The sequence below is a fragment of the Deinococcus aquaticus genome, assembly GCF_028622095.1.
GTDB classification, from domain to species: Bacteria; Deinococcota; Deinococci; order Deinococcales; family Deinococcaceae; genus Deinococcus; species Deinococcus aquaticus.
Window position 1 is genome coordinate 884,390 of record NZ_CP115165.1, and the last position, 56,713, is coordinate 941,102.

General features: G+C 70.3%; 52 protein-coding genes and 1 tRNA gene (2 of these 53 cut by a window edge). 25 read left to right on the top strand and 28 right to left on the bottom strand.

The annotated features are described in order from the left end of the window. On the bottom strand, positions 1–465 hold the 5' portion of the coding sequence (locus tag M8445_RS04285; protein WP_273989937.1) for a peptidoglycan-binding domain-containing protein. 498 nt of this gene lie to the left of the window's left edge; the window shows 465 of its 963 coding nt (coding positions 1–465); it begins with the start codon at positions 463–465; its stop codon lies off the left edge, out of view. Positions 466–597: 132 nt separating this feature from the next. On the opposite strand from M8445_RS04285, the gene M8445_RS04290 reads away from it, so the two are divergent. Both M8445_RS04290 and M8445_RS04295 read left to right on the top strand, forming a co-directional pair. Then, positions 598–852: a DsbA family protein gene (locus tag M8445_RS04290; RefSeq protein ID WP_273989938.1), complete on the top strand. Its 255-nt coding sequence runs from the start codon at positions 598–600 to the stop codon at positions 850–852. 8 nt (positions 853–860) lie between these two features. Continuing rightward, a complete protein-coding gene (locus M8445_RS04295) occupies positions 861–1,352 on the top strand; it encodes a DsbA family oxidoreductase (RefSeq protein WP_273989939.1) in 492 nt (163 codons plus the stop codon). 99 nt (positions 1,353–1,451) lie between these two features. Here the strand turns inward: M8445_RS04295 and ftsH are convergent, their stop codons facing one another. Beyond that, a complete protein-coding gene (ftsH, locus tag M8445_RS04300) occupies positions 1,452–3,314 on the bottom strand; it encodes an ATP-dependent zinc metalloprotease FtsH (RefSeq protein ID WP_273989940.1) in 1,863 nt (620 codons plus the stop codon). Positions 3,315–3,796: 482 nt separating this feature from the next. On the opposite strand from ftsH, the gene M8445_RS04305 reads away from it, so the two are divergent. Beyond that, on the top strand, positions 3,797–5,443 hold the full coding sequence (locus M8445_RS04305) for a stalk domain-containing protein (RefSeq protein WP_273990829.1): 1,647 nt from the start codon (positions 3,797–3,799) through the stop codon (positions 5,441–5,443). Positions 5,444–5,542: 99 nt separating this feature from the next. Further along, positions 5,543–7,405 (top strand): vanadium-dependent haloperoxidase, encoded by a 1,863-nt coding sequence (locus tag M8445_RS04310; protein ID WP_273989941.1) that lies wholly within the window; start codon positions 5,543–5,545, stop codon positions 7,403–7,405. Between the two features lie 85 nt (positions 7,406–7,490). Here M8445_RS04310 and der read toward each other — a convergent pair whose 3' ends face one another. Beyond that, positions 7,491–8,813, bottom strand: a complete 1,323-nt coding sequence (der, locus tag M8445_RS04315) for a ribosome biogenesis GTPase Der (protein WP_273989942.1) — start codon at positions 8,811–8,813, stop codon at positions 7,491–7,493. Positions 8,814–9,138: 325 nt separating this feature from the next. On the opposite strand from der, the gene M8445_RS04320 reads away from it, so the two are divergent. Further along, a complete protein-coding gene (locus M8445_RS04320; RefSeq protein WP_273989943.1) occupies positions 9,139–9,996 on the top strand; it encodes a sulfurtransferase in 858 nt (285 codons plus the stop codon). 27 nt (positions 9,997–10,023) lie between these two features. Here the strand turns inward: M8445_RS04320 and xseA are convergent, their stop codons facing one another. Together xseA and crcB are read right to left on the bottom strand one after the other, a co-directional pair. Continuing rightward, positions 10,024–11,244, bottom strand: a complete 1,221-nt coding sequence (xseA, locus tag M8445_RS04325; RefSeq protein ID WP_273989945.1) for an exodeoxyribonuclease VII large subunit — start codon at positions 11,242–11,244, stop codon at positions 10,024–10,026. After that, on the bottom strand, positions 11,241–11,615 hold the full coding sequence (gene crcB / locus M8445_RS04330) for a fluoride efflux transporter CrcB (RefSeq protein ID WP_221591788.1): 375 nt from the start codon (positions 11,613–11,615) through the stop codon (positions 11,241–11,243). Before crcB ends, xseA begins: the two co-directional genes overlap by 4 nt. 78 nt (positions 11,616–11,693) lie before the next feature. Between crcB and M8445_RS04335 the strand changes: the two genes are divergently transcribed. After that, positions 11,694–12,611, top strand: coding sequence for a magnesium transporter CorA family protein (locus tag M8445_RS04335; RefSeq protein ID WP_273989947.1), 918 nt, complete (start codon positions 11,694–11,696; stop codon positions 12,609–12,611). Between the two features lie 165 nt (positions 12,612–12,776). Here M8445_RS04335 and M8445_RS04340 read toward each other — a convergent pair whose 3' ends face one another. The 5 genes from M8445_RS04340 to M8445_RS04360 all read right to left on the bottom strand — a co-directional run bounded on the left by M8445_RS04340 (position 12,777) and on the right by M8445_RS04360 (position 17,775). Beyond that, a complete protein-coding gene (locus tag M8445_RS04340) occupies positions 12,777–14,018 on the bottom strand; it encodes a metallophosphoesterase (protein ID WP_273989949.1) in 1,242 nt (413 codons plus the stop codon). 67 nt (positions 14,019–14,085) lie between these two features. Beyond that, a complete protein-coding gene (locus M8445_RS04345; protein WP_273989950.1) occupies positions 14,086–14,898 on the bottom strand; it encodes a nucleotidyltransferase domain-containing protein in 813 nt (270 codons plus the stop codon). Then, entirely contained in the window at positions 14,886–16,139 is a 1,254-nt protein-coding gene (locus M8445_RS04350; RefSeq protein WP_273989952.1) for an AAA family ATPase, read from the bottom strand. Before M8445_RS04350 ends, M8445_RS04345 begins: the two co-directional genes overlap by 13 nt. After that, the gene (locus M8445_RS04355; RefSeq protein WP_273989953.1) at positions 16,126–16,770 is read right to left on the bottom strand and encodes an RNA ligase family protein; all 645 of its coding nucleotides are present in this window, start codon (positions 16,768–16,770) and stop codon (positions 16,126–16,128) included. Before M8445_RS04355 ends, M8445_RS04350 begins: the two co-directional genes overlap by 14 nt. A 114-nt stretch (positions 16,771–16,884) precedes the next feature. Further along, a complete protein-coding gene (locus M8445_RS04360; protein ID WP_273989954.1) occupies positions 16,885–17,775 on the bottom strand; it encodes a nucleotidyltransferase domain-containing protein in 891 nt (296 codons plus the stop codon). Positions 17,776–17,971: 196 nt separating this feature from the next. On the opposite strand from M8445_RS04360, the gene M8445_RS04365 reads away from it, so the two are divergent. Continuing rightward, complete coding sequence (locus M8445_RS04365) at positions 17,972–18,814, top strand: metalloenzyme domain protein (RefSeq protein WP_380090970.1); 843 nt, start codon at positions 17,972–17,974, stop codon at positions 18,812–18,814. A gap of 301 nt (positions 18,815–19,115) precedes the next feature. Here the strand turns inward: M8445_RS04365 and M8445_RS04370 are convergent, their stop codons facing one another. From M8445_RS04370 to M8445_RS04395, 6 genes are all read right to left on the bottom strand, one after another. Beyond that, positions 19,116–19,724 (bottom strand): phosphoribosylanthranilate isomerase, encoded by a 609-nt coding sequence (locus M8445_RS04370; protein WP_273989958.1) that lies wholly within the window; start codon positions 19,722–19,724, stop codon positions 19,116–19,118. Beyond that, entirely contained in the window at positions 19,721–19,966 is a 246-nt protein-coding gene (locus tag M8445_RS04375; protein WP_273989960.1) for a hypothetical protein, read from the bottom strand. The genes M8445_RS04370 and M8445_RS04375 overlap by 4 nt, the downstream gene beginning before the upstream one ends. Before the next feature lie 131 nt (positions 19,967–20,097). Further along, positions 20,098–21,168: a nicotinate-nucleotide--dimethylbenzimidazole phosphoribosyltransferase gene (cobT, locus tag M8445_RS04380; RefSeq protein ID WP_273989962.1), complete on the bottom strand. Its 1,071-nt coding sequence runs from the start codon at positions 21,166–21,168 to the stop codon at positions 20,098–20,100. Between the two features lie 19 nt (positions 21,169–21,187). Next, complete coding sequence (locus M8445_RS04385; protein WP_273989964.1) at positions 21,188–21,763, bottom strand: histidine phosphatase family protein; 576 nt, start codon at positions 21,761–21,763, stop codon at positions 21,188–21,190. A 2-nt stretch (positions 21,764–21,765) separates the two neighbouring features. Further along, a complete protein-coding gene (locus M8445_RS04390) occupies positions 21,766–22,482 on the bottom strand; it encodes an adenosylcobinamide-GDP ribazoletransferase (RefSeq protein ID WP_273989965.1) in 717 nt (238 codons plus the stop codon). After that, positions 22,482–23,144: a metal-dependent transcriptional regulator gene (locus M8445_RS04395; RefSeq protein WP_273989966.1), complete on the bottom strand. Its 663-nt coding sequence runs from the start codon at positions 23,142–23,144 to the stop codon at positions 22,482–22,484. Before M8445_RS04395 ends, M8445_RS04390 begins: the two co-directional genes overlap by 1 nt. Positions 23,145–23,210: 66 nt before the next feature. Here M8445_RS04395 and M8445_RS04400 point away from each other — a divergent pair, with 66 nt between their 5' ends. From M8445_RS04400 to M8445_RS04425, 6 genes are all read left to right on the top strand, one after another. After that, positions 23,211–23,774: a sigma-70 family RNA polymerase sigma factor gene (locus M8445_RS04400; protein ID WP_420704100.1), complete on the top strand. Its 564-nt coding sequence runs from the start codon at positions 23,211–23,213 to the stop codon at positions 23,772–23,774. Further along, entirely contained in the window at positions 23,767–24,066 is a 300-nt protein-coding gene (locus M8445_RS04405) for a hypothetical protein (RefSeq protein WP_273989970.1), read from the top strand. Before M8445_RS04400 ends, M8445_RS04405 begins: the two co-directional genes overlap by 8 nt. Then, on the top strand, positions 24,063–24,845 hold the full coding sequence (locus M8445_RS04410; RefSeq protein ID WP_273989971.1) for a LolA-like protein: 783 nt from the start codon (positions 24,063–24,065) through the stop codon (positions 24,843–24,845). The genes M8445_RS04405 and M8445_RS04410 overlap by 4 nt, the downstream gene beginning before the upstream one ends. A gap of 53 nt (positions 24,846–24,898) precedes the next feature. Next, positions 24,899–26,164 carry a DUF1800 domain-containing protein gene (locus tag M8445_RS04415; RefSeq protein WP_273989972.1) on the top strand — a complete coding sequence of 422 codons (1,266 nt, stop codon included), beginning with the start codon at positions 24,899–24,901 and terminating at the stop codon, positions 26,162–26,164. An 82-nt stretch (positions 26,165–26,246) separates the two neighbouring features. After that, positions 26,247–27,419, top strand: a complete 1,173-nt coding sequence (locus tag M8445_RS04420) for a DUF1501 domain-containing protein (protein WP_273989974.1) — start codon at positions 26,247–26,249, stop codon at positions 27,417–27,419. Continuing rightward, positions 27,416–27,892 (top strand): hypothetical protein, encoded by a 477-nt coding sequence (locus M8445_RS04425; protein ID WP_273989976.1) that lies wholly within the window; start codon positions 27,416–27,418, stop codon positions 27,890–27,892. Before M8445_RS04420 ends, M8445_RS04425 begins: the two co-directional genes overlap by 4 nt. A 162-nt stretch (positions 27,893–28,054) precedes the next feature. Here the strand turns inward: M8445_RS04425 and M8445_RS04430 are convergent, their stop codons facing one another. Continuing rightward, on the bottom strand, positions 28,055–28,327 hold the full coding sequence (locus M8445_RS04430) for a GNAT family N-acetyltransferase (RefSeq protein ID WP_337961617.1): 273 nt from the start codon (positions 28,325–28,327) through the stop codon (positions 28,055–28,057). Positions 28,328–28,361: 34 nt separating this feature from the next. Here M8445_RS04430 and M8445_RS04435 point away from each other — a divergent pair, with 34 nt between their 5' ends. Beyond that, the gene (locus tag M8445_RS04435; RefSeq protein WP_273988203.1) at positions 28,362–29,408 is read left to right on the top strand and encodes a transposase; all 1,047 of its coding nucleotides are present in this window, start codon (positions 28,362–28,364) and stop codon (positions 29,406–29,408) included. A 7-nt stretch (positions 29,409–29,415) separates the two neighbouring features. Here M8445_RS04435 and M8445_RS04440 read toward each other — a convergent pair whose 3' ends face one another. Further along, entirely contained in the window at positions 29,416–30,165 is a 750-nt protein-coding gene (locus M8445_RS04440; RefSeq protein ID WP_273989978.1) for a GNAT family N-acetyltransferase, read from the bottom strand. A gap of 540 nt (positions 30,166–30,705) precedes the next feature. On the opposite strand from M8445_RS04440, the gene tkt reads away from it, so the two are divergent. Then, positions 30,706–32,688 (top strand): transketolase, encoded by a 1,983-nt coding sequence (gene tkt / locus M8445_RS04445; protein WP_273989980.1) that lies wholly within the window; start codon positions 30,706–30,708, stop codon positions 32,686–32,688. Positions 32,689–32,758: 70 nt separating this feature from the next. Here tkt and M8445_RS04450 read toward each other — a convergent pair. Beyond that, positions 32,759–32,835, bottom strand: a tRNA-Arg gene (locus M8445_RS04450). Positions 32,836–32,969: 134 nt separating this feature from the next. On the opposite strand from M8445_RS04450, the gene M8445_RS04455 reads away from it, so the two are divergent. The 9 genes from M8445_RS04455 (at position 32,970) to pta (ending at position 46,580) form a co-directional block, all read left to right on the top strand. Next, positions 32,970–33,692 (top strand): roadblock/LC7 domain-containing protein, encoded by a 723-nt coding sequence (locus M8445_RS04455; RefSeq protein WP_273989981.1) that lies wholly within the window; start codon positions 32,970–32,972, stop codon positions 33,690–33,692. Beyond that, positions 33,689–35,383: a hypothetical protein gene (locus M8445_RS04460; protein WP_273989982.1), complete on the top strand. Its 1,695-nt coding sequence runs from the start codon at positions 33,689–33,691 to the stop codon at positions 35,381–35,383. Before M8445_RS04455 ends, M8445_RS04460 begins: the two co-directional genes overlap by 4 nt. Beyond that, positions 35,380–37,491: a coiled-coil domain-containing protein gene (locus M8445_RS04465; RefSeq protein WP_273989984.1), complete on the top strand. Its 2,112-nt coding sequence runs from the start codon at positions 35,380–35,382 to the stop codon at positions 37,489–37,491. The genes M8445_RS04460 and M8445_RS04465 overlap by 4 nt, the downstream gene beginning before the upstream one ends. A gap of 40 nt (positions 37,492–37,531) precedes the next feature. Beyond that, positions 37,532–37,981, top strand: coding sequence for a tRNA (adenosine(37)-N6)-threonylcarbamoyltransferase complex ATPase subunit type 1 TsaE (gene tsaE / locus M8445_RS04470; RefSeq protein ID WP_273989985.1), 450 nt, complete (start codon positions 37,532–37,534; stop codon positions 37,979–37,981). Positions 37,982–38,031: 50 nt separating this feature from the next. Next, on the top strand, positions 38,032–41,703 hold the full coding sequence (locus tag M8445_RS04475) for an eCIS core domain-containing protein (protein ID WP_273989986.1): 3,672 nt from the start codon (positions 38,032–38,034) through the stop codon (positions 41,701–41,703). After that, positions 41,700–42,734 carry a hypothetical protein gene (locus M8445_RS04480; protein ID WP_273989987.1) on the top strand — a complete coding sequence of 345 codons (1,035 nt, stop codon included), beginning with the start codon at positions 41,700–41,702 and terminating at the stop codon, positions 42,732–42,734. Before M8445_RS04475 ends, M8445_RS04480 begins: the two co-directional genes overlap by 4 nt. Continuing rightward, positions 42,731–43,030 (top strand): hypothetical protein, encoded by a 300-nt coding sequence (locus M8445_RS04485; protein ID WP_273989988.1) that lies wholly within the window; start codon positions 42,731–42,733, stop codon positions 43,028–43,030. The genes M8445_RS04480 and M8445_RS04485 overlap by 4 nt, the downstream gene beginning before the upstream one ends. 105 nt (positions 43,031–43,135) lie before the next feature. Next, positions 43,136–44,344 (top strand): acetate kinase, encoded by a 1,209-nt coding sequence (locus M8445_RS04490; protein ID WP_273989989.1) that lies wholly within the window; start codon positions 43,136–43,138, stop codon positions 44,342–44,344. Positions 44,345–44,477: 133 nt separating this feature from the next. Beyond that, complete coding sequence (gene pta, locus M8445_RS04495) at positions 44,478–46,580, top strand: phosphate acetyltransferase (protein ID WP_273989990.1); 2,103 nt, start codon at positions 44,478–44,480, stop codon at positions 46,578–46,580. A gap of 53 nt (positions 46,581–46,633) precedes the next feature. Here pta and M8445_RS04500 read toward each other — a convergent pair whose 3' ends face one another. From M8445_RS04500 to ddrC, 4 genes are all read right to left on the bottom strand, one after another. Next, positions 46,634–48,028 carry an SAM-dependent methyltransferase gene (locus tag M8445_RS04500; RefSeq protein ID WP_273989991.1) on the bottom strand — a complete coding sequence of 465 codons (1,395 nt, stop codon included), beginning with the start codon at positions 48,026–48,028 and terminating at the stop codon, positions 46,634–46,636. An 85-nt stretch (positions 48,029–48,113) separates the two neighbouring features. Continuing rightward, a complete protein-coding gene (locus M8445_RS04505; protein WP_273990832.1) occupies positions 48,114–49,214 on the bottom strand; it encodes an LptF/LptG family permease in 1,101 nt (366 codons plus the stop codon). 5 nt (positions 49,215–49,219) lie between these two features. After that, positions 49,220–50,266: an LptF/LptG family permease gene (locus M8445_RS04510; RefSeq protein ID WP_273989992.1), complete on the bottom strand. Its 1,047-nt coding sequence runs from the start codon at positions 50,264–50,266 to the stop codon at positions 49,220–49,222. Between the two features lie 197 nt (positions 50,267–50,463). Next, positions 50,464–51,168 carry a DNA damage response protein DdrC gene (gene ddrC, locus M8445_RS04515; protein ID WP_273989994.1) on the bottom strand — a complete coding sequence of 235 codons (705 nt, stop codon included), beginning with the start codon at positions 51,166–51,168 and terminating at the stop codon, positions 50,464–50,466. A 167-nt stretch (positions 51,169–51,335) separates the two neighbouring features. Here ddrC and M8445_RS04520 point away from each other — a divergent pair, with 167 nt between their 5' ends. After that, positions 51,336–53,225, top strand: a complete 1,890-nt coding sequence (locus tag M8445_RS04520; RefSeq protein ID WP_273989996.1) for an acetate--CoA ligase — start codon at positions 51,336–51,338, stop codon at positions 53,223–53,225. Positions 53,226–53,370: 145 nt separating this feature from the next. Here M8445_RS04520 and M8445_RS04525 read toward each other — a convergent pair whose 3' ends face one another. From M8445_RS04525 to M8445_RS04545, 5 genes are all read right to left on the bottom strand, one after another. Further along, positions 53,371–53,889: a macro domain-containing protein gene (locus M8445_RS04525; protein ID WP_273989998.1), complete on the bottom strand. Its 519-nt coding sequence runs from the start codon at positions 53,887–53,889 to the stop codon at positions 53,371–53,373. Positions 53,890–53,899: 10 nt separating this feature from the next. Next, complete coding sequence (gene gmk / locus M8445_RS04530) at positions 53,900–54,607, bottom strand: guanylate kinase (protein ID WP_273990000.1); 708 nt, start codon at positions 54,605–54,607, stop codon at positions 53,900–53,902. A gap of 111 nt (positions 54,608–54,718) precedes the next feature. Beyond that, positions 54,719–55,147, bottom strand: coding sequence for a hypothetical protein (locus tag M8445_RS04535; protein ID WP_273990002.1), 429 nt, complete (start codon positions 55,145–55,147; stop codon positions 54,719–54,721). Positions 55,148–55,717: 570 nt separating this feature from the next. Continuing rightward, on the bottom strand, positions 55,718–56,215 hold the full coding sequence (locus tag M8445_RS04540; protein ID WP_273990003.1) for a DUF427 domain-containing protein: 498 nt from the start codon (positions 56,213–56,215) through the stop codon (positions 55,718–55,720). Positions 56,216–56,303: 88 nt separating this feature from the next. After that, positions 56,304–56,713 carry the end of a putative bifunctional diguanylate cyclase/phosphodiesterase gene (locus M8445_RS04545; protein ID WP_273990004.1) on the bottom strand. 1,735 nt of this gene lie beyond the right edge of the window, so only the last 410 of its 2,145 coding nucleotides appear in the window; its start codon lies beyond the right edge, outside the window; its stop codon occupies positions 56,304–56,306.

Here is a 56,713-nt window from a genome sequence, read left to right on the forward strand (position 1 = left end):
GGCGCTGCTGTCCGGGGTGGGGTCGCCGTCCGGGGGCAGGTCCAGGTAGATCAGGGTCTGGGCGCGGCCGTCCGGGTCAGGTTGCAGGCGCAGGTATACGAAGCCGCCGGGGGTGTCCAGCCAGTTGAACACGCTGCGCTGGTCGTCGCGGCTGCGCCACACGCCGTACAGGTCGGCTTTCAGGGCGGCGGTCAGGGTCTGCCGGACCTGCTCGGTGGTACCGGGCGCGCCGACGCACTGTTTGCCGGGCGTGCCGATGGGGTCGAAACTGGCCGGGCAGTTGCGCAGCACGCCGTTCAGGGCGGCGGCGGTGCGGGTGGCGGCGGCGCTCAGGTCCGGCGTGCGGGCCTGGGCGTGCGCGGCCAGCAGGGTCAGGGCGAGGGTCAGGGCCACGGCGCGCAGGGCCAGGCGGCGCGGCGCCGGGAGGGGAAGGGAGCGGGTCGTGGGCGTGGCACGCCGGTTCATACCGTCAGTGGTAGCACGTGTGGGCTGACGGACCCTGAGGGTCTGCTCAGGGGGCGCTTCATGCAGGCCTGCGCGGGCGGCGTTTGTGCTCCAGCTCATGCTTTGTTTTGTAAAGCATGGGAGAATGTGGGCATGACCGCCTCCTTCCAGCCCGCCAGCCCCGACAAGATCCGCGTGGACATCTGGTCCGACGTCGCCTGCCCCTGGTGCTACGTCGGCAAACGCCGCCTGGAAAGCGCCCTGGCGCAGTTCCCGCAGAGCGACAACGTCGAGATCGTCTGGCACTCCTTCGAACTCGACCCCAGCACGCCCGCCGAGCACCCCCTGAACATGCGCGACGGACTGCCCGCAAGTACGGCCGCAGCGCCGACGAGGCCCAGGGCATGATGGACCACATGACCCGCGTGGCCGCCGACGAGGGCCTGGACTACCACTTCGACCGCGTGCGCATCGGCAACACCTTCCTGGCCCACCAGCTGATCCACCACGCCGCCGCGCACGGCCAGCAGGACGCCATGAAGGAACGCCTGCTGCGCGCCTACATGAGCGAGGGCGAACTGATCAGCGACCTGGACACCCTGGTCCGCCTGGGCGAGGAAACCGGACTGGACGGCGCCGAGGTGCGCGCCGCGCTGCTGGACGGCCGCCACGCACACGCCGTCCGCCAGGATGAAACGCAGGCGCAGGCGCTGGGCATCAGCGGCGTGCCCTTCTTCGTGCTGGGCGGCAAGTACGGCGTGAACGGCGCGCAGGACCCGCAGACGCTGCTGGGCGCCCTGACGCAGGTCTGGGACGAGACCCACCCCGCGCCCCTCCAGATGATCGGCGCGGACGCCCCCGCCGAAGGCTGCGAGGACGGGCAGTGCGCCGTGCCCGCGCAGAACTGAACGCCGGGAAGGCACAGGGCAGATAGCAGATGGCTCAAGGCAGATGGCAGAGGCGGGAATTCGCCATCTGCCATCTGTTTTCTGCCATCCGCCTGCGGCCTACGCGGGTCCCGGCGTGAGCTTCCCGGTGGGCGCAGCGGTTTCGGTGGGGCGCAGGTCGGGCGAGAGGGGAGGTAACGTACCCCCGGCTAGGACGGTCTGCACGTCCTCGCCGCTGAGGCTCTCGCGGGCGACGAGTTCGTCGGTCAGGCGGTACAGGACGTGCGCGTGCTCGCCCAGCAGGTCCAGTGCCCGCTGGAACTCGCCGTTCAGGATGCGGCTGACTTCCTCGTCGATGGCCTGCGCGGTGTGGTCGCTGTACGCGCCCTGCTGCGGGCCGTACCCCAGGTACGAGCCGCTGTCCTGCTCCAGCGCCAGTTGCCCCACGCTGCTCATGCCCCACTCGGTGACCATGCGCCGCGCGATGCTGGTCGCCTGCTGGAAGTCGTTGGCCGCGCCGGTCGTGACCTGCCCGGTGGCGATCTGCTCGGCGGCGTGCCCGGCCAGCGCCACGCAGATCCGGTCCAGCAGCGCGGCGCGGGTGTGGTGCATGCGGTCCTGCGGGGTGTACAGCGCGCTGCCCAGGCTGCGGCCCCGGGGCACGATGGTCAGCTTGTGGGCCTTGTCCGCGCCGGGCAGCAGTTGCGCGGCGAGGGCGTGGCCGACCTCGTGGTACGCCGTGACCTTCCGGTCCGCCTCCCGCACCACCAGACTGCGCCGCTCCGGGCCCATCAGCACCCGGTCCCGCGCTTCATCCACGTCCCGCCCCACGATCCGCGTCCGACCCGACCGCGCCGCCTGCAACGCCGCCTCGTTCAGCAGGTTCTCCAGGTCCGCCCCCACCATCCCCGCCGTCCGCCGTGCCACCACACCCAGGTCCACGCTGGCGTCCAGGGGCTTCTTGCGCGCGTGAATGCGCAGGATCTGCTCGCGGCCCCGCACGTCCGGTGCATCCACCACCACCTGCCGGTCGAAGCGTCCCGGACGCAGCAGCGCTGCGTCCAGCACGTCCGGGCGGTTCGTGGCGGCCAGGATGATCACCTCCTGCCCGCTACTGAAGCCGTCCATCTCGACGAGCAGCTGATTGAGGGTCTGTTCGCGTTCGTCGTTGCCGCCCTGCATGTTCATGCCGCGCTTGCGGCCCACGGCGTCGATCTCGTCGATGAAGACGATGCAGGGCGCGGCCTTGCGGGCCTGCTCGAACAGGTCGCGGACGCGGGCGGCGCCGACGCCGACGAACATCTCGACGAAGTCGCTGCCGCTGATGCTGAAGTACGGCACGCGGGCCTCACCGGCAACGGCCTTGGCGAGGAGGGTCTTGCCGCTGCCGGGAGGGCCGACCAGCAACACGCCGTGGGGGATGCGGGCGCCGAGCTGGTGGTACTTCTCGGGGTGGCGGAGGAAATCGACGACTTCCTGGAGGTCCTGTTTGGCCTCGTCGCAGCCGGCGACGTCGGTGAAGTTGAGTTTGATCTGGCCCTCGCTGATCACGGCCGCCTTCGACTTCCCGAAATTTCCCGCCGCGTCGCTGCCGCCGCTCTGGCGACCGCGCATCAGCAGGACGATCAGGCCGCCGATCAGGGCGACAGTCAGGGCCACGCTCAGGACGCTCAGGACACTCAGGCGGGACGGCGCGAGGTACGAGACGGTCACCCCGGACTGCTGGAGCGACGCGAGGTTCAGCAGCGGGTCGGCCGCCAGGGTGCGGGTGCGGTAGGGGCGGCCGTCCTCGAGTTGCCCGCCGACCTGCGCGGTTCCGTTCTGGTACACGATGACGGCCGTACTGACCTGCCCGCGGTTCAGGGCCGCCGTGAACTCCGTGAGGTTCAGTTCGTTCCTGCGGTCACGCGGCAGGGTCATGCCAAGCGCGAGGAGCAGCAGCAGCGCCAGCCCCAGTCCCCACAGCACGGTGGGCCGCTTCATCCGGCCCTCTGCGGCGCGGCAGTGACGCCCCTTATGGTCCCGTCGGTCGTGCCCCAATCGGTCATGCCCCAGTGTAGACCCCGCCCGCGCCCCCAGACTGAAAGCAAGGCCCCTCAGCGCCCCGGGCCGCCCCGCCCACCGGGGGTTCCGCTGGTCACCCTTCCACTGGTCTCCCTGCGGCCACCCGTCCGGCCGTCTTCCCTCCCCTGGCGGCCGGTGTTCCCTTAAGCGTTCAACCACCAAAGCGGCCGTGTCAGGCCCGCGTGAAGACTCCGGTCAGCCTGGACAGGCATACTCGGCGGATGCGGTTTTCACGGTTCTCCCCGTTCACGCTTCTTTCCTTCCCCCGACGATCCCGTCTGCTGCCGCTGCTGGCCCTGCTGACCCCCCCACTGGCGGCCCCCCTGACCGGCGGCCTGACGGGCGCGGGGCTGGCCGTGGCCGGTCTGGCCGCGCTGGGGCACGCGCACGCAGCTCAGCCCATGCTGGGCTCGGTGCAGCTGACCTTCACGCTGGATCAGGCGGGCGCGTTCGTGAACGGCAGTCCCGTCACGCTGCAGAGCCCGCCGCGCCTGATCGGGGGGCGCACCATGCTGCCCCTGCGCGAGGTGGCGGACCTGCTGGGGCAACCGCTGCTGGGCACCACCACGCAGCTGCAACTGGCGCGCCTGAGCGTGGACGCCCGCCAGAACAGCGCCTCGCTGAGCGGGCAGGCGCAGCCCGCCGGGACGGTCGCCAGCGTGGGCACCACCCTGTACGTCAGCGCCCGCACACTGGCCGACGCCCTGAACGCCAACCTGATCAGCGACGACCGCACCTTCACGCTGACCGCCCTGCGCGACGGCGGCAACCCCCTGACCCCGCAGGCGCGCTTCAGTACCGACAAGAGCGTGTACGCGCCGGGCGAGCGGGTCGTGTACACCGAGTACCCCTTCGACCCGGACGGCGCGGACATCACCGCGCGCCGCTGGACCGGCCGGCAGGACGCGTACTTTCAGCCCGGCACGTACACCGTCGGGCTGACCGTCACGAACAGCCGGGGCCTTCAGAGCCAGCCGTTCACGCGCACCATCCGCGTGGAAGGCACGCCCGCCGACAGTCCCCTGACGTACGCCCTGAAGTACGCGCAGCCCGGCGACGCCTTCCCCGACCCGCAGATCCTGAACTACCCGTCGGCCACGCCCGTCACCGTGGACGGCCCGAACTACCCGCTGCTGTTCAGTGACAGCCCCGAGGTGCCCACCCAGAGCGGCATCCTGTACCAGGACAGCGTGCAGGGGCGCGCGCGGCTGCTGGCGTACCACCTGAACGGCCTGGGCCGCCCGGCCCGCCTGTACGTCATGGCCCGCAACCTCGAATCCCGCGCCGTGGAAGTCCGCAGCGAACGCCTGGGCGAGACGGCCCCCACCCGCATCGAGGGCATCCTGGGGCAGGTGACGCTCATGGAGTACTTCGCTTCCAGCGGCGGCACCACCCTGAGCCTGATGCCGGGCCAGTCGGCCGCCGTGTACGCCAGCCCCACCCTGAGCGCCGGGAGCGGCGTGAACGTCATGCAGGACCTGACCACCTCGGGCCGCGTGGAGCTGACCTTCCTGATGCTGGAAGACACCCTGCCGCCCACCGGGCAGGTCGCGCAGCAACTCCCGTACCTGCGCCCGGACGGCCGGCACGTGCGCGGCACCTTCCCGGACGCCGTGCGGCACCTGCGCGTGAACCTGAGCACCCTGCCCACCCGCATCGTGATCGGGGACGGTCAGGTGGACCCCGCCATCGTGGGCACCGACGCCCTGACCCGCCAGAGCGTGCGCCTGAGCGGCAACTACGGCGTGCTGTACGACCTGGAAGTGAACGGCGCGGCCGGCACCGCCGTGGCCCTCAGCCCGCGCGGCGGCCTGTACCGGGGCGCCATGAACGTGCAGGACGGCCCCATCACGCAGACCATCAAGTTGCCCCGCAGCGGCAACGCCCTGAAACCCGACGAACCCGTCATGCTGTGGCGCTCCCAGAGCGACCGCCTGAACATCGACTTCGTGCCGGCCAGCGGCAGCAACCTGCCGATCAGCCTGGTGTTCTACCGCGCCCGGACGCTCAGCGGGTTCGGCGGGCTGATCAAGACCTACCAGCCGTAAGCGGCAGGACGGGGCGGGGGACACGGCCAGACCCGGCGCCCGTGTCCCTCGTTCCGGTTCTGTACCAGGGGTCAGTCTGGGCCATAGACTGCGCGGCAGATGAAGACGCCCTTCACGTTCACGCGCTCCCGCCCCGGCCGCCGGGTCTGGCCGCGTTCCCTGCGGCAGGGCGCCCTGGGCGCGGCCCTGACCGTGACCCTGACCGCCTGCCCGGCCACGCCCATCACGGACACCGGCACTGGCACTGGCATGAGCGGCGGCGCGGCCCCCAGCAGCCCTGGCCCCGCCGGGGGCACGGCCAGCACCGGCGCGCCCCCCTGCAACCTGACGCCCGCCGCGTGGGCCGCCATCGAGGCGCCGGGGAACTCGGCGGCGCGCGTGTGGGACGAACTGGCCCTGAACGCCATTCGCAGCGTGCTACCGCAACCCGCCGCGCACGCCCGCAACCTGTTCCACCTGTCGGCCGCCATGTACGACACCTGGGCCGCCTTTGATCCCACCGCGCAGGGCGTGTTCGTTCAGGAAACCCACCAGGGCACGCCCGCGCAGGTCGAACTGGCTCTGAACCGCGCCGCGCACCGCGTCCTGCGCGCCCGGTACGCGGGCGTCGTCCCGGCGCTCGGCACCTGCTTCGACGACCGCCTGCGGCACCTGGGCCTGGACCCCGCCGACACCGGCACGCAGGGGGACACGCCCGCCGCGACCGGCAACCGCATCGCGCAGGCCATCCTGGACGCCGCCCGCATGGACGGCGCGAACGAGGCGCAGGGGTATGCCGACACTACCGGCTACCGCGCCGTGAACGGCCCTCTGCGCCCCGAGATTCCCGGCGCGACCCCCAGCAACCCCGACCGCTGGCAACCGCTGCTGCTGAAAGAACCGTTCACGCAGAACGGCATTCCCCTCAGCGGCCCGCAGACCTTCATGGGCGCGCAGTGGGGCAACGTGAAACCCTTCGCCATGACCCGCAACGGCCGCTTCTACCACGACCCCGGCCCCGTCCCCAGCATCAGCGACCCACTCATGGCCGCCCGCTGGGTACCGGACCTGCTACGCCGGCAGGCCCAGCTGGACCCCGCCCGGCCGGACATGACCGACCTGTCCCCCGCCGTGACCGGCAACAACCCCCTGGGCACCAACGACGGGCGCGGCCACCCCCTCAACCCCGTGACCGGGCAGCCGTACGCGCCGAATCCCACGAAACTCGCGGATTACGGGCGGATCATCGCGGAATTCTGGGCGGACGGCCCGCGCGCCGAGACGCCCCCCGGCCACTGGAACGTCCTGGCGAACGCCGTCAGCGACGACGCCCGCCTCCCCCACCGGCTGGGCGGCCAGGGCCCGGCGCTGCCCCGCCTGGAATGGGACGTGAAACTGTACCTGGCCCTGAACGCCGCCATGCACGACGCCGCCATTGCCGCCTGGGACGTGAAACGGCAATCCGACACCGCGCGGCCCATCACGCTGGTGCGCGTCCTGGCCGCCCGGCAGGCCCTCCCTGACGAAGCAGGCGTGACCGAGGAGCGCGGCGGGAAACTCCTGGCCCGCAGCTTCAACCCCGCCGGGGGCTTCTCCTGGCGTGACCCCGCCGACTGGATTCCGTACCAGACGGCCGTGTTCGTCAGTCCCGCCTTCCCCGGCTTCGTGTCCGGGCACTCCACGTTCAGCCGCGCCGCCGCCAGCGTCCTGACCGACCTGACCGGCAGCGGCTTCTTCCCCGGCGGCCTGTACGAGATGACGGCCGCGCCCGGCTTCATCCGCAGCGACTCGAGTACCAACGACTCGCCCGTGCGCCTGCAATGGGCCACGTACGCCGACGCCGCCGATCAGGCCGGGCAGTCCCGCATCTGGGGCGGCATTCACATCGAACCCGACGACCTCGCCGGGCGGCGCATCGGGCACGAGGTCGGGCTGGACGCCGTGGCCCTGGCCCGCCGGTACTTCACGGGACAGGCACCCTGACCGGGGGCAGCGCCGTAAACAACTGACGGGTCAAGGCTGACTGGTAACGAACAACCCCCGCCGGAGCGGGGGCACGTGACGAGATTCAGTCGTCGTTCTCGGCGTTCTTGCCGCGTTTGTACGGGCCTTTCTCGTTCCATTTGAGGCGGACGGGAATCCCGGCGAGTTGCAGGTCCTCGCGGATGCGGTTCTGCAGGAAGCCCTCGTAGGCGCGGGTGACGAAGTCGGCGCGGTTGCAGAAGATCGCAAACGTGGGGGGCGCGGTCTCGACCTGGGTCATGAAGTACATCTTGAGTTTCTTGCCGTGGAAGTTCGGGACGCTCTGGCGCATCTGCCAGACGCCCAGCCAGCGGTTCAGTTCGCTGGTGGGGATGCGGCTCTGCCATTTCTCGTGGAGTTTCATGGCTTCGGCCAGCATCTCGTGAATGCCGTACTCGTTGATGGCGCTGGTGTACACGCGGGGCGCGTAGCTGATGTGGTGGAGTTTCTGGTTCAGGTCCTTCTCGGTGGATTTGAGGTCCGCGTCGGGCACGAGGTCCCATTTGTTCACGATGACGATCACGGGTTTGCCGCTGTCGTACGCGATGTTCGCGAGCTTCAGTTCGTGGTCGCCGAGGTCGCCGGCGTTCACGACCAGCCAGATCAGGTCGCTGCGGCCGATGGCGGCCTGCGAACGCTGGATGGCGTAGTCCTCGACGGCCGTGTCGGGTTTCTTGCGGATGCCGGCGGTGTCGACCAGCACGAAGCGCTGACCGCCGTAATCCCACTCGACGTCCAGGGAGTCGCGGGTGGTGCCGGGTTGATCGGCCACGATGGCGCGGTCGGTCTGCGTGATGGCGTTCAGCAGGCTGCTCTTGCCGACGTTCGGGCGGCCGATCAGGGAGATGCGGATGGGCGCGATCTCGGGGATGTCCTCATCGTCCTCGGGCAGGTAGGTCATGACGCGGTCGAGCAGGTCGTCGAGGCCGCGCGCGTGTTCGGCGCTGATGGCGATGGGTTCCCCGAAGCCCAGGCCCCACAGTTCGGCCATGTAGACCTCGTGCTTGGGGCTGTCGATCTTGTTCGCGGCGATGATGACGGGCTTCCCGAGGCGGCGCAGCCAGTCGGTGACCTCGTAGTCGGCGGCGCTTAGGCCCTCACGAGGGTCGAGGACGAAGATGACGGCCTGCGCGCCTTCCATGGCCCACTCGGCTTTCTCGCGGATGGCGTCTTCCCACTCGTCGCCGCTCCAGAGGCCGCCGGTGTCGATCAGGGTGATGCGGTGGTTCTGGTGCAGCATCAGGCCTTCCTTGGCGTCTCGGGTAACGCCGGGAAGGTCGGCCACGACGGCCTCACGGCGGCCGATGAGGCGGTTGAACAGGCTGGATTTGCCGACGTTGGGTCGGCCTACGATAGCGACTTTATGCATGTGGACGCTCCTTGTACGGTGTCGGTTCCGCCCCGGGCGCCTGGGGGGTTCCGCCGATTGTCCGCCGCCCCCACTGGGCGGCCCGGACCACAGACTTTCCAGTATACAGACTGGCGGCCTTTCTCCCAGACGGCGCGTCACGATTCGCCGGGGGGGTGCATGGAGCCGGAGGCCTTCCGACGTACCCAGACGCGTCCCAGACGGCTTTTTCCCGGCGGACTGCATGGATTTGACAGGCCGTGCAGTCCGCGCTATCTTTTAGAAATCACCGCCCACGAGGCGGATTTTTTGTTTTTGATCGCGGCACAGTTGTAGCCTGTGGGGCATGACCTCCCACCCACTGAAAGCCGCCGCGTGGCTACTGGACCACGCGCAGGACACAGGCGTGCGCGTGCTGGACTGCCGGTACGCCCTGAGCGACCCGCTGGTGGGCCGCGTCGCGTTCCTGGCGGGGCACGTGCCGGGCGCCGCATACGCCGACCTGGAAACGGACCTGAGCGGCCCCGTGCAGCCCGGCGGCGCGGGCGGCCGTCACCCACTCCCGGACCCGGCGGCGCTGGCCGTATGGCTGGGCCGCGTGGGCATCGGGAACGACAGCGTGGTCGTGTGCTACGACGACCCCAGTACCGGGCAAGGCTTCTACGCGGCGCGGGCGTGGTGGCTGCTGCGCTGGCTGGGGCACGCGCAGGTGTTCGTGCTGGACGGCGGCTGGCCCGCGTGGCAGGGGGCAGGCGGCGCGGTGAGTACCGACGACGCCACACACGCACCCACAACCTTCACGCCGCGCGTGCAGCCCAGCATGGTCGCCGGCACGCAGGACGTGCAGGCCCGCGCGCCGGGCACGGTCCTGATCGACTCGCGCGCCCCGGCCCGCTACCGGGGCGAAATGGAACCCATCGACCGGAAGGCCGGGCACATCCCCGGCGCCGTGAACCGCGACTGGAGCGGCGTACTGGACGGCGCGGGCCACTGGCGCAGCCCCGAGGTGCTGGGCGTGCACCTGAACGCCGGGAACGCCCCCACCATCACGTACTGCGGCAGCGGCGTGAGCGCCACGCCGAACCTGCTGGCCCGCGAACTGGCCGGCGTGCCGCTCGGCCCGCACAACCGCCTGTACGCCGGATCATGGAGCGACTGGATCAGCGACGACACGCGCCCGGTGGGCGTGGGCCAGGAAGACTGAAGGGCGACCAGACCTGGGCCAGGGTGGTCATTCCCTCGGTGCCGGGCTGTCGTCTGCCGTGACCGGGACGGTGCCATCCGTCCATTCCAGCGTGAGGGTGTCCCCGACGTGGACCTGCGCGGCGCGGGTGACGGGCTGCCCGTCCGCGCCGCGCACGAGGGCGTACCCGCGTGCCAGGGTGCGCTGCGGGGTCAGGCCCAGCGCCTGACGCATCAGGGCGTCCACGTCCTGCGCGGCGCGGTCCACGTGCCGGCCAGCGGCGGTGCGGGCGCGGTCCAGTGCCCATTGCGCGCCCGCGTCGGCGTCCACGAGAATCTGCGCGGCGTGGGCGCGGACAGCGCGGGCGTCCTCCTGCGCCTGCGCGGCGGCCTGCGCGGCGGTGCGGACGATCAGGGCGGCGGCCTTGCTGGGCGTGTCGGTGCGAGTGTGCGCGACCTCGTCGGGCAGGGTGTCGTCCCGCGCGTGCCCGAGGCCCGTGATGACCGGCGCGGGAAAGGTCGCCAGCGCGCGGGCGAACGGCAGGTCGTTCAGCCACGCGAGGTCCGTGACGGCCCCGCCGCCCCGGAGGACGATCAGGGCGTCCAGCGGCTCCTGCGCGTGCAGGTCGGCGGCCGCCTGCACGGCGCGCAGCAGGCTGGGCGCGCCGTCCCGGCCCTGGAAGGTCGCCTCCAGGTAGACGGGGCGCAGCACCCCGGCGGCCTCCAGCGGGTCGATCTCGCGCCGGAAGTCACCCAGGCCCGCCGCGCCCGCCGGGGCGATCACGGCGAGGCGGTCGAAATCGGTGGGTGCGGGGTGCAGGCGGTTCAGGCCGTACACGCCCTCGCGCACCAGCGTCTCCCGCAGGGCGTCCAGGCGCAGCGCGGCGTCTCCCAGCGTGAATTCCGGCGCGATGTCCAGCACGTTCAGCGAGAAGCCGTACTGCTCGTGGAAGGTCGCCTCGCAGAACAGCAGGACCTTCAGGCCCGCCGTGAGGGTCCCGCCCGTCGCGCGGCGGAACTTGCCTTCCAGACTGAAGCGTTCCCGCGCCCAGACGGTCGCGCGGCACTTGGCGACCTCGCCGTCCTCGCCCGCCTGCACGAGATCCAGGTACAGGTGGCGGCGGTCCGTGACGCTGGCCACCTCGGCCCGCACCCACACCGCGCCGGGCACGCCGCGCGCGATGACCTGCCCCACGTACGCCAGCAACTCCGACAGTTCCAGGAACTGCTCGGGCGGCCGGGCCGGGTCGGTCTTCTTGCGGCGCGTCACAGGCGACCCCCCAGCACGCGGCCCGCGACGGCGGCCAGCAGGCCCAGCGTCACGCTGAGCAGCGCGTAGGCCAGTGCCGCCGCGCCCTGCCCGCGCGCCAGCAGGGTGTCGAGGTCCACGCTGAAGGTGGAAAAGGTCGTGAAGGCGCCCAGCACCCCGGTCCCGAACGCCAGTCGCGCCGCGTCCGGCCAGATGCCCCGGCCCACCAGGGTCAGGGTCAGGCCCAGCAGGAACGAGCCCAGCACGTTGATCAGCAGCACCGTCACGGGCAGCCCGCCCCGGTTCAGCAGCGGCCCCAGCGCCAGCCCCGCGCCGTACCGCGCGGCCGCGCCCAGCGCCCCACCGGCCATCACCCACACCCACGCACTCATGCCCGCAGCCCCATTCACGCAGCATAGAGCAGAGGGTCACGCCGCTCCCGGCGCGCCGCGTCTGCCATGCTGGGCAGCATGATTCGCGTCAAACTCCTGCGCAGCGGGGAGGACCAACCCTGGACCGGGCAGACCGGCGGCGTCTGGGTGGACGTTCAGAACCTCACGCCCGACGAACTCGCCAGCCTCCAGGCGGCGTTCAGCCTCAACCCCCTAGCCCTGGAGGACGCGCTGGAACAGGGCCACTGGAGCCGCGCCGAGGTGTACCCGGAGCACTCGTTCATCACGGTGCGGTCCTTCGCGCGGCCCGAGCAGGCCGACGAGTTCACGGAACGCCTGAGCGTCTTCACGTTCCCGGACGCCGTGCTGACCATCAGCAGCGGCGGCACGCACGCCCTGAACGCCGTGTGGCTCCTGACCGGCCGCGACAGCGTGAACAACCCGCAGGAGGTCACGTACGAACTGCTCGACCATACCGCCGATACTTTCTTCACGGCGGCCGACGCCCTCGAGGAGAACGCCGATACCCTGGAGGAACGCGTGTTTCAGAACCAGCGGCAGAACCCGGTGCCGGACGTGTTCGAACTCAAGCACCGCATCGGTCAGGCCCGCCGCCTCGCCACCGACGCCCGCGAGGCGACCGCCCTGATGGGCCGCCACGCCAACTGCACGCCCGCCGACCTGGTGCGCTACCGCGACGTGCAGGACTCGTTCACGCGTGCCGCCGGCCGCCTCGACGGGCTACGGGACCTGCTGACCAGCCTGCTGGACCTGCACCTGAACCTCCAGAGCCAGCGCATGAACGAGGTCATGCGGACCCTGACGGCCGTCAGCGTGATCTTCCTGCCCCTGACGTTCCTGGCAGGCGTGTGGGGGATGAACTTCGAATTCATGCCGGAACTGAAAAGCCCCTACGGGTACGCGCTGGCCTGGGCGAGCTTCCTGCTGATCGGCGGCCTGCTCGCCGCTTACTTCAAACGGCGCGGCTGGTGGTGATGGCGGATGGCGGATGGCGGATGGCGGATGGCGGATGGCGGATGGCGGATGGCGGATGGCGGATGGCGGATGGTGGATGGTGGATGGTGGATGGTGGATGGTGGATGGTCAACAGCGTGTGCGCTACGCCTCCGCCGCCGTCAAGGCCCACCCACTGCCCACTTCCTACAACCCACTCCCCCCTTCCGGCACGGGCAGGGGCCGGGGCGGGGGGGCGTACACGGCGCGGGCCGGCACGCTGAGGGTGGTGCGTTCCGGGTAACGCAGGGCGCTCAGATGGCCGCCGAAGGCGCAGCCGGTGTCCACGTTCACGGTGTGGCCCTTCCAGCGGGGCGCGGCGTGCGGGGTGTGGCCGTACACGACCAGCGCCGCGCCGTGGTAATCGGCGGCCCAGTCGCGGCGGATGGGGAGGCCCAGTTCGTCCCGCTGGCCGTTCACGTCGCCGTACAGAGCGAAGCTGCGCACGCGACCGCCGCCGCGCCCGTGGTAGTGGGCGGGCAGCCCGGCGTGCGCGACGATCAGCGCGCCGCCGTCCAGCACCAGTTGCGTGGGCAGCGTCTCGATGAAGGTGCGAACCTGCGCCTGTACGTCGGGACCCGCCTGTTCCAGTTGCGCCAGGGTGACGTCCAGGCCGTGCATGGCTTTCACGGCCTTCCCGGCCAGCGCGCGGCAGAGTTTCTCGTCGTGATTGCCGGGCACGCACAGCGCCGCGCCGCCCGCGACCATGCCCATGACGAGGTTCAGCACGCCCAGACTGTCCGGCCCGCGGTCCACGAGGTCCCCCACGAACACCGCCGTGCGCCCCCGCGGGTGCCGCGCGCCGCCGCCGCTCAGGTCGTACCCCAGGTCGCGCAGCAGGTCGCGCAGTTCCGGCAGGCAGCCGTGCACGTCGCCGATCACGTCGAACGGGCCGGTCAGGTCGCGGCGGTCCCCGCGCAGGGGCGTGCGCCGCAGCGGCAGCGTGCCTGCCTGCTCGTCACTGAACAGCACCTGCTCATTGCGGAAGCCCTCGGCGTGCAGGCCCCGGCGGGTGCGGCGCAACTCGGCCACCTGCGCCGCCACCACGTCCGCCGGGGCGGCGGTGCGGGCCTCCAGCACGGCGCGCGGCAGGTCCAGCACCACCGGCACGGGCTTCACGTCGTGCGCGCGGGCCAGCGCCGTGACTGGCACGCGGTCCACCGGGCGCACGAACAGGCCGTCCAGCACCGCCAGCCGTCCCGCCGCCAGCCTCTCCCCCGCCGCCGAGAGCAATGACGGCACGTCCGGGTAGTCCGCCTGCGCGAACACCTCCTCCGGCGCGAAGTGCCGCGCGGCGAGGGTACTTTTGCCCGCGCCGTGCGCGCCGATCAGCACGACCAGGGACAGGGCGGGAACCGTCAGTTCGGTCAGGGCGGGCTCGGCGGACACGCCCCGTATCCTCGCACACGCCATGCCGGAAGGTCAGACGGACTCTGCTCGAACGGTGGAATCCGTTTCAGAAAGCACTGCCCAGCCGCGCCCGCACCACCAGTTCGCTCACGGCGCGGCGCACGCCCTCCGGCACGGCGCCGGGCAGGTGGGTCGTTTCCCGCGCGGCCTCCAGCGCCAGTACCAGCCGCGCATGCTCGGCGCGGTACACGCTCAGCGGTTCCGGCAGGGGCTCGGCCTCGCGCCCGCCGCGCTTCAGGGCGATCAGGTCGGTCAGGAAGGGCAGGCGCGCGTCGGCGTTCAGAGCCTCCAGGTTCGCCTCAATCACGCCCGCACGCATCAGGTGCAGGCCCGTCAGGACCGTGCGGAAGGCGTACAGCAGCGGCTTCACGCGCGGCACGGGTTCCTTGGCCAGCAGCTGCCACTGGTTCGCCGTGAACCCCAGGTAATGGTGCGCGTGCCAGCGCGTCAGCACGCCGGGGGCCAGCGCGACGAGCTGCGCGTGCAGGGGCGTCGTGTGCACCACCAGCGGCGACAGCAGCTGCTCCAGCACGTACCCGTTACGGGTCAGCAGCAGGCGGGCGAACTTCCGGACGTCATGCGACACCAGATCGAGTTCCACAGTGCCGTCGTCCCGCTCCAGCGAGTACGTCTCCGGCACGTCCTCCAGGCCCAGCACCTCAGCCAGCGGCAGCACGTGCACGCCCCGCAGGTCCCAGTCGCTGTCCGGACTGGGAAACCCGTACAGGTGCGCCCCACTGACTGTGGCGAACACCAGCGGGAAGGGATGCGCCTGAACGGCGGCAGGCAGCTGCGGCGGGAAGGAGGTCACGGCGTCCATCTTGACAGCCTTGACAGCGTCGACTTTTACAGGGTCCATGATTCACCGTCCGGCGCAAACAGCGTGACCGTGTGGGCCTCGGTCACGTCCGGGAATTCCAGGGCGTTCAGTTGCGCGGCCAGCACGGCCGGCGGCACCGGGGACGGGCGGGCAGCATTGCGGGCCGTGAACACCGCCGGAGGCGTCCAGGCCACGTGAATGCGGGTCAGCGCCCCGTATGCCTCGCCCAGGGCCAGCACCTGCGAACGCTGATCCCGGCGCAGGCTGGTGGCGTCCCACACGACGTGCGCGCCGCAGCGCAGGCCTGCCCGGACGGCCTCACGGGCGGCCTGCATGACCCGCCCGTTCACCGTCTGGTCCGTGTGGTCGCGGCCCAGGCGGGCGCGCAGGGCGTCCAGGCTGACCGCCTGCGTGCCGGGGTCGGCGCGGCCCAGCGTGCTCTTGCCGCTGCCGCTCGGGCCGCACAGGACCGTCAGGCGCGCAAAGCCCCGCCGGGCGGCGTCCTGCACGCGCGCCGCCGCCTCGTGCGGGGTGTGGATCACGCCCGCCTCCCAGTCCCGCAGTCCCCGGCCCAGTGCCAGGGCGTGCAACTCCGGGAACGCGCCGGGCAGCAGGGCGCGCACCTCCGCGCGGAACGCAGCGTACGGATCGCCGGTCTCCCACACGCCCAGTTCGCGGGCGGCGAGTTCCAGCAGGTCTGCCGTGTCCTCGCCCCGTCGCGCGTCGCCGCTCAGGACCACGCGGCCCCGCGCGTCCGCCCGTGCCAGCAGCACCAGGGGCCCCAGCGGCACGCGCCGCGCCAGGGCTGGCACGCCCCGGTCCAGGTTGCCGTCCAGCGCGCGGTGCAGGCTGTGGTGCGCGGCCACCAGCCGCAGCACCGTCAGGATCAGTCGGGGCGGCAGGCCCGAGTCCAGCAGGCGGTACGACAGGTGATCCCGTCCCCGCCGCGCGTGCCGGGGCGAACGCAGGCGCGTCACGCCCGCTTCGTCGGCTTCCGTGCGGGTGGTCAGGGCCTTGCCGGTATCGTGCAGCGCGGCCGCCAGGATCAGGGCGGCGCGGTCCTCGCCGGTCAGGCCAGCCTCGTCGGCCAGCGCGTGGGCGTGCGCCACCACCAGCGCCGAGTGGACCGCCACGTTCCCCTCGGCGTGCCACTGCGCGTCCTGCGGCGTGTCGCCCAGCCGGTCCAGCAGCGGCACGAACGGACGCAGGGCCGCGTGAATCACCGGGAACGGCAACCGCTCCCCCGCACCCAGGTGGGCGGGCAGGTCAGCGGCCCGCATCGTCCTCATTCCCCTGTCGTAACCCGTTCGCCTCCACGGGCCTGCTGAGCCAGTGTGCGTCGGTCTGCACGTGCCCGGCACGCACGAACTTCGCCACGCGGCGCGGGAACTCCGCGTACCCAATCTCGTCGGTCACGCGCACCACGTAGCCCTCCATGCGCTGGGGATCGACCGGAAGGGCGCGCAGGGCCACCTCGTTCCACACGCCCCGGTACAGCTCGCGCGGGGTGGGCACGCCCAGCCGCGCCGCCCAGGCCCGCACCTCGTCCCACGGGCGGGACACGTTATGTTCGTCCCACACGCTGAACAGGTAGAAGTACCCCTCCAGCGCGTCGTAGCGCAGGCTGTGCACGGCGTACACGTTCTCGCCGCACAACCGCCAGCCCGCCGGGATCTCATGCCCGAAGCGGCCGCGCTCGGCCTTCACCCACGTCCGCGACGGGTGCGGGCGCGTATCGAGACTGCGGGCGTGCAGGTCGCCCCTGTACAGACTGGTGTTCTCGCCGTCGAGTTTCTCGGTCACGACGACCTCGCGGCCCAGGAAGCCGTTCAGGTCGCGGATCAGGCGGTCATCGTTCTGCAATCCTGGCGACCAGGGCAGGTGGGGGGTGGACGGGTACTTGATTCGCATGGGCTATCACCGCCCCGCAGCCTACGCACGCGCGGGCGGCGCGGCATCCGCCATCTGCGGCGGGGGCGTAGGCCTCCTGGCCCAGGTGTGCCGGGGTGTGCCACCCGTCCTGCACTACCAGTCGAGGGCCGCGCGCCGCGCCCCGATCAGCCAGTCCTGCGCGGCGTCATGGTCGGGGCGTTCGGGCAGATCCGTTTCCGCGAAGGCCCGCTCGAAGTCGCGGTGCAGTTCCTCACGCCACGCCCCGACAGCCTCCCAGGTCAGGTGCCCCTTCTTCACGGCCAGCAGCTTCTCGCGGTGCGGGCCGACGTCCACCATGACCTCGCCGGTCCGCAGGGCGTGCGCGCCGCTGATCAGCAGGCGCAGCAGGTGCATGGCGTGCTTCGGGCGCACCTCGCCGTGCCGCTCGCGGTCCGACTGGAGACGGCGGAACTGCGCGCGCACGTACTCGCCGTACGTGACGTACATGAGGCGACTCAGGAACGCGCCCCGAATGTCCAGCAACGCCTGCGCGACCGGCGTGACCTGCACGGGCATGGGCGAGAACAGCACCTCCAGCACGTTCGGGTTGGCTTTCAGGGCCAGCCGCACGAACTTGCGGGCCTCCCAGTACACCTCCTCGGTGCCCGGCCCCGGCCCGGCCCGCGAGGCGAACTCCAGCTGCTCGGGCGGATCGCTTAGGCCCCAGGTCAGGCGGGCGGGCGGCAGGTAGAAACCGCGCAGGTCCGTGTCGCTGGCGCCGGTGTCCAGCCCGAAAGCGCGGCTACCCATCACGCAGGCGTACTGCACGAACGGCCGCAGGTCGCCGCGCACGGGTGGCAGGGCTTCCAGGGCGGCGCGCTCGACTTTCAGGTGCACGCGGTTCACGGCCCGCACCCCCGCCCCGAACAGCACGTCGTACACGCTGCCGCTCCCCGAGACGATCACGCCCGCCGCGCCCGCTGGCAGATCACCCTGCGCGGCATGCAGGGTCACGCGGGTACCGGGCAGCAGGTCACGGGTCATGCAGATACGCTAGCGGGTTGTGGGCGGGCGGGGCATCCGCCATCCGGCGCAGAGGGCAGGCGGAACAGGCAATAAAAAATCCGCCTCGACGGGCGGTGATGTCATTAACTATAGCGCGGTATGCAGGGACGGTCAAGGGTATGCGGCGGGTGGAGGCGTATCCTCGCGGGGTGAGGAACCTGGGGTGAGGGGGATCGTGTGGCTGGCGCTGGACGGCGTGGGGCACCCGCAGGACGCGCCGCCGGGCAGCGTGTGGGAGCAGGACCTCCCGACGCTACGGCCGCTGGTGGATGCGGGCCTGTGCCTGGACGCGACGCTGGGCGTGCCGGGCCTGCCGCAGTCCGGGACGGGGCAGGCGTGCTGGTTGACGGGCACGGACGCCGTGGCGCTGATGGGCGAGCATTTCGGACCGCAGCCGGGGCCGACGCTGCAACGCCTGCTGAGCGCGCAGAGTCTGCCGGTGCGGCTGGCGCGGGCGGGCGGCCGGGCAGCGCTGGCGAACCATTACGTTCCGGCGTACTTTGAAGCGCAGGCGGCGCGGCCGGGCCGGAACCGCATGGGGTGCTTTCCGTTCTCGTTCCGGGCGGCGGCCCTGCCGCTGAATCCGCCGGGCGTGCCGCTGGTGGGCGCGACGCTGGGCCTGGGGTACGCGCGTCCCTGGCCGGAGGAAGGCAGCCCTGAACGCTGGGTGCGAATGGGCGCGGCCCTGGCGGACGGTGCGGCCAGGCATGACCTGATCGCCGCTGACCTGTGGTTCGGGGACCTGCTGGGGCACGCGGGCGCGCACCCGGTGCCGCCGGACGCGCTGACGGCGGGCCGGGCGTACCTGCGCCGGGTGGACGCCCTGCTGCGCGGCCTGCTGGATGCGGGCGCGCGGGTGGTGGTCAGCAGTGATCACGGGAACCTGGAGGACCTGGGCGTGAAGGGGCATACGCACGCGCGCGTGCCGTTCGCGGGGTCCGGCGTGAACCTGGGATCGCCCGTGAACGTGGTGGAGGCCGGGCAGGTGCTGGCGGGCTGGTTCGGCCTGCCGGACTGACACGGCTTTCGGATGGGCCAGCCCGCGCCGGGGTTCGAAAGCCGCACCTGGGGGCCGCGCCAGTTTCCGGGCCTGCTGTCAGGGTTTTTTCAGGTGACGCCGCGCCTCGCGTTCCGGCACCGAAGTTATCCACAGGCTTATCCACAACCCCTGTGGAAAGTCTGTGGATAAGGGGTGGGGGCCGCAGTGAACTGCCCCCCGTTTTGTCTGTCTGACGCGCAGAATGCCGTGTTCCACAAGCGGAATCGACCATGACCGCAAGTTATCCACAGGCTCTCGTTTCACTGTGGATAACTCTGGTTTATGAGGATCGGGCCGCCTGCACGAAGTCCCTGACAAGGGCCGGGTCCTTCACGCCGGGCCGCGCTTCCAGGCGACTGACCGCGTCCACCCCGGCCGGGCTGAGGGCCTGCATGGCCGCCGCCACGTTCGCCGGACCAAGCCCACCCGCCAGCCACGCCCCACGCGGGAACACCTCCCGCAACGCTGCCCAGTCGAGCGGCACGCCGCCACCGGGCTCCGGGGCGTCCAGCATCAGGGTCACGCCGGGCTCGTCCCTCCACATGCCTGCCTCCGCCGCCAGATCGGCGGGGCGCAAAACACGCAGAACGGGATAATACGCGGCGACCTGCCTCACGTAAAGACTTGACAACGGCCCGTGAAGCTGCACGGCACTCACGCGCGCCGCCTCCGCCGTGCGCAGCACCTCGTCCAGCCCCTGCTCCAGAAAGACGCCGATGCGCGCCACGCTGGGGCCCACGCTCAGGCCCGCCTCGCGCGCCACCTGCGCCGACACCAGCCGCTTACTCACGGGCGCGAAGATGAAGCCCAGCGCGTCCGCGCCCGCCCCGGCACTCAGGACTGCGTCGTGCACGCTGGTCGTGCCGCACACCTTCACCCGCACGGTCATTCGCGCCCCCGCGCGGCTTCCAGTTCAGTCACGCGCGCCTCCAGCGACCGCACCTGCCGCGTCAACGACAGCAGCAGTAGCGCGTAATGGTCGTACAGTTTCGGGCGTTCCATGCGCGCCTCGCCGCTCATCCAGTCGCCCAGCAATCTCTCGGCCTCGCGCAGCACCTCGCCGTCCGGCACGTCACGGTAACTGCGGCTGCCCAGAATCTCCTTCGCAAAATTCAATTCCCGGTCACTCATGCGCGCCATTCTCCGGCACCAGCCCCCCCGCCGGGGCACGGCCCCTCACGATCCGGCGGTGAGGACAGCGGAGCCAGAGCGACCATCCCCTTCCACCGACCCACGCCCCAGTCTCTACTGCCCGCGCCGGGTCACGCGCCACCGGGGACGCCCGCTTCAGCGAAGGTGCGCATCTCGCGGAGGGTGGCGGCCGCGCCGAGCAGCATCGGGGCGGCCAGGACGCCGCCGGTGCCTTCGCCCAGGCGGAGGTTCAGGTGGAACATCGGCCTTAGGTTCAGGTGCGCGAGTTGCGCGGCGTGTCCGATCTCCGCGCACTGTCCGGCGGGGAACAGGGAGTCGCGCAGGTGCGGGGCGAGGGCGGCGCCGATCAGCGCGGCGCTGCCTTCCACGAAACCGTCGAGGATCACGGCGCGCCTCATGGCGGCGGCCTGGAGCATGACGCCCAGCATGGCGGCGATCTCGAATCCGCCGAACTGCGCGAGGACCTCCAGCGGGTCGGTGGTGGGCGTGCGGTCCAGGGCCGTGCGGATCACCGCAACCTTGTGTGCCAGTCGTTCGTCGTCCACGCCGGTGCCGCGTCCCGTGACCTGCGCGGCGTCCAGGTTCAGGAGGCGGGCGGTGATGGCGGCGGCCGGGGTGGTGTTCCCGATGCCCATCTCGCCGGGAATCAGGATGTCCGCGCCGTCCTCGATGGCCCGGCGGGCCAGGGCTGCGCCCGCGAGGATCAGCGCCTGCGCCTCGTCCACGCTCATGGCGGGCTGCACGCTCAGGTCGTGCGTGCCGCGCCGCACCGCCGCGCGCACCAGCGCCGGGTGCTCGGGCAGCTCGGCATTCACGCCGGCGTCCATCACGTACACCCGCGCGCCCACCGCCCGTGCCAGTGCGTTCACGGCCGCGCCGCCCGGCCCGGCGGGGGTGTCTGCCAGGAAGTTGGCGACCATCGCGGGCGTCACCTCGGGCGGGTAGGCGCTGACGCCCGCGCGTGCCACGCCGTGATCCCCGGCGGCCACGATCACCGCCACGCCACGCGGGTCCGGGCACTCGCTGCCCAGCACGCCCGCCAGCCGCACAGCCAGGTCCTCCAGATCACCCAGCGCCCCGGCGGGTTTGGTCAGTTGCGCCTGCCGCGCCCGCGCCCGCGCCATCACCCCCGCGTCGGCAGGCTGGATGGCGTTCAGGAGGGCCGTCAGGTCAGGATGCATCAGGGGGTATTGTGCCGTTTCAGGTGGGTGGGCGCAGCGCGGTCAGCCACCAGTGCCCCCCTTCGCGGCGCAGGGTGGCGACGGTGCCGGGGGGTGTCGCTGCGGCCGAGAGGCCCACGGTGAGGCGCAGCGCGGCCAGCAGCGGCCCGGCGTGCGTGAAGGCCACGGCCTCGCCGGCGGGCAGGGTGTCCAGCCACGCCTGCACCCGCGCGTGGAAGCTGTGGCCGGTGTCACCGCCGGGGGGGCCGTGGGGGCTGTGGGGGTCGCTCAGCGCGTCGATCCAGGTGCGTGGCGCCTCTCCGTGCGCGGCTTCCAGTTCGGTCCAGGTGTGCCCGGCCATCACGCCAAAACTCGCCTCGGCCAGCGCGGGTTGGGGCAGGGCGTCCGGGAATCCGGCCAGCCGCGCGGTCTGCCGGGCGCGGCCCAGCGGGGACGTGAAGGCCAGCGCGCCCCGGGGCAGGTCGAGGCGGCGGGCCAGTTCTGCCCCGGCGGGCGTGAGGGGGGCGTCCTCGTGCGGGTGGGGGTAGCGGCGCTGCGCGTTGGGGAGAGTTGGGGCGTGGCGGATCAGGTGCAGGGTCAGCGTGTCGCCGGGCACGCTCAGCGGCCCCAGGCGAGGGCGGTCAGGGCGGCCAGTTCGGCAGTGACGACGATCAGGCCGTAGGTGTCGCCGTTCAGGCCTCCGCCCAGGCGGCGGGCGCTGAACGCGGCGGTCAGCAGCGCGGCGGCCAGCGCAGCCACCCAGGCGACCCACGCGCCGGGGATCAGCAGGGTGGGCGCGGCGATCAGCAGCGCGGCCCAGGTGCGGCCCTCGCGGCTGCGGGCGCCCAGGCTCTCGGCGCGCGCCGCCGGGTAGGTGTTCATGGGGATCAGCAGCAGCGTGCGCGCGGCGACGGCCGCCACCAGCGGCGCCAGCGGCGGAATGGGGGCTGACAGCAGGCTCCAGAGCAGCAGCAGGGACAGGCCCCCGGTTGCCAGTCCGAACGCGCCCACGTGCACGTCCTGCAGGATCACCAGCCGCTCGGCGGGGGTTTTCATGGCGAACAGTGCGTCGGCGCTGTCCACCAGTCCGTCGAAGTGCAGCATGCCGGTCAGTAGTAGCCACGCGCCCACGCCCAGCGCGGCGATCACGCCGCCGGGCAGGGGGACGGGCAGCCACAGCAGCAGCGAGACCGCGCCGCCCACGGCGTACCCGGCGAGCGGGTAGTACGCGCTGGCCCGCGCAAAATCGCCGTCCCGGATCTCGGTGATGTGCGGCAGGGGCAGGGTCGTCAGGAACGTCAGGGCCAGGTGCGCGGCGCGCAGCTGATCGCGCATCACGGGGTGTGCACGTGAATCTGCGCGGCCACGCCCAGCGCCAGGGTCAGGGGGTGGTCGGTCGCCCAGACGGTCAGGGTTCCCAGCGCGGCGTCCACGCTGTCCAGCCGCAGCGGCGCGCCCGGCGTGAGCCCGGCGGCCACCATGGCGCGCAGCTGAACGGCGTCGCCGTCCGGGACGCGCGCCACGGTCGCCGTGTCCCCCACTGCCAGCTGCGACAGGCGCCGCTGCGGCTGGTGCGGCAGTTCGCCGTCCAGGGTGGGGATCGGGTCGCCGTGCGGGTCGTGCGTGGGGTCGCCCAGCCACGCGGCAATGCGGGCTTCCAGGCGTTCGCTCAGGGCGTGTTCCAGCCGCTCGGCTTCCTCGTGCACCTCGTCCAGCGGGACGCCCAGCGCGCGGTGCAGGAACAGTTCCAGCAGGCGGTGGTGGCGCAGGACTTCCATGGCGACGCGTTCACCCTCGGCGGTCAGGCGCGCGCCCTGATACGGGGCGTGCGACACGAGGCCCTGTTCGGTCAGTTTTCGCAGCATGCCGGTGGCGCTGGCGGGCGCGACGTTCAGGGCGTCGGCCAGCGCCTGCGTACTGACCTTCCCGGTCTGCCCGAGGCGCAGCAGGTGCTTGAGGTAATCCTCGGCGGAGGGCGAGAGCGGACGGGCGGTCATGCCGCTCAGTGTAGCCGGGGCGGACGGGCGGAACTTTTCGGGCGGGCGGGGCCTCTAAGGTATGAGGTGACCTTGAATGACCCCCTGGATTCCCTGTCTGACCCGGAGCTCGCGCGGCTGGCCGTGCGGGACGAACGGGCCTTCGAGGTGCTTGTGACCCGTCACGCCCCGGCCGTGCACCGGCTGGCGGCCCTGAACGTCGGGCCGGGCGCGGCGGACGAGGTCGTGCAGGACGTGTTCGTGGCCGTGCACCGGGGCCTGCGGGGCTTCCGGGGCGACGCGCAGTTCAGCACGTGGCTGCACCGCATCACCCTGAACGCCTGTGCCAGGGCCCTGGGCCGCCACCGCCCCAGTGTGCCGTTGGAGGACGCGCCGGAACCCGCCTCGGCGCAGAACCTGACGCGCGCAGCCGAGGTCACGCAGTTGCGTGAGCAGCTCTCGGCGGCGCTGCAGACGCTGCCGCCCGAGCAGCGCGAGGCGGTGACGCTGCGCGAGGTGTCGGGTCTGGAGTACGCCGAGATTGCCGCGCTGACCGGCGCGGAACTGGGCACCGTGAAGAGCCGTATCAACCGGGGCCGCGCGGCCCTGCGGGCGTGGCTGACCCGCGCCGGAGTGACCCCCCATGACTGACCACCCACACCCGAATGACCTGCCTGACCCTGCACTGGACGCCCTGTTCGAGCGGGCCCGCACCCTGACGCCCGAGGACTCCGGGGCGGCCGGGCGGTTCCTGACGGGCCACCGCGCGCGGCAGGAGGCGGCGCGGCAGCAGCGGGCGCGGACCTGGCGGGCCGGGTGGGTGTCGGCGGCGCTGGCCTCGGCGGCCGTCGTGGCGGGCCTGACCGTGCTGCGCCCCGCCCCGGCCCTGCCGAGCAGCGCGGCGTACGACGCGTACCAGAGCGCCTGGGGAGAGGGCTGGTGAGGCGGGACGCGCTGCTGGGAACCGGCCTGCTGCTCGCCGCCCTGGGCGGCGCGGCGCACGCCACCGACACGGACGACCTTCTGGCGGCCCTGAAGCGGGCGCGGACGCTCGCCGCGCGCGGGCAGGCCGAGGTGACAGTGCTGTTCCCGCCGCGCGCCGTGCCCACCCGCGCCGCGAACGCCCTGCCGGTCGTGGCGGTGCGGCCCGCGCTGCTGCTGAAGAATTTTGCGGTGGTGAACGCCGGGCCGCAGTCCGTGGCGGGCCGGGACGCCGTGCGCTTCGACCTGACGCCGAAGGTGGGCGGCGCGGGCCACTGGTCGCTGTGGGTGGACCGCGCGTGGAACGTGCCGCTGGCCTTCGAGGAACGCCGCGCGGACGGCGCGGTGGTGCGCCGCGCGGCGTTCCTGAAGGTGAACGCCGCGCCGGCGAAGGTCGCGGCAGCGGTTCCGGCCGTGCCGGAGGGCCTGCGCGGCGCGCTGGGGCGGGCGCTGCCGGGTCTGAGTCTCCCGGCGGGGTTCACGCCGGTCGGGGTGCGGGCGCGCGTGGCAGGCGGGGTCGAGGTGACCCTGAGCGACGGTCTGAACGTGCTGGCACTGGTGCTGGCCCCGCAGGACGTCAGGGGCGCGCCGGGCGTGGCGTCCCGGCGGGTGGGAAAGGTGTTCGTGTGGCTGGTCGGGAACCTCCCGGACGCGGAGTTGCGCGCGGCGCTCGCGGGGGTGCGGCGGGCCTCGGCGGACACCCTGGGAACTTTTGCGGGGCCGGGCGACTCTAACCCGTAGAACACGCACACCACGGTTCACACAGCAGCGCACCCCCGCTTCAAGGAGACCCCATGACCCTGACTCCCCTGACCCGCCCCCTGAGCGCCGAGGACGCCGCGCACTTCCTGCGGCGCACGGCGTTCGGCGCGACCGACGCGCAGATCCGCGCGCTGGTGGGCAAGGACGCCCGCACGGCCGCGCGCGAGGCCCTGGCGTTCGATCAGAAGACCGCGCCCGGTAATCCCTTCGATCCCATGCAGGGGGCCGGCCCGGGGCCGATGCTGCAACTCACGCGCGGCGCGTGGCTGTTCGAGCTGGTGTACGGCCCGCACCCGCTGCGCGAGAAACTGGCCCTGACCTGGAGTAACCACTTCGTGATCGGCACCGACAAGGTCCGGAACGTGCACGCGCTGGCCGGGTACCTGGGCCTGCTGCGGCGGCACGCGGCGACCACGAGTTTTGAACGCTTCACGCTGGAGGTCGCGCAGGCCCCGGCGATGCTGCGGTACCTCGACAACGATCAGAACCGGCGGGGGAAACCGAACGAGAATTTCAGCCGGGAACTGCTGGAACTGTTCACGACCGGCATCGGGCAGTACTCCGAGGACGACGTGCGCGAGGGCGCGCGCGCCCTGACCGGCTGGACCTTCGAGGGCGGGCGCGGCAACCAGAACTACCTGGAACCGTCACGGTTCGTGTTCAACGAGCGGCAGCACGACCCGGGCCGCAAGACGTACCTGGGTCAGAGCGGCGAGTTGCGCGGCGAGGACATCATCCGGCTGGCCGCCACGCACCCGCAGACGGCCACGTTCGTGAGCCGCAAACTGCACCGCGCGTTCCTAGCCGACACGCCGGACACGGCGGCCGTGCAGGGCAGCGCCGAAACGTGGCGGCGCACGAATGGGAATGTGCGGGCCGTGCTGGAAGAACTGCTGTCCAGCGAGGCCTTCTACGCCAGCCGCGCCCGGATCATCCGCAGTCCGGTCGAGTACGTGGTGGGCGCGCTGCGCACCCTAGGGCAACCGAAGATGGACGCCAAGGCCCTGCTGAACCTCACGCAGACGGCCGGACGCATGGGGCAGGTGCTACTGCAACCCGAGAACGTCAAGGGCTGGGACGGCGGGCGCGAGTGGATCAACGACACCACCCTGCTGCTGCGCCTGCAACTCGCGGCGGCCCTGACGCTGGGCAGCAAGGCCCCGCCCCTGACGGCCGCGCCGTCCGCGCTGGCCCTGACCGGCCTGGAACGCCCGCCCAGCGCGGCGGCCACCCTGAAGCTGAACCCGCAGCAGGCGACGTACCTGCACCTGATCAGCCCTGAATTCCAGCTGGCCTGACCCCGACCGGGTTGTGGGCTGTGGGCACCGTGTCCAACCATTCTCCTTTGCTTTGAACATGAACCTTCCGGGAGGTTTTGCCGTGACGAACCGACGTGATTTCCTGAAACTCTCCGCCCTGGCGGCCGCCGCCACGACCGGCATGCCCGGTTTCCTGGCGCGCGCCGCCGCGCAGGCCGCTGGCAGCAAGACCCTGGTCGTGATTCAGCTGACCGGCGGGAACGACGGCCTGAACACCCTCGTTCCGTACAGCAACGGCGCGTACTACGCCGCGCGGCCCACCATCGCCATCCCGAAGAAGGACGTGCTGACCCTCACGCCGGACCTGGGCATGCACCCCGCGATGAGGCCGCTGATGGGCCTGTGGGACGGCGGCCGCATGGCCTGGATGGAGAACGTGGGCTACCCGAACCCGAACCGCAGTCATTTTGCCAGCATGGCGATCTGGCACACGGCGGACCCCTCGCAGGCGCAGTCGGACGGCTGGATCGGCCGTCTGGCCGAGAGCATCGGCGATCCGTTCTGCGCCAGCAACATCGGCGCGGCCACGCCGCAGGCGCTGCGGGCCAGCGAGTTCAGCCTGCCCAGCATCGACACGGTGGATAACTTCCAGCTGAAGCTCCCGCAGGGTCTGGGCGGCGCGTTCGGGGACATGCTGGACGCCGCCAGGAGCGGTGAGGCGGCGTTCCTGACGCAGGCGACCCGGCAGATGATGAAGAACACGGCGCGCGTGCAGGCCAACGCCCAGAAGTACCGGGCCGGGGCGACGTACCCGGAAGGGAGGTTCGCTGCGCAGCTGCGCGACACGGCCCGCCTGATCGCCGCCGGGGTAGGGCAGCGGGTGCTGTACGTGTCGCTGGGCGGCTTCGACACGCACGCCGGGCAGCGCGCCGAGCAGGACGAGCTGCTGGGCACGCTCGCGTCGGGCCTCGCGGCTTTCCACGCGGACCTGGAACGGCAGGGACTGGCCGAGAACGTGGTCGTCATGGGCTTTTCCGAGTTCGGGCGGCGCGTCGCCGAGAACGGCAGCGCCGGCACCGATCACGGCAAGGGCAGCGTGATGTTCGCGCTCGGTAGCGGCGTCAGGGGCGGCGTGCACGGCAGCAGCCCGGATCTGGAGGACCTGTCGGACGGGGACATCAAGTACCGGCAGGATTTCCGGGGCGTGTACGCCGAGGCGCTGAGCGGCTGGCTGGGCCTGAACGCCCGCGAGATCCTGAACGGCGACTTCCGGGGTCCGGGCTGGCTGGCATGAAGGCCACATGCAGGGTGACGCTGGCGCTGGCGGCGCTGCTGGGCGGCGCGGCGCTGGCCCTCCCGAAGTACCGCCTGCAGGCCGCGCCGCAACTGCACCTGACGGGCGGGAACGAGCTGTGGCAGCTGGACCGCCGCGTGATGCCCTGCTCGTACTGCCACGTGCAGGAGGCGGGCGGCGCGCCCTGGAATCCGTTCGGGCAGGCTATCCAGGCGACGTTCCGCCGCGAGGCGGAGGCGGGCCGCGCCGTGAAGTTCCCGCAGGCACTCTCGGTGCTGCTCGAATCGGGCGGGGACGCCGACGGCGATGGGTACCCGGACGCGCTGGAGATCTTTGCCAGAACACTGCCCGGCGATCCGGCCAGCCGCCCGGAGCGGCCCGTGGCCGACCTTCAGGCAGAGTTCGACGCGGCGGGCGGCGCGGCGCAGTTCGCCCCGCCGGAACCCGGCCGGAAGGGCACCGGGAACAAATAAATAATCCGCCTCTTACGGGCGGCTGCGTTTCTTTCGATTGATAGGAATAGAATACCACGGAATGCAGGAACCGTCAAGCCTATGCACGGGCACCGGAAAACTCGCCCTGACACGCTCCTGTTGCGGGGGCGGCCGGGCGGGGTATGCAGCGGGTCCCTGCCTTCAGAGGTCTTTCTCCCAGGTGATCCACATGCGTTCCGTGCGGTAGCCCAGGCGGGTGTTCACGCGCAGCATGGGCAGGTTCAGGACCGTGCCGCCCGTCCCGGCATGCGTGTGGCCCTCCCCTTTCGCCCAGGTCAGGGCGTGGGCTTTCAGGGCAGTCGTCACGCCCCGGCGGCGGTGATCCGGGTGGGTGACGGTTCCCTCGCTGCAAGAGTTTCCACAGGCGAGGGAATAGCGACCAGCACGAAGGCCCAGGAGGCAGGGGCTTGAAATTCCCCGGTCTCATGGGCCTTTATGCGAAGTGACTATGCCTCGCATCCCCAGCCTACCGCACAGCATCATCACCGCTCAGCTGAACCGGGTCACCAGCCTCAGTGGCCTCATCCCCTACAGCACCCTGTGTAAAAGTGCCATCTCCAAAGAGATGGCGCGGGACTCCTTCGCCTCCACGGAGGACTTCAAGCGTCGAGCCAGGAACGCGCCGGAGGGCGCGTTCCTGGCCATTGATTTCGTCATGGTGCCCCACGCCGGACGGACGATGGAAGGCGTGAACTACCACTACAGCGGTCAGGCCCAGACCCGTCTGGGCCATCAGTTCACCTCCGCGGCCCTGGTCAGGTTCGGTGAAGATCCAGTTCCGTTGCTGGAGCGCTTCAAGGTTTCCCAGGCCCTGCATACAGAGCGCTATCCTTACCGTACAGCGACTCAGGAAATGATCCACGTCGTCCAGGATTGCCTCGCGGCGGGCGTCCCCATGGCGGGTCTCCTCCTGGATGGGGAGTTCGGGCGGGACGCGGCTGTGACCTTCAGTCGCGAGCATCAGATTCCGGTATTGATCCGTGCCAAAGCCAATATGACCGTGCAGTTCGAGGGTGAGGGACTCACCCTCGGTGCGCTGAGTCGGCAGTTCCCTCCAGAACGCTGCCACCTGTACGCGGAGTTCGGGTGGCGTGTCCGTCGATTGTCGGTCACCCGTGAGGTCGGTGGGTTCGATGTCCTGATCGTGTGGCGCAAGGTGCACGGGGAGTGGACACGGTTTTTCCTGTTCAGCACGTTTGGTGGTGACGTCACGGTTCGCTCACTGCTGCGGGCCTGGAAGGCCCGCTGGGGAATTGAGGTGATTCACCGGTTCTTCAAGCAGAACCTGGGACTGGGACGCTGTCATTGCCGGACGATCCAGGCGCAGGAGAACTGGGTGTGGTGCGTGGTGGAGGCCTTTCACGCGGTGTTACGGGTGCGTAGGGAAGTACCGGGAATGACGTGGCGGGCCGCACAACGGCAGGCAGCTCAGAATGCCGAAAAGTACGTCCTGACCGGGATGGAGCAGGACGGCCCCCTGCTTGACGCCGCGTGACACGACATCAGCAGGGAAGTGGAAACTCTTGCTCGCTGTCCACTTCCGTGCCACGTGGCGTCAGGCGGGTCAGGGCGACGATCTGGCCGCGCCAGCGGGTCACGAACGCGGCCTCTTCACGCCGGATCACGTCCCGCAGGCCGTCACGGGTGAGGGGGTCGGGCATGGTGGTGGGGTTGCGCGGCTGGTCGCGCACGCCAGTCTGGTGCAGGGCGTACAGGGCGTCCCAGTCGGCTTCGGGGGCGTCCGGGTTCAGGCGTTCGGGTTCGTAGCCGGCGAGGAACAGCCGCTCCTGAAGCCCCTCGAAGGGCGCAGGGTCGAAGGTGGTCAGGTCCAGGTGCGCGCCCCAGGACTGCCACGCGTTGCGGAACCCGGCCGCCGCGAAGAAGGTCATCTGCTCCGTGAAGTCCTCACGGGTGACGCCCAGCACGCGCCGGAACCCGGCGGGAATTGCAGCCAGATGCGCCAGCAGCAGCGGCGTGAACGACGCGGCGTCTCCGGCCATGTCCAGGCGCAGGGCGTCCGGCACGCCCTCTCCGAACGGCGCGAGGCGCGCGGTGGCGACCACCACGCCGTCCTGCTCGGCCACGAGGCGCGTGGGGCGGGTGCCGGCGGGACTTTCGCGGAAGTGTTCCGGCGTGTACGTCCAGTGGCCGCGCACGCCCTCCGTGACAAGGCGGGCGACGGCTGCGGCGTCGGTGGCGCGGAATGGGCGGAGGGTGGGCAGGTGGTCGGTGCGGTGTGTCGCGTGGGTCATGGCCGTCATGGTGCGCGGCGCCCCACCCTGGAGGCGAACCGGGCGGGTAAGCCTTCTGGCCTAGGGTCGGGTGGAGGGTCATCTGGTCCGTGCATATGCGGCGTGTTTGCCCGGCAGTGGAACCCGCTGGGGCAGGCTGGAGATGGAGATCGGGTGAAGATGCAGTGGTCCGCATACTCAGACTCTATTCACGGAAGGGCTTGACCTTATTACGCCACCGGCGTATTATGTCTTTACCGGAACGGAGGCGACGTTGGTGCGCCTGCACCCCACGACGGATACCGGCCCCAGATCACGTCTGCCGACCCCATGTCGACTGACCCTGCGCGGCCAGCCCCCACCCTCACAGAGCCCAGTCAGGCCGCCCGTCACCACGATAGGCGGCCCTTTTCTGCCCGCGCCCAGCCTATCTGGCAGGCAGACTGGGCGCTCTACGCGGCGGCCCACGGGAGCGGCCGGCAGGGCCTATCTATGGGACTGTGAAGGTGTCCCCATAAGTGTACACAGTACACATACTCTTCTCGGGGTAGGATACGAAACATGTCCAGCGACATCCCCCAGCTGAGTGTGAACACCATCCGCACCCTGAGCATCGACGCCGTGCAGGCCGCCAACAGCGGCCACCCAGGCGCTCCCCTCGGCGCCGCACCCATGGCGTACGCGGTGTGGCAGGACTTCCTGCGCTTCAACCCGGCCCACCCGGAATGGTCCGGACGCGACCGCTTCGTGCTGTCCGCCGGGCACGCCAGCATGCTGATCTACAGCCTGCTGCACCTCACCGGCTACGACATGCCCCTCGAGGAACTCAAGAACTTCCGCCAGTGGGGCAGCAAGACCCCCGGCCACCCCGAGTTCTTCCACACCCCCGGCCTCGACGCCACCACCGGCCCGCTCGGGCAGGGCGCCGCGATGACCGTCGGCATGGCCATGGCCGAAGCGCACCTCGCCGCGCGCTACAACCGCCCCGGTTTCCCTATCTTCGACAACCACACGTACTCCATCCTCGGTGACGGCGACCTGCAAGAAGGCGTGAACCACGAGGCCGCCGCCCTGGCCGGCCACCTGCGCCTGAACAAACTGATCTGGCTGCACGACGACAACGAAGTCCAGCTGGACACTGCCACCTTCAAGGCCGAAAGCGAGAACACCGCCCAGCGCTACGAGGCGTACGGCTGGAACGTCCTGAAAGTCGCCGACGGCAACGACCTCGACGCCATCCGCGCCGCCATCAGGGAAGCGCAGACCAGTGACCGCCCCACCCTGATCCAGGTGCGCACCGTCATCGGCTTCGGCAGCCCCCGCGCCGGCACCAGCAAAGCCCACGGCGAACCACTGGGCGCCGAGGGCGTCACGACCACCAAGGCCGCGCTCGGCTGGGAATACCCGCCCTTCACCGTGCCCGACGAGGTCCGCGCCCACATGGACGCCACCGAACGCGGCGCCAAACTGGAAGCCGACTGGAACGCCCTGATGGACGGCTACCGCGCCGCGCACCCCGAACTGGGCGCCGAAGTGGACGCCCTGCTGGCCCGCGAACTGCCCGCCAACCTCAGCGACGTGCTGCCCAGCTACGAGGTCGGCGGGAAGGCCGTCGCCACCCGCAACGCTGGCGGCGAGATCATCAACGCCCTGGCCGCCGCCGTGCCCGGCCTGATGGGCGGCAGCGCCGACGTGTCCGGCAGCACCAAGACGACCATCAAGGACGCCGGCGAGATGCAGAGCGGCAGCATGGCCGGCCGCAACGTCCTGTTCGGCGTGCGCGAGTTCGGCATGACCGCCGCCGCCAACGGCCTGAGCCTCTACGGCGGCCTGCGCCCCCTGGTCGGCACGTTCCTGGTGTTCGCCGATTACCTGAAACCCGCCTACCGCCTCAGCGCCATCCAGATGCAGCCCGTCACGTTCGTCCTGACGCACGACTCCATCGGCCTGGGCGAGGACGGCCCCACCCACCAGCCCATCGACCAGCTGGCCATGCTGCGCGCCGTGCCCGGAGCGCACGTCATCCGCCCCGCCGACGCCAACGAGACGGCCGCCGCGTGGCAGATGGCCCTTGAGTACGACAAGGGCCCCACCGCGCTGGCCCTCACCCGACAGGACCTGCCCATCCTGCCCCGCAACCACGCCGGCGTGAAGAAAGGCGCGTATGTGCTGCGTGACGCCGACGGTGCCAGCGGTGAGGGCGCGCAGATCATCCTGATCGCGTCGGGCAGCGAGGTCAGCCTCGCCCTGAACGCCGCCGAAGCGCTGGCCGAGAACGGCATTCCGGCGCGCGTGGTCAGCATGCCCTGCATGGAAGTCTTCCGCGCGCAGGACCGCAGCTACCGCGACAGCGTCCTGACGCCCGGCGTGAAACGGGTCGCCATCGAGGCCGCCAGCAAGGGCCCCTGGTACGAGTGGGTCGGCACGGACGGCGCCGTCATCGGCATGGACACCTTCGGGGCCAGCGCGCCCGCCGAGGTGCTGTTCGAGAAGTTCGGGTTCAGCGTCCCCAACGTCGTCAAGGTCGTCAAGAGCGTCCTGTAAGCCCCGCACGCACCAGAAAGCCGGACCCGCTCAGCGACGAGGGGGTCCGGCTCTTTGGTCTGGCGCTGTGTGGTGCACTCGACTGGATTCGAACCAGTGGCCTGCCCCTTAGGAGGGGGCCGCTCTATCCAACTGAGCTACGAGTGCCGACTGTGGGCGCGGCAGCGGCGCAGCGGGGATTATAGCAGGGCCGCCCACAGGCGGGAATGCCTGCGCGCAGGGCAAGCAAACGTGAGATAAAAATGTAAGCGCGGCCTACCTATACTCCCTTGAGGTTCTTCATGACGAACGCTGTGTACACCATGACCGTCCGCGCCCTGTCGGGCGTTGTTTCTGAACGGGCTGCCGAGACCATGCTGCGCGCGGTGCTGCGCGAGCAGAACATTGCGCCCGATACGGTGTCGGCGCAGGAGATGCAGCAACTGATTTCCGGTTCGCTGCTGGACCGGCTGTCGTCCGTGATGCCGTCGGCGCAGGCGCGGCGGGAACTGCAGAGCCTGTCGGGGCAACTGGAATCGAAGTACCCGAAAGCGCCGACGCTGTTCACGCAGAACGTGCCGCTGGCCACCTGGGATGACGCCGAGGGGGGCACGACCGTCTGGAATGACCTGATGCTCAGCGCGGATGATTTTGAATTCGAGGACCCCGAGTACGGGGGCATGCTGGAAGGCCGCGCGTACGACCTGTCGACCACGCTGGATCAGGACGCCCTGATTCAACTGCTGGGGAAACTGTCGGGCGTGCAGGGCGTGATGGTGTGCCGTTCCAGTGGTGAGGTGCTGCGGTCCCGGTCCGTGAAGGACCCGGCGGGTCTGGGCAGCGTGGTCGCGGCGAGCGCCATGCTGTTCCAGAAGCGGGCGCTGCGGCTGATGTCGGCGGATCTGGGTGGTCAGACGGTGTGCATGTGCCCGCTGGGCGCGTACTGCGTGGCCGTGGTGGCCAATTCTCAAGCGAACGTGGGGAGACTTCTTGTGGAACTTCAGCAGTTGCGGGTAGCGGCGTGAATTCGGCTGTGCAGGGTGAAGGCAACGGGCAACCGAAGGGCGGCGCGTGGCGGGCGACGCTGGCGCTGGGTGCGCTGGGCCTGGGCGGAACGGGCCTGACCGGGCTGGGCGGCGCGGGCGCGCAGGACCTGGCGGCGTACACCAGGCTGGCGCAGAACCTGGACGGCGCGGTGACGGCGCGGGCCTCCTCGGCCCAGGCGGCCCTGACGCGCCTGGACGCGGCGCAGTCGGCGCTGGACGCCCTGGCCCCCACCATTCGCAACCGGCAGATCGTGTCGGGCCTGAAAGACGCCATGGGCGGCGCGCGGGCCGCGCTGGGGCGCACGCCGGCCGAACTGGAAGCGCAGGTGCTGCTGTCGCGCGGGCTGATGCGCAAGGCGCTGTACGACCAGACGCTGGCGCTGCTGTCGGGCGCTCCGGCGAACGGCGCGGCGCAACTTCAGCTGCTGGGCCGCGAGTTCGGCCTGGGTGCCGAGGCGCTCCAGGCACTGTCCAGTGACGCGAAGGCCGGGCGGCTGGAGCGCACGGCGTGGCGGCTTCAGCGGGCGGCGGTGCAGAAGGTCAGCGCCAGTCTGACGGCGGCGCGGGCCACGCAGAGCACGGCGTCGTACGTGAACCTGGCGCGCGCGACCGGGTGGTTCACGGTGGTGCAGGATTCGGCGGGCGCGGGCGGCCTGAAGGTCTCGCAGTTCGGGGACGCGCTGCGGCAACTGACCTCGGGTGACACGGCGGCGCTGGAGACCTCACTGGCGGCGCTGCGTTCGGGCACGGCGACCTTCGCGGCGACCCTGGCCACCCCGCCAGCGGCGACCCCGACCGGGACGAAACCGGCGGCCGGGGGCACGGCCCCCACGGTGACGCCCGTTCCGGTCACGCCGGCCACACAGACCCCAGATGCCCAGACCCCGGCCACACAGACACCGGCCACTCAGACGCCAGCGACCCAGACCCCGGGAGCGCAGGCGCAGGCCACGGCGGGTGCTGGTGCGGCGTACGTGGCGCTGGGCCGCGCCCTGGCGGCGTCCGGGCACGCGGATAACGCTGCGGCGCGCGCAGCCCTGGCCGAGGCGGGCACGGCCCTGGCGGGCGCTCCGGCGGCGCTGCGGAACGCGGCGGGCTTCGACCGCCTGCAGGGGGCAGTGGCGGGCGCGGCGGGTCGCAGCGCCCTGCGTCCCACGGACGTGCAGGCCCTGATCGCCTCGCTGGCGAACGTGGAGAACGCCGCGGCGGGCCAGCCCGTCAGCCGGCTGGACGGCGCGAGTACCGGCGTGTCCCGCTGGTTCAGCGGGTGGCTGCGCGTGCTGATTTTCGCGCTGCTGGCGGGCCTGACGGTCCTGCCGCTGTACCTGCTGAACCTGGCGTTCGGCGGGCGGAACACCTACTGGCGGGCCATCATGGTGGGTCTGGGCCTGCTGATGCTGCCGCTGTTCCTGGAGGGCCTGTTCGGGCTGCTGGGCGCGTTCGGTGACCTGTTCGGGGCCGCGCCGCTGCGGAACCTGCTGAACCTGACGCTCACGCAGGGCGCGTACGCACTGCCCGTCTGGGCCGTCCTGAGCGCCGCCGCGCTGGGCCTGATGGCCTTCGGGTTCCGTGGTCTGTGCGAGCAGTTCGGGCTGCTGGGCACCGCCAAGCCCAGCGTGCAGAACACCACGCAGCACACCAGCATCGACTGGGATGAGGAGGTCTCATGACCGGCGGATCACTGCACCGCCTGCCGGTCCAGATGCTGGGCGATCTGGTGTCGCCCCGCGCGCTGGAACGCATCCTTCAGGACGCCGCGCAGGCACGGGGCACCAGCATCGAGCAGCTGGAAGTGCAGGTACTCGAGGACATCCTCAAGCGGGAGGTCTTCAAGCGCCTGCAACTGAGCGTGCCCGCGCCACTGGCCAAGAAACGCGTGTCGGAAGTTCTGAACGAACTGATGAAGACCACGCAGGAACGCCAGTTGCCCACGCCGACCATCAGTTCGCTGCTCGGACTGGAAGACGGCGCGCGGCGCTTCACGCTGTACTTCGACTGGCCGGAAACGCAGCGTCTGCGTGGCGTGCTGAGCGTCGCCAAGCAGGAGGAAAAGGAAGGGCGTGACATTGCCGCCCTGGTCCTGGAAGGGCAGAACCTGATCGAGGTCATGGACCGCCGCCTGCGCGAGGGGCTGGTCGAGCAGGCGCAGGACCTCGCGGAACTGAAGGCGACGTTCGCGCGCGTGCAGGGCATGGGGGGCCGCGAGGTCCGCCGCCTGGACACCCTGATCGGGCAGATCGACGAGGCGCAGCAGCAGGGCACGCTGCTGCCCGGCGAGGTCGAGCGGGCGCGGAACATCACCTTCAACCTGCGCAAACTGCTGGAATCGTCGGTGGTGCAGACCGTCGAGAACGTGGACACCGCCGAGATTCCCACGTCCGCCACGATCCTCGACCCGGACGCGCAGGCGCGCGTGCTGGCGCTGGAACAGGAGCACGCCGCCCAGCAGCTCGGCACGCTGGACCGCGAGTTCACGGCCCTGATGGACGCCCGCCCGGACCTGCGCGCCCAGCACGACGCGCTGCGCAGCCTCCAGCACGGCAACCAGTTGACGGCCGACACGGTCGAGAACTGGCGCGAGCAGCTGAAGTTCGAACGGACGACCCTGCTGGCCGAACAGCAGACGCAACTGATGCGCCTGGAATCCGCGCTGTCGGGCGTGGCGACCGGCGCGGACATGCGCATCGCCCTGGATTCCGCGCGGCACCTGCTGGACATCGGCAGCCTCGCCACGGACGAGTTGCAGGAACTGCGGACCATGCAGGAATCGTTGCGGGCCGGCGTGAACGCGCAGGCGCAACTGGCCACGCAACGCGAACTGCTGGACATCGAACGCTCGGGGCGCAACGTGGCCGGTGCCAGCGCGGAACTCGCGCCGCTGCTGGCGCAGGCCCGCGCGGCCCTGGCGCAGGGGCAGGAGCCGGATATCGCCACGCTGTGGAGCCTGCTGGAGCGCCGCATGGGGGCCGCCGCGCAGGAACGCGAGGACTTCGACGCCCGCGCCGACCGCGTGGTGCAGGAGTACGACACGGTCCGCAGTCTGGCCGGCGAGACCACGCAGAAACTCGGCCGGCTGGCCGACACGCTGCGCGCCCAGCGCCGCCTGGGCCGCATGAGCGCGCAGGCCCGCGAACGCTACGAGCAGACGCTGCACGACGCCGAGGCCCTGCTGGCCGAAGCGCACGCCGAGTACCGCGCCGCGCAGGAAGTCACCGCCACCTTCGGCCAGGACGCCCTGAGCGGCCTGCTGGACGTGTTCGATTTCGAGGAAGCGACCGACACCAACCTGTTTGCTGCCGCCCCAGACCCGTCCGCCGCCCCGCTGCCGCCCGTGAACATCACTCCGTCGAACACCGGTCAGGTGGCGCCCAGCGCGTCCTCGCTGTTCGACACGCTGCTGTCGTCCATCACGCCCGGCGGGGCCCCGCCCGCCAGCGCCCCGGTTGCCGGGGCCAGTACCTCCACGCCGGCCCCGACTGGATTCCCCACGTCCTTCTCACTGCCGGACACCACCGCGCCCGCGCAGGAAGCCGTGGAAACGTGGCTGTTCCAGGGCGGGCAGATTCAGCACGGCCCGCAGGACACCGCCGCACAGGGCATGGCGGCGCTCCTGGCGCAGGCCAGCGCGCTGGGCCTGCAACGCCTGGACATGAACGACGCCGCGCACGTCTGGTCCGCCCGCAGCAGCGCCCCCGGCGAGTGGCGCCTGGGCCGCGCGGTCACCTGGACTGCCCTGGACGAACGGGTCGGCCCGTGGCTCGACACCGGCGAGAGCTGACTGCTCCCCCGCCACCCCGCCGCCCGGCATACTGGGCGGCATGACCGCCGACTCTCCCCTTCCGGAACCGGGCTCCGAACTGCTGCTGCGCGGCCTGAGCGAACAGCAGCAGTTCGGAGCCCGGCTGGCAGCCGCCCTGCCGCCCGGCAGCGTCCTGTTCCTGGAAGGCGAACTGGGCGCCGGGAAGACCAGCCTCACGCAGGGACTGGTCGCCGCGCTGGGCTTCACCGACACCGTCACCAGCCCCACCTACGCCCTCATGAACGCCTACCCCACCCCGGCCGGACAGGTCCTGCACGTCGACGCGTACCGCGTACGCGACATGAACGAACTGTACGAGATGGACCTTGAGGACCTGATCGAGAGCAGCCGCCTGAGCATCATCGAATGGGGTGAGGGCCTGTACGCCGACTACCCCGCCGCACCCATCCTGCTGCTCGAACACCTGGACGGCACGCCCGACGTGCGGCGCCTGACCCGCAGGCGCTGAAGACGCAAATCTTCTGAACGGCAGGTCAGACGCACAGTACACTGGCGGTCATGACGGAACGGTTTCAGCAGAGCAGACACAAAGTCCCCCTGCCCGTTCAACCGGTGCTTCAATTACCGGACCCGCCAGCCCCGGCACATCTGGAAGCGCAGCGGCATATGCTGCAACGCTTCACGGCCCGCTCGCAGACCGCCCAGCGACAGGCCGCCGCGCCCGTGCTACGGGCAGCCAGCCTCGACCGTCAGGAACAGGACCGCCTGACCGGCGAACGCGCCACCTTGCAACGCCAGATCTCCACGCTCGGCCAGCCCGCGCCCTCACAGCAACCAGCGCAGCCGCCAGTCCCGGTGAAACCCACCACGCCCACCGACTGGGTCACGGTCATGCGCCACCGCGCCGAGGGCGTCGAGGGGCAGCGTCTGGACACCCGCGCCTTCGGGGAATTCCAGACCCTGCAACGACAGGTGGCGCAGACCCTCGCCCACAGCTTCCGCCATGACCGGGGCGAGGCGTCCGCCCGGTATGCCACCTACGGCGAGCACCTCGCCACGCTGCAACGCCACGCGCTGAGCGCCCCGGTATCCCGCGTGGTGCTGGGCATGGTGTCCCCATCCGAACGCCTACCGCTGCAACGCGCCGCCGATGAAGCCCTGCAACGACAACTGGCGCAAGAACAGGCGGCGCTGAACTTCGGCACCCTGAGTTCCCTGCAACGGCAACTGGCCGAGTTGGACGCCGAGGCGACCCAGCCTGTCCTGCAACGCATTCAGGCGCGACGCGGGGCGGGGAACCCACTGCCGGAGGCCATTCAGCGGCACCTAGAACAGGGCCTGAACCACGACCTGAGCCGGGTGCGGATTCACGACGACGCGGAAGCGGACACGCTGGCCAAGGGCGTGAACGCTACCGCATTCACCACTGGCACCGACATCTTCTTCCAGGCGGGGCGGTTCAACCCGAATACGCAGAGCGGGCTGGAACTGCTGGCGCACGAGGTGACGCACACGGTGCAGCAGAGCCAGGGCCGCGTGGGGACGGGCATTGACCCGGACGCCGGACTGGAGCAGGAAGCGCGGGCGATGGGCGCGAGGCTCGCAAGCCAGCCCATCACAAGAAGCGCGAACGTTCGTGAAGTGAATGCCGTGCCAGTCCGGAAGGTCGGATCTTCGGGCAAGGCTGTGCAACGCTGGAGACTTGGCGACCTCAAAAAGCTGGCGGGCAGTGCAGGCAACAGGGTCACCGGAGTCATCAAGAGCGTCAAGAAACAGGCCCAGCAGAGTGTGCAGCGGGCCGCAAACAACGTCAAGAAAGCGGCAGCAGCCGCGACCAAGAAGGTCCATGCCACCATCAGCAAGACCGGCGCCCGGATCGGCACCTTGACCTCGACTCTTCGCGGGAAAGTGAAGAAAGCGGGACAGACGGTCAGGCAGTATGCCAGCAAGACACTCACCAGGGTCACTCACGTCGCTCAGAAAGCGAACCAGCAGAGAAAAGCCATAGGAACGCACCTCGCCGCGAAAGCCAACCAGCTTCGGCACAACGCCGCGAAAGCCGTTCAGAAAGTTACGAAGCTGGCCAGCAGTTCTCTCCAGAAGACAGCAGCGGGCGTGAAACAGCTCGGGCAGCGTGTTCAGGCAACCGTCAAGGAGTTACCCGCCAGGGCCAGAGCTGCCAGGGATGAATACAAGGCCAAAGCGGCCGCCGCTCTTACGAAGGCCAAAGCCAGACAGCAGCAGCTCATCCAGCAAGCCAAGGAAGCGGGCCAGAAAGCAGAGAAGGCCGCCAGAGCCAGCGTCGCCAGAGCCTCACGTCAGCTCGACGAAGGCAGAAAAAAGGCCGCGGCCCTCGCGGTCCAGGGCTGGAACACCACCGTCAAAGGGGTGAAGAACGTCTCGGCCTGGGCCACCGAGAAAGTCAATGCAGTCAGGAACAGTCCCAAGTTCAAGAAAGCCGTTCATTTCCTGAAAACGTCCGGCGTGCAGATTGCCAAGGTCGGCGCGGCCATCGTCGTCGGGGGCGCCGTCATCGCCGGTGCCGCCGCACTCACAGCAGCGACCGGCGGGCTGGCGGGTCCCGTGCTGGTAGGAGCACTGTTCGCCTCCGGCGCACTGGGCGGCGCCGCCGGCACCGTGGTCGAAAACCTGCTGACAGGAAAACAGTGGGGTCATGACATCAATGCCAAGAGCCTGATCACGGACGGCGTACTGGGCGTGGCGGTGGGTCCCGCCGCCAAACTGGTGGGCGGCGTGGCACGCGCGGCGGGCCGCCCGGTGCTGGCTGGACTGGGCAAAGCGGCGGCCCGGCTTCCCGGCAGCACGTATGTGCAGGGACTTGCAACGGCGGCTCGCACCTCCACGGGGATCCTGGCACGCAACGTCCGCACAGCAGCCACCACGCGCTGGAACACCCTCAAGTCGGGCGCGCAGCCCGTTCTGAGCGCAGTGGGAACGCACGTCGGCAGCAGTCTGCCGGGGCAGGCATTCAGAGCGGTTGACTCCACTTTCAGCACGGGCATTCGTGGGCTGGCAGGGCTGGCGGCAAGTGGCGCCCGGCAGGGTGGAGTCGTCGTCAAAGGAGTATCGGACGCCGTCCGCACCCGCGTGGCAAGCGTGACGGGCAGGCCGGGCATCAACAACGCGATCCGCGCTGCCCGGCAGGTCACGGGTAACGCCAGGGACCGCGTGGCTGTCGCGGGGATGCAGGCCCGCAATGCAGCCGGGCGTGGATGGACGAATGCGAAGACAAGAATCGGTGTTCTTGAGCAAGATGCACGCTTTGAGCTGCACGGTCGCGGTCTGGCTATCGATCCGACTCGTTCAGTCTCGGCCCATCTGTTCAGCGCTGCAGAGCGCAATCTGTCTGCTATGCGCAATTACGTTTCCAGCGAGGCCAGGGTCATTGGTGGAGAGGTGCGGGATACGTGGCTGGGCACGGCCGGCCATGGTGGCGTGTTGCGCACGGCCGGGAAGATGGAAGGTCTGGTCGCCCGTACGCCTTCGCTGGCGGCCGGCTGGAAGCAGGAACTGGCGGTGGCCCGTTCGGGGCTGGTCAGGGAACGCATCCGGATGCTGCGGCTGGAGGCCCGGGCGGCAGGTTCCACGCTGTCCAGAAGGGCGGCACGACGTCAGGCCCGAACGCAGGTGACACAGGATATGGTCCGCGACCGCGCCGCGCGAACGGTCCGGCCCGACTTTCTCAAGCGGGCCAGCGACGCGTACGCAGCAGAAAACCAAGCGGCGCGGACAGGCATGGACCCCAGCCGGGGCATTCTGGCGCAGCTTCCACGCGCCTACTGGACCGGCGCGCAGCAGATGGTCGGTGACGCCTGGGGGCGCCTGAGCACGCTGGGGAATGCGGGGGGCGTGGCTGGTGCCGGGGCGGTCGCTGGAGGCTGGATGAGTGAGGAAGTCTTCAAAACGTACCTGACAGGTGCAGCCAAAGCCTACAAGAAGGACGAACAGGCAACCTACCCGAATGCCCAGCACCTGCGGGAGGGTTCACAGGAAGTCAGCAACAACCTGCTGAAGAACGCCGTCTCTGCCGGAACTGGGCTGACTTCAGAGGCGCAGGGCGGTTCCCTGATGATGCTGACACCGTTCGACAAGACCGTGAAGACAGCCGCCGCGCTTGGCGGCTACACCTCCATTACAGATACCAAGGAACTGACATACGAACCTCCCGATCAGGACACCCAGACGCCGGAAGAAAGGGCGATCCCGTGAGTCTGCTGAGCACCCTGAAACTCCTGCTCACCAGACCGGAGCGGGCACGTGACAGGCCGCGCGTCGCGTACCCGTCGCCCAGGGCAGCGGTGCTGGCCTTTCTCCACGACCCGCAGTGGGGAGCGCGGGTGGTTGAGCAGGGCGAGGAACGCATCGTGTTCGAGTACGACGGTGTGATCGGAGAATGGCTGGACGACCCGACCGGCGACTGGCTGCACCTGCGGTTCCGTGACCCCTTCACCGAAGCGCAGCGGGCCAGCGAACTGGCCATGTACGAGGGCTGGTCAGCCCACTGCGCACAGCACACCTTGTTCCGCTGGGATATCGATGAGCAGGCGCAGGAGTACTACGGAGACGCGTTCGCGCTGTTCCACGAACAGTACAACCAGCTGGAGTGCATCTGGGGAGCGTTCAACAGCGCAAAACTGCTCAGAGAGGGCAGTAACCGAATTGCTATGGGGAGAAACAATGACGTCTTTGTCACTGTCTATAGAGCTCCTACCACTGCAATAGCGCTGTGGCACTGGCTTGATAGTGGGGCACCAGCAGGAACACACCGTCTGAGAAGCACGTATAACGAACACTGGTTTGAAACGGGTTCAGCCGTGTGTTCTGTCATGCAGGAACAGTGGGCTTACTACGCCCGCGTCGCTTATACCAACGGTGATTTTCAGCCTTACATGTCGGGGGGCGAGGAGCAGCGGCTCCAGCTGTACCGCCTGCATCTGGGCTTGCAGCGCTGGTTTCCCAGACTCCGCAACTTTGTCATTCAGACCGACAATCCGGAGAACTCCGGGGCGAACGAGACCAGCGTGGCGATTCTGGTGTCCAGCGGGACGGACGCCGGGCCTATCTTTGACCGGGTGTTCCGGGAGTTCTACGGACAGGTGATCGAGATCACGGAGTGGTTCAATTTCGATTTCAACCCGAAGACCGCGCCGTGGTTCGATCATTCGATCAAGAAACCGCAGCGGCGTGATCAGCGTCAGTCCCCGGTGAGGGGTATTCCCGACGCGAAGGAGAACAGATGACAGAACCCATGCAGTTTGGCCGTCAGGCCGTCAAGCGACCTCCGTTCGAGATCAGCGGAATCAGTTTCTCTTCCCTGCCTCTCTCGCTGGCAGAAGAGAAACGTCTGGCCGGAGCCGGGGCCGACGCGACCACTGACGACGCAGCCATGGACGCCCTGCTGGGCATCCTGGCGGAACTGCTGAATGCACGGACGCAGGGCGAGTCGGTCGGTGCTGACTGGCTGATGGAGAACCTGACGGCAGGCGACCTGGAGGGGATCGTGTCGTACCTGCGTGGCGAGGCCGCAGCGGACTGAACGCGACTGCCGGCAGCCTATCGAGAGTGACACCTCCCAGACAGGGTCTGCACCGTTCGTTGTGACAGGGCCGCCTGCCCCGGTGGCCGCTGTCAGAATGGGTGCATGTGGACTCTGGTGCTGAATTGCGGGTCGAGCAGCGTGAAGTTTGCGCTGCTGGACGTTCGGAGCGGGGCGGTGGGCCTGTCGGGTCTGGCCGAGCGGCTGGGGTCGGGGGACGCGTCGGCGCGGCTGGACCTGCCGGGGGGGCGGCGGTCGGTGGCGCTGCCGGGCGGGACGTACGCGGAGGCGTTCGCGGTGATCGCGGGCGCGCTGGATGAGCTGGGCGTGCGCGGCGAGGTGGGCGCGGTGGGTCACCGGGTGGTGCATGGTGGCGAGCGCTTCAGTGAACCGGCGCTGATCACGCCGGAGGTGCTGGACGCCGTGCGGGCGTGTGTGCCGCTGGCGCCGCTGCACAACCCGGCGAACATCGCGGGGATCGAGGCGGCGCGCGCGGCGTTCCCGCACCTGCCGCAGGTGGCGGTGTTCGACACGGCGTTTCATCAGAGCATGCCGGAGGTGGCGTTCCGGTACGCGGTGCCGGAGGCGTGGTACCGGCAGCATGGGGTGCGGCGATACGGGTTTCACGGCACGAGCCATGCGTTCGTGGCGGCGGAGGCCGCGCAGGTGCTGGGCCGCCCGCTCGCAGAGTTGAATCTGGTCACGGCGCACCTGGGCAACGGGTGCAGCGTGTGCGCGGTGGCCGGTGGGCGCAGCGTGGATACCAGCATGGGCCTGACGCCGCTGGAGGGACTGGTCATGGGAACGCGCAGCGGGGACGTGGACCCGGGCCTGCATGATTTCATTGCGCGGCAGGCGGGCCTGAGCCTGTCGGAGGTGACGGCCGCCCTGAACCGTGAGAGCGGACTGCTGGGCCTCTCGTCCCTCAGTAACGACATGCGAGAACTGGAGGAAGCGGCGGCGCGAGGGCATGCGGGTGCGCGGCTGGCGGTCGAGGCGTTCGTGTACCGCCTCGCGAAGCAGATGGCGGGCATGGCGGTCGCGCTGGGCCGCGTGGACGCGCTGGTGTTCACGGGCGGCATCGGGGAGAACAGCGCGGCGGTGCGCGGCGCGGTCCTGGCGCGGCTGGGCGTGCTGGGCGCGGCGGTGGACCCGGCCCTGAACGCGCGGGCCGTGCGGGGCGAGTCGGGGTTAATCAGTCCGGAGGGGTCGCTGCCGGCGCTGGTGGTCAACACGAACGAGGAACTGATGATCGCCCGGCAGACGCAGGACGTCCTGGCCGGTCAGGCGCAGGGTCAGGGGGGGACGGCATGAGGCGGGTGCCGTCTGTTCCGTCAATCCCCCGGCAGGTCACCGGGGCATTGACTCCACGCCCGGCACCCGCCCGGCTCCTTCTTGCGTCCGCTCGGGTTGAAGGGTGGACCGGCACCCTTCAACCGGAGGTTTTATGAAAACACTGTTCGTCGCACCGACCCGGAACGGCGTGGGCCTGAGCAGCACGGCGCTGGGTCTGACCCGCGCGCTGGAACGCCAGGGATTGAAGGTGGCGTTCCTGAAACCCATCGCGCAGACGCACGAGGCCCGCACGGACGACAGCGTGCATTTCGCGCGGACGCTGGCGCACCTGCCCACGCCCGACCCGATCACCCTGACGCGCGCCGAGGAGCAACTGAGTCTGGGGGCCGAGGAGGACCTGATGGAGGAGGTCGTCACCCTGGCCCGGCAGGTCACGGGGGGCGGCGCGGACGTACTGATCGTGGAGGGCCTCGCCCTGAACGAACGGAACGTGTACGCCGGGGCGCTGAACGCCAGCCTCGCGCGGAACCTGGAGGCGGACACGGTCCTGGTGTCCAGTCTGGCGGGGGTGGGCGCGGCGGAACTGGCGGACGAGCTGGAAATCTCGGCGCAGGCGTACCGCCGCAGCGACGGCTCGGGCCTCAGCGGGTACGTGCTGAACTTCGCGCCGCCGGGTCTGGATTTCGGGACGCTGATGGCGGAACTGCGCGCCCGCAGCCGCGTCCTGAACGGGGGCACGCTGCCGCTGCTGGGCGTGGTGTCGCAGTCGGGCGGCCTGAACGCGCCGCGCACGCTGGACGTGGCCCGCCACCTGGGCGCCGAGATCGTGAACGAGGGCGAGGCAGGCCTGCGCCGCGTGACGAGCACGGTTGTCACGGCGCGCACCGTGCCGAAAATGGCGCACCTGTTCGTGCCGGGCGCGCTGGTCGTCACGCCCGGCGACCGGGAGGACGTGATCATGGCGGCGGCCCTGTCGCACCTGAGCGGCGTGCCGCTGGCGGGGCTGATGTTCACGTCCGGCAGCGCCCCCGAGGACAGCATTGACCGGCTGTGCCGGGCGGCGCTGGGCAGCACCCTGCCCGTGCTGCGCGTGAACACCAACTCGTTCGAGACGGCCTCGCGCCTCTCCAGGCTGGATTCACGCGTCCCGCACGACGACACGCAACGCATGGAGCGCATGCTGGACTTCATTGCCGACCGGCTGGACACCGGGCCGCTGGGTGCGCGGCTGCGTGTTCCGGAGGTCGCCGGGGACCGCCGCCTGCCGCCCAGCGCCTTCCGGTACGAACTGATCCAGAAGGCCCGCGCGGCCGCCCGGCGCATCGTGCTGCCCGAGGGGGACGAGCCGCGCACCGTGAAGGCCGCCATCCGCTGCACGGAGAAAGGCATCGCGCGTTGCGTGCTGCTGGCCGACCCGGAACGCGTGCGGCAGGTGGCCGAGGGGCAGGGCCTGACGCTGCCCGACGGTCTGGAGATCCTGCACCCGGATTCCATCCGCGCGCGGTACGTCGAGCCCATGGTCGAACTGCGCCGCAGCAAGGGCCTGACCGCCCCGCAGGCCGAAGCGCAACTGGAGGACACGGTGGTGCTGGGCACCATGATGCTCGCGCTGGGCGAGGTGGACGGACTGGTATCCGGCGCGATCCACACGACCGCGAACACCGTGCGTCCCGCCCTGCAACTCATCAAGACCGCGCCCGGCTCACGGCTAGTCAGCTCGGTGTTCTTCATGCTGATGCCCGAACAGGTCCTCGTGTACGGCGACGCAGCCATCAACCCCAACCCGAACGCCGAGGAACTCGCGGACATCGCCATCCAGAGCGCCGACAGCGCCCACGCCTTCGGCATCACACCCAGGATCGCCATGCTGTCCTACTCGACCGGCGAGTCCGGCAGCGGCCAGGACGTCGAGAAGGTCAAGGCCGCCACCGCCCTCGTCCGCGAACGCCGCCCGGACCTGCTGGTCGACGGCCCCATGCAGTACGACGCCGCCAGCGTCCTGTCCGTCGGGCAGGCCAAGGCGCCCGGCAGTCCCGTCGCGGGCCGCGCCACCGTGTTCATCTTCCCGGACCTGAACACCGGCAACACCACCTACAAGGCCGTGCAGCGCGCCGCCGGAGTCATCGCGGTCGGCCCCATGCTTCAGGGCCTGCGCAAACCCGTGAACGACCTGTCACGCGGCGCGCTCGTGGACGACATCGTGTACACCATCGCCCTGACCGCCATTCAGGCCACGCAGGGACCGCAGGGTTGATAGGTCGAGGTTGATGGTTGATGGAGGAACCCTGTCCATCAACCTTCAACTGTTCACCCCTCGTACAGGTCCGCGCGGCTGAGGGGCACGTGGGCTCTGCGCTGCTCGTCGGGTTTCGCCAGCAGGGTCTGGTAGAGGCCCAGGTGGCCTTTCTCGAAGTAGTGGGAGGTGGCGCCCAGGTAGATTCGCCACAGGCGGTGGCGTTGCTCGCCGAGCGCGGCGAGGGCTTCTGCGTGGTGCGTTTCGAGGTTCGCGGCCCAGTGGGTGAGGGTGCGGGCGTAGTGTTCGCGGAGGTTCTCGATGTCGCGGACCTCGAACTGCGCTTCGGTGGCGTGTTTCACGGTTTCCCAGATGGGCAGCAGTTCGCCGTCGGGGAACACGTATTTCCGGGCGAAGTTGCCGCTCTGGAGCCACAGGGGCACGCGGGCCTGGGGGATGCCGTCGCTGATGGCGTGGTTCATCATCAGGCCGCCGGGTTTCAGGGCGGCGTACGCGGCGCGGAAGTAGGTGGGCATGTTCTTGCGGCCCACGTGTTCGGCCATGCCGATCGAGGCGATCTTGTCGAAGCTGCTTTCGGGCGTGTGGGCCAGCACGTCACGGTAGTCGCGCAGTTCGAAGGTGACGCGGTCGGCGACCCCGGCGGCCTCGGCGCGGGCGCGGGCTTCGTGCAGTTGCGCCTCGCTGAGCGTGACGCCCAGCACGCGCGCTCCGTAACGCTGCGCGGCGTGAATGGCGAGGCCGCCCCAGCCGCTGCCGATGTCCAGCAGGTGCTCGCCGTGTTGCAGGCGCAGTTTGCGGCAGATGAGGTCCAGTTTCGCTTCCTGCGCCTCGTCCAGCGTCTCGGTGCCGGTCGGGAAATAGGCGCAGGAGTACACCATGCGCCGGTCCAGCCACAGTTTGTAGAAGTCGTTGCTGACGTCGTAATGGTACGAGATGGCCTGCTGGTCACGCTCGCGGGAGTGCTGCGGGCCTTCCAGGCTGGCGGTCACAGCAATGGGCGGGGTGGCCCCGGCGCGGCGGCGCAGGGTGGCGGCGGCGCGCAGCAGGGCGGGCGCGTCGGCGGGTTTCAGGGTCGCGTCGAAGGTCTCGGCGATGGCGGCGATATCCCCGATGTTCCCCTCGATCTCGAAGTCGCCGCGCAGGTACGCCTCGCCGAGCGCCACGTCCAGCGGGAGTTTCAGCAGGCGGCCCAGCGTTTCCGGGCTGTTCAGGATCAGGCGGGCGCGGCTGGGCTGCGTGGCCCCGATGACCTCGCCGTTCCAGAGTTGCACGTCGAAGGGGCGCACGCTGGGCAGCGCGGCGCGCAGCAGGGTGCGCGTGGCGTCCAGCGTTTCGGTGTCGGTCGGGGCGGGGCGGGTGGCCTGCCGGGCGATCAGGGCCGCGCCGGCGGTGGCCAGGGCCGCCCAGGTCAGGGCCGAACGGCTGGCCGTGGGTCTGGTGGGGGACATGCTGCACGCTACCGGATTGCGCGCGCCCGGAAGTGGGGAGGACCGGTGGCAGGCTTCATGCACGCGGCCCCTGCCCGTCTCCCCCTTACCGCCGCGCGGTGAGCCACAGCAGCGCCCCGCCGGCCGCGACGGCGATCAGGTCCGGGGCGTAGGCGGCGAGCGCGCCGGGCAGCGCGCCGTTCTCGCCCATGATGCGGAACACGCTGAAGGTGGCGTAGTACGCGAACGTCAGCAGAAGCGCCCAGACCATGCCGAGGTCGCGGCCGCTTCGGAAGCTGAACACGGCCAGCGCCGCCGCGAAGAACGCCAGGGCCAGCGCGGCCAGCGGGCCAGCGAACTTGCGGTGCAGGGCCGTGAAGTCCGCCGGGGCGCTGATGTCCTGGGCGCGGTAGGTGTTCGTGCGGGCGATCAGGGCGGGCAGCGGTTCGTAGATGGGGTTCAGGTCGCCGCCTCCCTCTGCGCCGAGTTCCGTGCCGGTGTCCTGGAGGGGCAGGGTGCCGCTCTGGAAGGTCAGGACCGTGACGGGCCGGGCGTCCTGGTACGTGACGCGCTGTCCGTCGCGCAGTTCGAGGACAGTGCTGCCCGGGCGCAGGCGGCCGCTGGCGGCGGTGATGACCTCGCGGGGGGGCAGGCCGGCCTGCATGGTCACGACGCGCAGGTCGCGCAGTTCGCCGCCCGGAAGGATCTGCCCGATGCTGATGGCGCGGCCCAGCGAGTCGCGCAGCACGGCGTTCTGCCCGGCGGCGTTCAGGCCCAGCACGCGGGGGTTGTCCAGCACGATCTGCTGCTGCACGCGGCGGGCCTCGGTCTTGGCGCGCGGCACGAGGCCCTCGCCCAGCGCGAAGGCCAGGACGGTCACGGCCAGTCCCAGCGCCAGGACGGGGCGGAACAGGCGCGTGGCGGGAATCCCGGCCGCCAGCGCGCTTTTCAGTTCACTGTCGGCTGCCAGCCGGGAGAGGCCCAGCAGCGTGGCGAACATCAGCGCGATGGGCAGGGCCTGCGCGGCGGCCTCGGGCACGTTCAGGGCCAGCACGCGGGCCACCAGGGCGGGGTTGGCTCCCTTGGCGAGCAGCGGCGCGATGACTTTTTCCAGGCTGCCGACGACCAGCAGGGTGATCACGGCGGCCAGCGCGCCGAACAGGAACGGCAGGATCTCGTTCAGGACGTACCGCTCAAAGGTTTTCAGGCCTCTCACCGGAGCCTCCAGGCGAGCGCGGCGGCCAGCAGCGCGAACGCGAGGTTCGGCAGCCACGCGGCCAGCGCGGGGTTCAGTGCCCCGGCCGTGGCGAGGCCCGGCACGGTGCTCCACAGGACATAGAAGGTCACGATGAACAGCAGCACGGCGGCGAACGCGGCGGCGCGGTTGCGCAGCAGCAGGCCCAGCGCCCCGGCCGCCAGGGCGAACACCACGGCGGTCAGCGGGTCGGCCACGCGGCGGGCCAGCTGGAACGTGGCGGCGCGGCGGTCGGCGGGCAGCAGGGCGGGATCGGCGGCGCGCGCGCGCAGTTCGGGCGTGGTGGCCTGCTCGGCGTTGCCGGGCGGGGGACGCAAGGTGTCGTTCTGCGGGACAGTCACGGACTGCGTGCTCTGCCGGGGTGGCTGGCCGGGGCGGGTGATCCAGGGGGTGATCAGCGTCCAGGTGCGTTTCTGCGCGTCCCAGCTGCCCAGCGAGGCGGTCAGGGTTTCCTGGCCGCGCTGCACCATCACGCCCTGAAGCTGCGCGGTGCTGCCGCCCGGTTCGCTGACGATCCGTCCGGCGTAGTACAGCGCGCCGGGCGGGGCGTACGTGTAGCGTTCCTGCCGGGGCGGGGGCGGCGGAATGTCGTAGATGCTGAACCACGCGCGGTCCCAGGCGGACAGTCCGGCGGGCACCAGCCGGTCGGCATTCACGAACGCCACGGCCGCCACCGCCAGGAACGGCAGGGCCAGCGGCCACACCAGCCGCAGCGGGGGCACGCCGCCCGCGCTGATGGCCTTGAGTTCACTGTCGCGCTGCATGCGCGAGAAGGCCAGCAGGATCGCAAAGGGCACGGCCAGCACCAGCGCGCGGTTCAGGATGGTCGGCAGGATCGCCAGGAACGCGGCGGCGCCCTTCAGGAGCGGCGGGTGGTAGGTCAGGAGTTTACTGACGGTGCTGCTCAGCACGTCAACCATCTGGAGGGTCAGGAACAGCGCCACGCCCGCCGCGTACCAGCGTGTGACCTCGGCAAGGACGAGGCGGATGAGAAGGGGCGGCACGAGCAGGATTCTAGCGGGCGCGGATGAGGATGGGCGCGCAGGAGCCGCGCGCGCCGGACACTCATACGGATTCCGTCTGTTCCGTTAACAGCCCGGAACGGCACCGGGTTGCCAACTCCACGCCCGAAATCCGTTTTGCTCCCACTCGCTCCGCTCGGATTGAACGGTTTTTGCAAACCATTCCATCGGAGTCCGTATTATCCGGCCTGTGAGGGGGCGGCCGCGCCGGGCAGCGGGAGTTCCCAGCCGAGGCGTTCGCGGCGCGCGACGAACTCGTGCAGGCGCAGGATAGCGGCGTTGCCCTGCGCGCCGCGTTCCTGGATGGCGCGGGCGCTGGCGGTGTCCAGGTACGCGAGGCGCAGCAGTTCGGTGGCGTTCAGGCCGTCGCGGGTCTGTTTCACGCCGCGTTCGCGGCGGATGGTGGCGCTGTCGGTGCCCAGCACGCTGCGGTTGCTGATGCTGCCCAGCTGTCCGTACACGTTCCCGGCCCCGCCGTGCCGGGCGACGGTGCTCATGAGGTCGCGGCGGGCGTGGGTGCTGTCCAGGCGGGCGGCCAGCCAGCGGCGCGCTTCGGGGTCCGGGTTGCGCTCGGCGATCTGGGCCGCGAGGCGCACGTCGCCCTGCATGGCGTGGGTCAGGAGATCCTGCGCGCGCCTGCGCCAGCGGCGGGCCTGGGGGGTGTCCAGCGTGAAGGCCAGCCGCGTGAAGTCGGCCACGGTCAGGGTCGCTTCCGGCCCGGCCCCGAAGTCGCGTTCCGGGGCGTCCACGCTGTCCAGCGCGGCGGTCTGCTCGGCGGCGTTCAGGCCGAGCTGGGTCAGTGCACTGGGGGCGTGCAGCAGGCCGTCCGCGCTGATGGGCAGACGAACGGTGCCGAATTCCAGGGTCAGCGGGGCGTTTTTCATACGTATATCATAGCATATATTATGTATCTAGCATAATCACGGACAGGTAACGGCGCCCCGCAAGCAACCTCTCCCCCACCCTGCCCGCCGTACACTGACGGGGCACACCACAACCCAACCCCACAACCCAATCCCGGACACGCCCCTTCCCCTCTGGAGGACTGCTCATGACCGACCCACACCGCCCCGACCGCTGGCCCGTTCCTGACAGCGTGCTGCGCCGCCTGCGCAGCGACCCGGAGGATGACATCACCCGCGCCGCGCAGGACCCGGACGGCTTCTGGCTGGAACAGGCCCGGCAGTACGAATGGACGAGAGAACCCACCACGGCGCTCACCTGGAACCGCCCGGACATGCAGTGGTTCGCAGACGGGCAGACGAACATCACCCTCAATGCCCTGGACCGCCACGCCCGGGGCGAGAACCGCACCCGCGCCGCCCTGATCTGGCTGTCGGAAACCGGCGAGCGGCAGATCTACACCTACGGCCTGCTGCTTGAACAGGTGGAACGCGCCGCCGCCGGACTGCGGCACCTGGGCGTGCAGCCCGGCGACCGCGTCGTGATCTACATGCCCCTGACCCCGGAAGGCGTGATCGCCATGCTCGCCTGCGCCCGCCTGGGAGCCGTGCACTCGGTCGTGTACGCCGGACTGGGCGTGGGCGCCCTACGGGACCGCATCACGGACGCCGGGGCGCGCGTGGTCATCACCGCCGACGTGGGGTACCGGCGCGGAAAACTGGTGGACCTGTACGGCATTGCCGCCGAGGCCATCGCCGAACTGGGCGGCGTGGAACACCTGATCCTGTGGGAACGCATCAAGACGTACCAGCGCGAACACGACGCCCGCACCGTCCCCTGGGAGACGCTGTTCACGCACGGACACGCACCCGCCGTCACCGTGAACGCCGAGGACCCCCTGTTCATCCTGTACACGTCCGGCAGCACCGGCAAACCCAAGGGCGTGATCCACACGCACGGCGGGTACATGGTCGGCACCGCCTACCACCTGCGCCAGCTGTTCGACGTGCGCGGCGGCGACGTGTTCTTCTGCACCAGCGACATCGGCTGGATCGTCGGGCACAGTTACATCGTGTACGGCCCGCTGGTCGCCGGGGCCACCGTCCTGTTCCGCGAGGGCGCCCCCGACTTCCCCGACACGGGCGTCCTGTGGCGCGCCGTGCAGGAGTACGGCGTGGACATACTGTTCACCGCGCCCACCACCCTGCGCCTGTTCATGAAACTCGGCGCAGACACCCTGAAACCCCACGACCTGACCCGCCTGCGCGTCGTCGCCTGCGCCGGGGAAGCCCTGAACCCCGAAGCGTGGCGCTGGGCGCAGGAACACATCGGCGGAGGGCTGGGCGAGGGCGCGCACGCCGCCGTCATCGACCACTGGTGGCAGACCGAACTGGGCGCCCCCACTCTCGGCACCCACCCCCGCTGGCCCGTCCGCCCCGGCTACGCCGGACGCCCCCTGGCTGGCGTGGACGCCGACATCGTCGACGAGAATGGCCAGAGCGTCCCGGACGGACAGCAGGGGCACCTCGTCATCCGCCGCCCCTTTCCCAGCATGATGCGCGGCATTCACGGCAACCCCGACAAGTACGCGCAGATCTGGAACGAGAACCCCGCCGGGTACCTGTCCGGCGACCTCGCCACCCGCGACGAACACGGGTACATCAGCATCCTGGGCCGCAGCGACGACGTCCTGTCCGTCGCCGGGCACCGCATCGGCAGCGCCGACGTGGAAGACGCGCTTGTTTCCCACCCCGCCGTGGCTGAGGCCGCCGTGATCGGCATTCCCGACGAACTGAAAGGCCAGAGCATCATCGCGCACGTCATCCTCCGGCGCGGCTTCGAGGATCAGGTGGGCCAGGGCCTGCGCGCCAGCATCACCGAACACGTCCGCCGGGAACTGGGCCCCATCGCCACGCCCGCCGAGATCCGCGTGGTCGAGGCGCTCCCCAAAACCCGCAGCGGCAAGATCCTGCGCCGCCTCCTGCGTGCCCAGGCACTTGGCGAGGACCCCGGCGACCTCACCACCCTGGAAGGCTAGGCGGGGGCCACAGACGGCAGAGAGAGACAATAAAAAATCCGCCTCAGCAGGCGGTGATGTCAACAACTATAGCGCGGTATGCAGGGACGGCCAAGGGTATGCGGCCGGTCCGGGGCAGGCCAGACATCCAGCCTGCCCGGCCTGCTCAGTCGCGGGGGCGTGCCAGGGCGCGGCGGAATACGTTCAGGCTGCCCCCGTCGAACAGCACGAAGCGCACCAGCATGTCCGGGTGGTCGGTCAGGAACGCCTGCGCGGTCGCCAGGGCTACCTCGGCGGCGCGGTCCAGGGGGTAGCCGTACACGCCGGTACTGATGCCCGGGAACGCCACGCTGCGGCACCCGTGCGCGGCGGCCAGTTCCAGGCTGGAGCGGTATGCACCGGCCAGCGCCTCGGCCTCGCCCTGACCCCCGCCGCGCCAGATCGGACCGACCGCGTGAATCACGTACTGCACGCCCCGCGCGGACAGCCCGAACGCGGAGGTAATGACGGCCGTGCCGGTGGGTGTGCCGCCAATAGCGCGGATGGCGCGCAGCAGCTCCGGCCCGGCGGCTCGGTGAATCACGCCGTCCACACCGCCGCCACCCGCCAGTTCCCTGTTCGCGGCAGTCACGATGGCGTCGGTGTCCTGCGCGGCGATATCTCCCTGAATCAGTTCCAGCGGCATGCCCGTTCCCTTACTCGTTCCCGATGCGGCGCAGGTCCGTGTCGGTCAGGGTGTAACTGCGCAGCGCGTCGGCCTGCACGCGCGCCTCGCGGTCCGCCTCGACCCAGTCCATTTCCGGCAGGTGCCGGGCGCGTTCGGCCGTCTGAATGGCGTGCAGTTCGCCCAGCGCGCGGTCCAGGTCGTCGTTCACGACCACGTAACGGAACTCGTGCGCCTCGCGGATCTCCTCGCGGGCGCGGGCCAGCCGTTTCTCGATGCGGTCCGGCGTTTCGGTCGCGCGGCCCTCCAGGCGGCGGCGCAACTCGCTGAGGCTGGGCGGCATGATGAAGATCAGGATGGCTTCCTCGCCCATGCGGGCCTTGACCTGCATGGCTCCCTCCACCTCGATTTCCAGGATCACGTCCTGCCCGCGGCTCAGGGCCGCCTCGATGGGTTCGATGGGCGTGCCGTAGCGGTTCCCGACGAACGCCGCGTGCTCCAGGAACCCGTCGGCCTGCGCCTTGGCCTCGAACGCGTCCGGGGTGACGAATACGTAGTCCACGCCGTCCTGCTCGCCCGGGCGGGCCTCCCGGGTCGTCCAGGAGGTGCTGTAGAACACGTCCTGCCCGGCCAGCCAGCGTTCACGCAGCGTGCCTTTGCCCACGCCGGACGCGCCGGTCATGACCAGGAGAAGGCCCCGGCGGGGCGACACGGAAAGAGGGGTGTCCTGCGACGTCATCCGCTCACGATACGCGACCCGCCCAGAAATGAGAACAGGCGGCCCACCGGGAGCCGCCTGTGTTGAAAGCCGGGTTGAAAGCTTTTGCAGACCTTTCAACCGGAGTCGGTCTTACTTCTTCTTGCCCTTGGTGGCCTTGGCGCGGCCCTTGCCGAGCGCCTGCCCTTTCTCGTAGCTGGCCTGCATCTTGCGGCGCGTCTCGGCGACCATGTCGTCGAAGCTGATCAGGCCGGACTCGATGGCTTCCACGCTGGGCTTGATGGTGCCGCCCTTGCGCGCGGCGGCCAGTTCACGGTTGACGCCTTCGAACCACTCGGTGAATTCCGGGGTCTCGTCGAACAGCATCTCGCGGGTGTCGCGGTTGTAGGTTTCGGTGCTGCCGCGGCGGCTGAACTGCTTGGGCATCGTGAAGCGCTCGGGAAGGTACGCGCCGTTGAATTGACCCTGGCGGACCGCTTCCTGGAACATCTTCACAAAGCTGTCGCTGCGCTGGGGGTTGCTGAGTTCCATCACCTGTTCACTGAGTTTCTTGTAAGCCATAGTGCGCACAGTATGAAGGGCGCAGGGAATGAAAGTAAAGCACCCGGTATTTCTCTCATGTTCAGCAAATCATCGAATACGGGCGAACCAGGAACGAGAAAGCGGTTTTCCTGACGTCCAGGCACGCAAGAACAAGGAGTCCAGTCGTCTTGTGCAGGCCCCCATGATCATTGCCCCGGCTCACTTTCAGGGGCAGCGGCACCGCCCAATTCTTTGGCCCTTCACGACCCCGCAAGTGGCATTCGCTCAGGTGATCCGGGGCCTTCCGGTAAAGAACCGGGCCCTTCCGTACCCCGGGCCGCGCACCCACAGTGAACCCTCACAGAAATAAACCTGTAGATGCCTCATACGGACTGCCGTCTGTTTCGTTAACAACCCGCCCATGCACCGGGTTGCCAACTCCACGCCCGGAATCCTCTCTGCTCCTGCTCGCATCCGCTCGGATGGAACGGTTTTTGCCCACCATTCCATCGGAGTCCGTATCACTTTCAGGGTGCCCCCAACCAGAACGGCCCCGTACAACAGAACCGGGCAGCCACGGGATCAACAGCGGAATCGTTTATTTCCCGCTTACCAACCCACGCTGCCGGGACCGCCCTTGAACGGCCCGACCACGTCCCGCGTGATCCAGCCACCGTAGAACCCGCCGGGCTGCGGCGTGACCCGCTCGCCGTCCACGCGGCACTCGTCCGCGCGGCCCGCGTACACGGCCACGAAGCCCGCCATATCCCGGAAGGCGGGCGTGGGAGCCTCGTAACTCCAGGCGGCAGCGGCGGCCACCTGCTCGCCGCCGCGCAGGGTCCAGTAGGTGGCGGGGCCCTTCCACTCGCAGGTGCTGCTGCCCGGCGCGCGCCCCAGCACGCCCGGCGCGAACGCCGAGGGCGGCAGGTAGTACGTGGGCGGGTGACTGGTTTCCAGCACGCGGTACGCGCCGGTCGTGTCGGCGATCCTCTGGCCGCCTAACCAGATTTCCAGGTGGCGGTGCGTGCGTTCCAGTCGCGGCGGGCGCGGGTAATCCCACACGCTTTCCTGGCCGGGTGCGGGGGGTACGGGCTGAACGGGTGGCATGCCGCCCAGTGTGCGGTGGGGCGCGGGAGTGCGCCGTCAGGTCGCGTACCGTCCGGGCCTCTCCTCTCGGGGCCGCTCCTCTCCGGGCTCAGGACAGCCGGGATTTCTGGTGCGGCTGGATGCGCCCGGCCCACACGTCCGGCGGGCCGGGCCGGCCGGTCAGGTAGCCCTGCACGGCGCCGCACTCCATGGCGCGCAGCACCTGGTACTGTGCGTCGGTTTCCACGCCCTCCACGATCACGTTCAGGTTCAGGCCGCGCGCCAGTCCCAGCAGCGCCCCCACGACCCGCTGATCGGCGGGCGAGTCGGCGATGCCCATGATCAGGGAACGGTCCAGTTTCAGTTCATCCATCGGCAGTTGCAGCAGCGTGGACACCGACGACTGCCCCGTCCCGAAGTCATCCAGGGACAGCCGGATGCCCAGCGCCCGCAGCTCGGACAGGTGCCGCGCGGCGCGGTGCAGGTCCCGCACGGCCAGCCGCTCCGTCAGTTCCAGTT

Excerpts from the sequence above, each read along its gene's own strand:
- M8445_RS04455 (WP_273989981.1), top strand. The coding sequence starts at position 32,970 with ATGACGAACGCTGTGTACACCATGACCGTCCGCGCCCTGTCGGGCGTT.
- M8445_RS04350 (WP_273989952.1), bottom strand. The coding sequence starts at position 16,139 with ATGCGGGCCGCTGACCTGCCCGCCCACCTGGGTGCGGGGGAGCGGTTG.
- M8445_RS04375 (WP_273989960.1), bottom strand. The coding sequence starts at position 19,966 with ATGAGTGACCGGGAATTGAATTTTGCGAAGGAGATTCTGGGCAGCCGC.
- M8445_RS04335 (WP_273989947.1), top strand. The coding sequence starts at position 11,694 with ATGATTCGCGTCAAACTCCTGCGCAGCGGGGAGGACCAACCCTGGACC.
- M8445_RS04305 (WP_273990829.1), top strand. The coding sequence starts at position 3,797 with ATGCTGGGCTCGGTGCAGCTGACCTTCACGCTGGATCAGGCGGGCGCG.
- M8445_RS04295 (WP_273989939.1), top strand. The coding sequence starts at position 861 with ATGACCCGCGTGGCCGCCGACGAGGGCCTGGACTACCACTTCGACCGC.
- M8445_RS04345 (WP_273989950.1), bottom strand. The coding sequence starts at position 14,898 with ATGGACCCTGTAAAAGTCGACGCTGTCAAGGCTGTCAAGATGGACGCC.
- M8445_RS04435 (WP_273988203.1), top strand. The coding sequence starts at position 28,362 with ATGCCTCGCATCCCCAGCCTACCGCACAGCATCATCACCGCTCAGCTG.
- M8445_RS04360 (WP_273989954.1), bottom strand. The coding sequence starts at position 17,775 with ATGACCCGTGACCTGCTGCCCGGTACCCGCGTGACCCTGCATGCCGCG.
- M8445_RS04525 (WP_273989998.1), bottom strand. The coding sequence starts at position 53,889 with ATGCCGCTGGAACTGATTCAGGGAGATATCGCCGCGCAGGACACCGAC.
- tsaE (WP_273989985.1), top strand. The coding sequence starts at position 37,532 with ATGACCGCCGACTCTCCCCTTCCGGAACCGGGCTCCGAACTGCTGCTG.
- pta (WP_273989990.1), top strand. The coding sequence starts at position 44,478 with ATGAAAACACTGTTCGTCGCACCGACCCGGAACGGCGTGGGCCTGAGC.
- M8445_RS04475 (WP_273989986.1), top strand. The coding sequence starts at position 38,032 with ATGACGGAACGGTTTCAGCAGAGCAGACACAAAGTCCCCCTGCCCGTT.
- M8445_RS04490 (WP_273989989.1), top strand. The coding sequence starts at position 43,136 with ATGTGGACTCTGGTGCTGAATTGCGGGTCGAGCAGCGTGAAGTTTGCG.
- M8445_RS04440 (WP_273989978.1), bottom strand. The coding sequence starts at position 30,165 with ATGACCCACGCGACACACCGCACCGACCACCTGCCCACCCTCCGCCCA.
- ftsH (WP_273989940.1), bottom strand. The coding sequence starts at position 3,314 with ATGAAGCGGCCCACCGTGCTGTGGGGACTGGGGCTGGCGCTGCTGCTG.
- der (WP_273989942.1), bottom strand. The coding sequence starts at position 8,813 with ATGCATAAAGTCGCTATCGTAGGCCGACCCAACGTCGGCAAATCCAGC.
- ddrC (WP_273989994.1), bottom strand. The coding sequence starts at position 51,168 with ATGAAAAACGCCCCGCTGACCCTGGAATTCGGCACCGTTCGTCTGCCC.
- M8445_RS04405 (WP_273989970.1), top strand. The coding sequence starts at position 23,767 with ATGACTGACCACCCACACCCGAATGACCTGCCTGACCCTGCACTGGAC.
- M8445_RS04500 (WP_273989991.1), bottom strand. The coding sequence starts at position 48,028 with ATGTCCCCCACCAGACCCACGGCCAGCCGTTCGGCCCTGACCTGGGCG.
- M8445_RS04415 (WP_273989972.1), top strand. The coding sequence starts at position 24,899 with ATGACCCTGACTCCCCTGACCCGCCCCCTGAGCGCCGAGGACGCCGCG.
- M8445_RS04370 (WP_273989958.1), bottom strand. The coding sequence starts at position 19,724 with ATGACCGTGCGGGTGAAGGTGTGCGGCACGACCAGCGTGCACGACGCA.
- M8445_RS04310 (WP_273989941.1), top strand. The coding sequence starts at position 5,543 with ATGAAGACGCCCTTCACGTTCACGCGCTCCCGCCCCGGCCGCCGGGTC.
- M8445_RS04465 (WP_273989984.1), top strand. The coding sequence starts at position 35,380 with ATGACCGGCGGATCACTGCACCGCCTGCCGGTCCAGATGCTGGGCGAT.
- tkt (WP_273989980.1), top strand. The coding sequence starts at position 30,706 with ATGTCCAGCGACATCCCCCAGCTGAGTGTGAACACCATCCGCACCCTG.
- gmk (WP_273990000.1), bottom strand. The coding sequence starts at position 54,607 with ATGACGTCGCAGGACACCCCTCTTTCCGTGTCGCCCCGCCGGGGCCTT.
- M8445_RS04355 (WP_273989953.1), bottom strand. The coding sequence starts at position 16,770 with ATGCGAATCAAGTACCCGTCCACCCCCCACCTGCCCTGGTCGCCAGGA.
- M8445_RS04485 (WP_273989988.1), top strand. The coding sequence starts at position 42,731 with ATGACAGAACCCATGCAGTTTGGCCGTCAGGCCGTCAAGCGACCTCCG.
- M8445_RS04390 (WP_273989965.1), bottom strand. The coding sequence starts at position 22,482 with ATGCGCGATCAGCTGCGCGCCGCGCACCTGGCCCTGACGTTCCTGACG.
- M8445_RS04520 (WP_273989996.1), top strand. The coding sequence starts at position 51,336 with ATGACCGACCCACACCGCCCCGACCGCTGGCCCGTTCCTGACAGCGTG.
- crcB (WP_221591788.1), bottom strand. The coding sequence starts at position 11,615 with ATGAGTGCGTGGGTGTGGGTGATGGCCGGTGGGGCGCTGGGCGCGGCC.
- M8445_RS04290 (WP_273989938.1), top strand. The coding sequence starts at position 598 with ATGACCGCCTCCTTCCAGCCCGCCAGCCCCGACAAGATCCGCGTGGAC.
- M8445_RS04540 (WP_273990003.1), bottom strand. The coding sequence starts at position 56,215 with ATGCCACCCGTTCAGCCCGTACCCCCCGCACCCGGCCAGGAAAGCGTG.
- M8445_RS04425 (WP_273989976.1), top strand. The coding sequence starts at position 27,416 with ATGAAGGCCACATGCAGGGTGACGCTGGCGCTGGCGGCGCTGCTGGGC.
- cobT (WP_273989962.1), bottom strand. The coding sequence starts at position 21,168 with ATGCATCCTGACCTGACGGCCCTCCTGAACGCCATCCAGCCTGCCGAC.
- M8445_RS04320 (WP_273989943.1), top strand. The coding sequence starts at position 9,139 with ATGACCTCCCACCCACTGAAAGCCGCCGCGTGGCTACTGGACCACGCG.
- M8445_RS04395 (WP_273989966.1), bottom strand. The coding sequence starts at position 23,144 with ATGACCGCCCGTCCGCTCTCGCCCTCCGCCGAGGATTACCTCAAGCAC.
- M8445_RS04535 (WP_273990002.1), bottom strand. The coding sequence starts at position 55,147 with ATGGCTTACAAGAAACTCAGTGAACAGGTGATGGAACTCAGCAACCCC.